Here is a 56,563-nt window from a genome sequence, read left to right as displayed (position 1 = left end):
AAGGTGAACAGTGAACAGGAGCTGGTTGAAGCATATACGCAGGCGGCCGCGCTGGACCCTCTGGTTCTCGTCGAAGAATGGATTGAAGGCCCCGAATTTACCGTCAGCCTTCTGCAGGATCAGGCGCTGCCGGCCATTGGCTTGAGTACAGACCACGTTTTCTATGACTACGACGCCAAGTACCTGGCCGACGACACCCGCTACCAGATCCCCTGCGGGCTGGACCCGGACAGCGAGCTGAAGCTCCAGCATCTGGCATTGGATGCGTTCAGGGTGCTCGGCTGCCGAACCTGGGGCCGGGTAGACATAATGCAGGACCGCCAGGGTGAGTTCTGGATTCTGGAAGTGAACACAGTCCCTGGAATGACTGACCACAGTCTGGTGCCCATGTCGGCTAGGGCGGCCGGTATCAGTTTCGAGGAACTGGTGGTGAGGATCCTCATGGACACCTTGGAGGCAGGCGATGCTTGAAAAGCTGCTGATCCGGAGCCGGGCGGTACCGTCCGACCCACCGAAGCGCAGGGGAGCTACCTCTCTTGGGCCTGAGCGGGACCGGTTTGGTTTGCTGAGAGCTGTATTGTCCGCCGTGCCCTGGGGGCAGGCGCTCATGGGAGCGGGTATTGTCCTGCTGGCGGCATTGGTTCCCTGGGGAACCAGCGAGGTGCTGAGCGCCATGGATCGTCAGGTCATGGCCATCGACGTGAAGGGCGAACTGGTGGGTGAAAACCGTACAGCGCTGGAGCGCAGTGCGGGCAAGTGGATAGGGCGGAGTTTCTTTGCCACCGATCTCTCTGACATCAAGGAGAGCCTGGAGCAGCGCCCATGGGTGGAGTCTGCAGCGGTCAAGCGCGTATGGCCGGACCGGCTGCAGATCGACGTTCGTGAGAAAAAGCCACTGGCGTACTGGAACAGCAACCGGCTGGTGAGCCGCAACGGAGAACTGTTTGCGCCGCCTAACCCCGAAGTGGCCGGGCGACTGCCTCGGCTGGCTGGCCCGGATGAGCGTGTGAAGGAAGTGATTGATATGGCAAGGACCATGTCGGATACGCTCACCGGTCATAATCTCGGGTTTGCCGGGTTGAGTCTTGAACAGCGCGGTGCCTGGACGCTGACCCTTGCCAACGGCATCGAAGTGGTTCTGGGCAGGGATCAGGTTGAGGCGCGTTTTGAACGCTTTGTCACGGTTTATCAGGAACGGCTGGCGTCGCGTTCAGACGAAGTCAGACGGGTGGATGCCCGCTACAGCAATGGGGTGGCGGTTCAGTGGAAGCCGTCAGAAACGGCCTCGCGGACAAAATCATAGCAACGCTAAATTCAGACCTACGGTTTGGTGAAACACATGTCATCGGTTGAAACGGAAAACATGATTGTCGGCCTCGATATCGGAACCTCGAAAGTGGTTGCGATCGTCGGCAAGCGCAAAATGGACGGGACCATTGAGGTGGTGGGTATCGGTTCCCATCCCTCCCGCGGGCTCAAACGTGGCGTGGTGGTCAATATCGAAACCACGGTCCAGGCGATACAGCGTGCGGTGGAAGAAGCCGAACTGATGGCGGGTTGCCGGATTCACTCGGTCTACGCGGGTATTGCCGGCAGCCATATCAAGAGCCTCAACTCCCACGGCATTGTAGCGATCCGTGACCGGGAGGTGACCCAGGCTGACATTGACCGGGTGATTGACGCCGCCCAGGCGGTGGCGATTCCGGCGGACCAGAAGATCCTTCACATACTGCCGCAGGAGTTTGTGATCGACAGCCAGGAGGGCATCAAGGAGCCCATGGGAATGTCCGGCGTTCGCCTGGAGGCCAAGGTTCACCTCGTCACCTGTGCGGTGAACGCCGCCCAGAACATCGAAAAATGCGTGAAACGCTGCGGCCTGGAAGTGGATGACATCATCCTGGAGCAGTTGGCCTCCAGTCACGCCATCCTCACCGAGGATGAAAAGGAACTGGGTGTCTGCGTGGTGGATATTGGCGGTGGTACCACCGATATCGCGGTGTTCACCGGTGGTGCCATTCGGCACACGGCGGTCATTCCTATCGCTGGTGATCAGGTCACCAACGACATCGCCATGGCCCTGCGGACACCCACGCAGAATGCCGAGGAAATCAAGATCAAATACGCCTGCGCCTTGACTCAGCTGGCCGGCGCGGATGAAACCATCAAGGTGCCCAGTGTGGGTGACCGGGCGCCACGGGATTTGTCCCGTCAGGCGCTCGCCGAGGTGGTGGAGCCGCGTTACGAAGAGCTGTTCACCCTGGTGCAGTCTGAACTTCGTCGTTCGGGATTCGAAGACCTGATCCCGGCCGGCATCGTGATTACCGGCGGTTCCTCCACCATGGAAGGCGTGGTGGAACTGGCCGAAGAAATCTTCCACATGCCGGTAAGGCTGGCCTGTCCGCAGGCGGTCTCCGGTATGACGGAGGTAGTCAACAACCCCATCTACGCCACGGGCGTTGGGTTGTTGATCCATGGCTTCCGCCAGATGGATCTGGGGCGGGCGCCGGCGCTTAAGGGTGAAGATGCACCCACGCTGTTTGAGCGCATGAAAGCCTGGTTTACCGGTCACTTCTGACGGCGAGCCGGGAGAAGACATACACGAAGGTATCTCGAAAATCATAATCTCGAAAAATCAGTCTGGAAAAGGCTGATAAACAGCACGAAGGAGTAGGGGAAATGTTTGAACTCGTCGATAATGTCCAGCAAAACGCTGTCATTAAAGTAGTAGGCGTTGGCGGTGGTGGCGGCAATGCCGTTCGCCACATGCTCAACAGTGATATCGAAGGCGTGGAGTTTATTTGCGCCAACACCGACGCTCAGGCCCTGACGGACCTGGATGCACGTCAGATTATTCAGCTTGGTGGCAATATCACCAAAGGGCTGGGTGCCGGTGCCAACCCGGAAGTAGGGCGTCAATCAGCTCTGGAAGACCGTGATCGCATCGCCGAGTCGCTGAAAGGCGCCGACATGGTGTTCATTACCGCCGGCATGGGCGGCGGAACCGGAACCGGTGCTGCTCCGGTTGTGGCTGAAGTGGCCCGGGAAATGGGTATCCTGACCGTTGCCGTTGTCACCAAGCCATTCATGTTTGAAGGTGGCAAGCGCATGAGTGTGGCGGAAGCCGGCCTCAAGGAGCTGGAGGAAACCGTTGACTCGCTGATCACCATCCCCAACGAAAAGTTGTTGGCGGTGATGGGTAAGAAAACCAGCCTGCTGGACGCGTTTGGTTCAGCAAACGATGTGCTGTTGGGGGCGGTTCAGGGTATTGCTGACCTGATTACCCGCAACGGTATGATCAACGTGGACTTCGCCGACGTAAAAACCGTTATGTCGGAGATGGGCAACGCCATGATGGGTACGGCGCGTGCCACTGGCGAGAACCGCGCCCGCGAAGCTGCAGAAGCCGCTGTTCGAAGCCCGCTTCTGGAAGACATCAACCTGCAGGGTGCCAAGGGTATCCTGGTCAACATCACCGCAGGTATGGATCTCAACCTGGGAGAATTCTCTGAGGTTGGCGACATTGTTCGTGAATTCGCTTCGGATTCCGCCACGGTGGTCGTGGGTACCGTGATTGATCCGGAAATGACTGACGAACTCAAGGTGACGGTGGTTGCGACCGGCCTGGGCGGTGACCGCGAGAAGCCGACCAAGGTGGTGGACAACACCCGTAGCCTGGATGGCACAACGGATTACAACCAGCTTGACCGTCCGGCCGTTCTGCGTCGTCGCGCCGTGGCTCACGGCAATGTGGCGATTGATCAGAGCAAGGACAGCGAGGAGCAGGGAGTCGACTATCTCGATATTCCCGCATTCCTTCGCCGTCAGGCTGACTGATAATCTGTTGCAAATGTATTCGGTAATGGAACCTTTGCGACCGAATTACGTGTGCTGACTATCAGTCCGGACTTGTGCCGGGAGGCCAATCAAAGGTTAACGATTGGTTAAATGGTATTCAGTCTTACTTTCTGGTATTCTCCGGGCAGAATTTTGCCCAGACTATATCGCTTTTATGTGACGGAAATATGTACCGATGATCAGACAACGGACACTTAAGAACACCATCCGCGCCACCGGCGTTGGCTTGCACTCGGGGGAGAAAGTGTATCTGACCCTGAAGCCCGCTCCGGTGGACTCGGGGATCGTTTTTCGCCGTACCGATCTTGACCCTGTGGTTGAAATCCGTGCCTGCGCGGAAAACGTTGGTGAGACCATGCTTTCCACGACACTGCTGAAAGACGGTGTCCGGGTTGCAACAGTGGAGCATTTGTTGTCAGCCATGGCTGGTCTCGGGATTGATAACTGTTTCGTCGAGCTCAGCGCCGCGGAAGTGCCCATTATGGACGGCTCTGCCGGTCCGTTTGTGTTTCTTCTGCAGTCCGCCGGTATTGCCGAGCAGGACGCCGCCAAGCGTTTCATCCGCATCAAGCGCGAAGTAACGGTTGAAGAAGGTGACAAGAAGGCGACTCTGCTGCCTTTCGAAGGCTTCAAGGTCAGCTTCGGTATCGACTTTGACCACCCTGTCTTCAAGGGGCGCGCCCAGACCGCAACCGTTGACTTTTCCAGCACGTCGTTTGTGAAGGAAGTCAGCCGCGCACGGACGTTTGGTTTCATGCGTGATATTGAAAAGTTGCGTGCGATGAACCTGGCGTTGGGCGGAAGCGTTGACAATGCCATCGTCGTTGACGATTACAAAATCCTCAACGAAGACGGTCTGCGTTACGACGACGAATTCGTCAAGCACAAGCTGCTGGATGCCATCGGTGACCTCTACCAGTTGGGCAACAGCCTGATTGGCGAGTTCCGTGGTATTAAATCCGGCCACGACCTGAACAACAAGCTGCTGCGCAAGCTCAGGGCAGAAGAGGATGCGTGGGAAGTGGTGACCTTCGACGACGAGGCCGCTGCCCCGATTTCCTACATGAAACCTGTGCTGGCGGCGGGCTGAGGCAGGACGCCTTAATCCCGGACGTGGCTTGCGAGTTTTTCGAGAACCTCGCGTAATTGTTTGTCCTTCGTGTGCCCGGCTTCCTCTTTGAGGAGCCGGGCATTTTCGTTACTGAGGGGGGTCATTTTTGCTTTCGGACGCTCGCTGAATCGCGGCGGAGCGACCTTGACCTTGAGTTTCCAGACGAAACGGAACAGCTCCTGTTTGCGAAGTTCTTCCATGATTTCATGCTGGCGGAAACGAATCTGGCTGGCGGTGGTGGCTGCCGTAGCCGACAGGACCAGCTCCCCGTCACGGCAACTGACAAACCGTGTGCCTTTGGCAAGACTTTCCGGAAGCGCAGCGAGAACGAGTTGTTCCGCCTGAGTATGATGCTGGGCTTTTGCCATCAGTTCACGCAGGGTTGAAGCCCTGGAGAAGCTGTCCGGAGTCAATTTGAGGTCGGTTTTCTTTTTCATGGCAATCAGTAATTCTCGACGACAACGGTAACGATTGGTTACACTTCGGCACGGTTAATAGGCAGAGCCTGTATTACACTCGTTTTACATTGTCTGGTGTGTGTATGTCCACGGGCGGCTGCTATTTTATTAAACGTAGTCGTTGCAATGGATAGCACGTGCGTTTTCAGACGCGATTTATGCTGCCCAGGATTGAGTAGTCGGATAGGAAATCCGCAATCTGGCAAAGGATGCCCCGGCAGGCCCAGTCAGAACACTCTGGATGCAACACTACAGGATCAGGTTGCGTCCACATGAAACCAGAAGACGATATGAACATTATCCTCGTTGGCAAACGCCATGGGAAATCCCGCACGGTTTCGGTAAACGCCCCTGTCCTGGCAGGCGCGGTGTTATTCGTGACTGCACTGTTGGTACTGGCGGGCTGGTCCGGCTATAAGGTGGCGGTGAGCCAGATTGAACCGGCGGAGCCTGCAGAATCAGAATTGGTCGCTCAGTGGCAATCCCGGCTGGGCGAACAGAAGGTAGAGCTTGCACGGATCGAGCGGAACGTCCAGCAGCAGGTTGATGCCTTAACGCTGCGGCTGGGTGAAATGCAGGGGCGTCTGCTCAGGCTTGATGCTCTCGGGCAGCGCTTTCTGGAATCGGGCCTGGTGGCCAGCGACGAATTCGACTTTGATCAGCCAGCTGCCGTCGGTGGCCCCGAGGAAAGTCTTGATGGCGACTCTTTCACCGCGCCAGAACTGACCAGCATGATTGATCAGCTTGCCCGCCGCATTGAAGATCGGGAGCAACAATTGCGCATGCTGGATATGGTTACTTCCCGCCAGAAGCTCGAGAAAGAGCTCTTCGTGGAGGGTCGTCCTATTACCTGGGGTTGGCTGTCCTCGAAATACGGCTATCGTTCCGATCCGTTCACCGGTAAGCGTACCTGGCACGCCGGTGTGGACCTGGCTGGCAAGGAAGGTAGCGACATTATCTCCGTGGCGGGTGGCGTGGTCACTTATGCCGACGAGCGCTATGGCTACGGCAACCTCGTTGAGGTGGACCACGGCGATGGCCTGGTAACCCGCTACGCCCATGCCAAGACCATCAAGGTCAAAGTGGGCGACGTTGTCCAGAAGGGGCAGGTGCTGGCTCTGATGGGCAGTACAGGCCGTTCCACCGGGCCTCACGTGCATTTTGAAGTAATCCGCAACGGCAAATCCGAGAATCCGGAAACCTACATCAAACGAGCTAGCCGCTAACCGCTTGTAGAGGCGCCTGTGAGGGCGCCTGATCTCTTCCCGTTGTCCCCGTCCGGCACTCTTTTTTCAATCTTTTCAGCGTTGTGACAGGCTTCTGTGAGGCCTGACTTTTGTACTGCTGCGAAATAAGGTTAGAATGCCGGCTTCCTCCGTTTAATCAAAGAAGCAGTGGTCTATGTTCACAAAGCTTGCAACCAAGATGTTCGGCAGTAAGAACGCCAGAGAAATCAAGCGAATGCGCAAAACCGTATCGCGTATTAATGAGCTTGAAGAGCAGTATGGCAATTTGTCCGACACCGAGTTGCAAGGCAAAACTGCGGAGTTTCGCCGTCGCTATGACGAAGGTGAAAGCCTTGACGCATTGCTTCCCGAAGCGTTTGCCACCACCCGTGAGGCAAGTCGTCGAGTCATGGGGATGCGCCACTACGACGTGCAGATGATCGGCGGTATCACGCTTCACGAAGGCCGTATTTCCGAGATGAAAACCGGCGAAGGTAAAACGCTGGTAGCGACGCTGGCCGTGTATCTGAATGCTCTGACTGGCAAGGGCGTGCATCTGGTCACTGTGAACGACTACCTGGCTCGCCGCGATGCCGAATGGATGGGGAAGCTGTATCGCTTCCTGGGGCTACAGGTAGGTGTTGTCGTAGCCGGCCAGCCGCCTGAAGAGAAGCGGGCTGCCTATCAGGCGGATATTACCTACGGCACGAACAACGAGTTCGGCTTTGACTATCTTCGCGACAACATGGCCTTCAGCACGGAAGACAAGGTGCAGCGCGGCCTCCACTTTGCCATCGTGGACGAAGTGGACTCGATCCTGATTGACGAAGCCCGTACCCCGCTGATCATCTCGGGCGCGGCGGAGGACAGTTCAAAACTTTACCTGGCGATCAACGAGCTTGTGCCAAGCCTTGAGATGGGTGAAGTCAGTGAAGAGGGTGAGCCCAGTGGCGATTTCACCATCGATGAGAAATCCCGTCAGGTGGAATTGACCGAAACCGGCCATGAAAAAGTGGAAGAGCTGTTGTTGGAAAGGGGCTTGCTGAAGGAAGGTGAGAGCCTGTACTCCGCAGCCAACCTTAGCCTGTTGCATCACGTCCACTCGGCCCTCCGAGCTCATCATCTGTTCCAGAAGGACGTGGATTACATTGTCCAGGGCGATCAGGTGGTGATCGTTGACGAGCACACAGGTCGTACCATGCCGGGCCGTCGCTGGAGTGAAGGTCTGCACCAGTCGATTGAAGCCAAGGAAGGTGTTCGCATTCAGGCAGAGAGCCAGACCCTGGCATCCACCACTTTCCAGAATTATTTCCGTCTTTACGACAAGCTCGCCGGCATGACCGGTACCGCGGACACCGAGGCGTTTGAATTTCGCCAGATCTACGGTCTGGACGTGGTTGTTATTCCGCCCAACAAGCCCATCCAGCGAATCGATTACAACGATCTGATTTACCTGACTCAGGAAGAGAAGTTCCACGCCATCATTGATGAGATCAAGGACGTGACGGCTGAGGGACGACCAATCCTGGTGGGCACGGCCTCAATTGAGGCCTCTGAGCTTCTGTCCATGCTGCTCAAGAAGGCGCGGATTGACCACAAGATCCTGAACGCCAAACAGCATGAGAGTGAGGCCCAGATCATTGCCCAGGCCGGTCGCCCGGGTGCAGTCACCATTGCCACCAACATGGCCGGCCGTGGTACGGATATTGTGCTGGGTGGTAACTGGGAATTTGAAGTGGCGGGTATGGAAAGCCCCACCGAAGAGGAAATTGCCCGTACCAAGGCCGAATGGACCGAGCGCCACAACCAGGTGCTTGAGGCTGGTGGTCTGCACATCATTGGTACCGAGCGTCACGAATCCCGCCGTATCGACAATCAGCTTCGAGGCCGTGCCGGTCGTCAGGGCGATCCTGGTTCATCACGGTTCTTCCTGTCGCTGGAAGATAACCTGATGCGGATATTCGCGCCGGATCGGGTGAAGAGCCTGATGCAGGCCATGGGGATGAAAAAAGGCGAGGCCATCGAGCATCGAATGGTCACCAACGCCATTGAAAAATCCCAGCGCAAGGTGGAAGGCCGCAACTTCGATATGCGGAAAACCCTGCTGGAGTACGATGATGTTGCCAACGACCAGCGTACGGTGATCTATGATCAGCGTAACGAGGTCATGTCTTCGGAAGACGTTTCCGAGATGATTAAAACCATTCGCGAGGATGTGGTGGACTCGCTGGTCAGTGAGTTCATCCCGCCGCAGAGCATGCCGGAACAGTGGGATGTTGCCGGCCTGGAAAGCCAGCTGCAATCGGAAATGGCGATCAACCTGCCTGTTCAGCAATGGCTGGACGAGGACAGCAAGCTCTACGAAGAGAATCTGCGTCAGCGTATTCTGGAAGAGATTGTCGCAGCCTACGACGCCAAAGAGGAACTGGCGGGCTCCGAGTCGATGCGCAAGTTCGAGAAGCAGGTGTTCCTGCAAGTGCTCGACACGCTCTGGAAAGAGCATCTTTCAAACATGGATCACCTGCGCCGTGGTATCCACCTGCGTGGTTATGCCCAGAAGAACCCCAAGCAGGAGTACAAGCGCGAGGCCTTTAACCTGTTCGAAAGTATGCTGGAAACCATGAAGCGCGATGTGGTTCGGGTGTTGTCCCATGTCCGTGTTCAGGGCCGTGAAGAAATGGAAGAGGTGGAGCGCCGCCGCAAGGAAGAATTGGAGCGGGAGCTTGCCCAGGCGCGACTGCGCCACGATGAAACCAGCGCCACCGCACAGCACAGGCAGGATGACAGCGCAGATGGAGCTGCTACCCAGCAGCCTCAGGGAACGCCGGAGACCTTTGTGCGACAGGACCGAAAGGTAGGGCGAAACGAGCCTTGTCCATGCGGGTCTGGCAAGAAGTACAAGCAGTGTTGTGGAAAGGTCAACTGATTTCCGCCGCTGAGTGAGCGAACTAAGGCCCGCACCCTGATCGACAGGTTGCGGGTTTTTCGTTTGGTAACCGGTGTTCCGGCCGGGTCGCCGGGTAGAAGCCGATCATGACGAAAGGAGAGTAAAAATGGCAGTTGGTCCAGGAACCTTGCCGACGTTTTTCCCGGTGGCCGGTGTCAGGCTGGGTATCGGCAGTGCCGGTATCAAGAAACCCGGCAAGAAGGATCTGGTGGTTATAGAGTTGGCGCCGGGTAGCAGAGTGGCCGGTATTTTCACCCGTAATCAGTTTTGCGCGGCCCCTGTTCACGTCACGCGAAGCCATCTGGCAAGCGATGCACCGCGCTACCTGCTGATCAACACAGGCAATGCCAATGCCGGCACCGGCGAACAAGGTATGAAGGATGCCCAGGCCTGTTGTCAGGCTTTGGCGGATCACGCCGGTGTCCCCGCTGGTAGCGTGCTGCCGTTTTCGACAGGGGTTATCGGGGAGCCACTGCCGGTTGGTAAAATTGTCAGCGCGTTGCCGCAAGCACTGGCGGATGTCTCGGAGTCCCACTGGGCTGAAGCGGCGTCTGGGATCATGACCACCGACACTCGTCCCAAGGGTGCCTCGCGCCAGATTGATCTGGATGGCCAAGCGGTATCCATATCCGGTATCAGTAAGGGGGCGGGCATGATCCGCCCCAATATGGCTACCATGCTGGGCTTTATTGCCACCGATGCGAATATCGCACCGGATGTGTTGGCGAGCCTTGCGTCAGAATTAGGAGAGGCGTCGTTCAATCGGATTACCATCGACGGTGACACGTCCACCAACGATGCCTGCATGCTCATTGCCAGCGGTCAGTCCGGCGGCCCTGAAATCGCGGCCGATAGCCCGTCCCTGCCAAAGCTCAGGGATGCGCTACGAGAGGTGTTCCTCGAGCTGGCGCACGCGATTGTTCGCGACGGCGAAGGTGCCACCAAGTTTGTCACTATTGAAGTGAGCCGCGCGACATCGGTACAGGAGGCGCTGGACGTTGCCTATACGGTCGCTCACTCACCACTGGTCAAAACCGCACTGTTTGCATCCGATCCCAACTGGGGGCGGATACTGGCTGCCGTGGGGCGTGCTGGTGTCGCCGGGCTGGACCTGAACGCCCTCGAGATCTGGCTGGGAGATGTGTGCCTGGTTCGCAATGGCGGCCGTGCTGCGGATTACAGCGAGTCCCGCGGGCAGGCCGTGATGGACGGTGAGGAAATTACCATCCAGATTGATCTCGGGCGGGGGAATGTCAGTGAACGGGTGTGGACCTGCGACTTTTCCCATGACTACGTCACCATCAATGCTGAGTATCGCACCTGATTATGACGCCGGTTCAGGAAATACACGTTGCGGTGGGTGTTGTCTTTCGTGATGGGAAGGTATTGATCGCCCGTCGGCCGGACCATGTTCACCAGGGTGGTTTGCTTGAGTTTCCGGGTGGCAAGGTTGAGGCCGGTGAAACGGTCCAACAGGCCCTGGTCAGGGAGATTCGGGAAGAGACCGGGTTGCGGATAAATCCGAACCTGCTTGAGCCGGTGATTGGAGTTCGCCACGATTATGGGGACAAGCGGGTGTTTCTTGATGTCTGGGAAACCTCTTCCGCTGAAGGCGACCCCGAGGGCCGTGAAGGGCAGGCGATACAATGGCTCGATGTCCAGGACCTGGCGGATGTTGATTTCCCCGCTGCAAACCGTCCGATTATCCGCGCCCTGAAGCTGCCTCGTCGCTATGCCATTACCGGTTCTGCTGGCGATCCCTCGGCATTCCCTGAACAACTTCGTCAGCGCTTGCTCGAAACGCGCCCACAGATGTGCCTGTTCAGGGCACCGGGACTAAGCGATGAGGTCTACGAGCGGTTGGCGGGCTGGTCACTGGAGGCGTGTCGCGCCAGCGATTCGCTGTTGATGCTTCACGGTGCCCCGCCGCTGCTTGAGTGCCTGCCCCAGGCCACCGGTTTGCACCTGCCGTGGCGGGAGGCCCGGCAGTTTTCCTCCCGGCCGATACCCGAGGGCTACCTGCTGGCAATCTCCTGTCACGATGAAGAGGAAATTGCCCATGCAGAACAGCTCCAGGCAGACTTCATTACCCTGGGACCGGTAAAGCCTACCTCTTCCCATCCTGGCGCGCCGGGAATTGGGTGGGAGCGTTTCCAGGAGCTGGTCGCAGGCGCCGCGATTCCTGTTTATGCCCTTGGCGGGCTTGTCCCTGATGATATCCTCGCAGCACGGCAGGCTGGCGCTCAGGGCATTGCGGGTATTGGTTTCTGGTGGTCAGGGGACGGATACTGATCCCGCCGCCAGTTCTGTACGCTCTGGTATGATAGATCCGTGAAGGCCGCTTTTATCAACGATTTTGGGAGACACCGTGAGCAAACTGACGCATCTTGACGATACTGGCGCCGCGCGTATGGTAGACGTTACGTCCAAGGCTGTTACCGAGCGTGAGGCCAGGGCCGAGGCGCTGATTCGGATGGCGCCGGACACCCTGGCAATGATTGTGGAAGGGCAGCATCCCAAGGGAGATGTGCTGGCGGTGGCGCGGGTTGCCGGTATCATGGCGGCCAAGAAAACCCACGAGCTGATTCCGCTTTGCCACGCGCTGAACCTGACCTCGGTAAAGGTAGAGCTGACGCCGGGCAAGGACGGCGCTTCGATTCACATCGCCACTCGCTGCAAGCTCTCCGGCCAGACCGGTGTTGAGATGGAGGCCCTGACGGCCGCCAGCGTGGCGGCACTGACCCTCTACGATATGTGCAAGGCCGTTGATCGCGGGATGGTCGTGGACAATGTCCGCCTGTTGGAGAAGAAGGGTGGGCGTAGTGGCCACTGGTCTGCTTCTGACTCCGGTTCGTAGGATCCATCATACAGAGACTACGCCAGGGCGCTGGCCTCGTGATAGAATGCGCCGCTCGATTGACTGAACCACGAGGAAACACTGTGGCTGTTCGTTACATCCAGACTTGCCGGCTGCCAACCCCTTTCGGCGTTTTCGACATGCACGGCTTTGAAGAGCCGGACACCGGAAAGGAGCACGTGGCGCTTACGCTGGGTGACCTCAACAGTCCGGAGCCGATGCTGGCGCGGACCCACTCCGAGTGCCTGACCGGTGATGCCCTGTACAGCATGCGCTGTGACTGTGGTTATCAGTTGGAAGAAGCCTTGCGCAGTATTGCCCGCGAAGGTCGGGGCATTCTTATGTACCTGCGCCAGGAAGGCCGGGGTATTGGGCTGCTGAACAAGATTCGTGCCTACAACCTGCAGGATCAGGGTGCGGATACGGTGGAAGCCAACGAACAACTCGGCTTTGCGGCTGACTTGCGGGACTACAGCATGTGCCGGGATATGTTGGCGCACCTGGACATTCGTAGCCTGAGGCTGATGACCAATAACCCCCGTAAGGTAGATGCTTTGACCGATCTGGGTATAGAAATAGCGGAGCGCGTCCCTCTGCACGTGGGGCGCAACCCCCACAATGAGCATTACCTCAATACCAAGCAGAGCAAGCTCGGACACTGGTTCGAGACCCACCAGGACGACGATCCCGCCGTCTGATGTGATCTCTTCGCGTGTTTATTGAACCGCCTTTAGCGACTGGTTGTACTTCATTCGCTCCAGGCGGGTTTCAATAGTGTGCCTGATACCTTCGGCATCCAGTCCACAGGAAGACAGCAACTCGCCGTGCTTACCGTGATCTATGAAGGTGTCTGGCAGGCCGATCTGAAGCACCGGCTGGCTGACATCCCGACTGTTCAGGAATTCCGTCACCGCGCTGCCCGCTCCGCCGGCAATGGCGTTCTCTTCAATCGTAACCAGCAGGTCATGCTTTTCCGCCAATGCCAGGATGAGCTCTTCATCCAACGGTTTTACAAAGCGCATGTCGGCGACAGTGGCGCCCAGAGACTTGGCAGCCTCCAGTGCGGGCGTGAGCAGTGTGCCGAAGTTGAGTATGGCAACCCCTGAGCCTTCTTTCACGAGCCGACCCTTGCCGATCGGTAGTGGAGCCAGCTCGCGGACCATCTCTGCACCCGGGCCTGTGCCCCGTGGGTAGCGCACTGCCGCCGGCCCCTCAAACAGCATACCTGTGTGCAGCAGTTGCCGGGTTTCGTTTTCGTCAGAGGGAGTCATCACGATCATGTTCGGGACACAGCGCAAGTAGCTGATGTCAAACGCGCCTGCGTGAGTGGGGCCGTCTTCGCCGACCAGCCCGGCGCGGTCAATCGCGAACAGGACGTCCAGGTTCTGTATGGCCACGTCATGGATCAGCTGATCGTAGGCACGCTGCAGGAACGTCGAATAGATCGCCACCACCGGTTTGGCGCCGTCACAGGCAAGGCCCGCCGCCAGGGTGACGGAATGCTGTTCGGCAATGGCGACGTCGAAATACCGGTCCGGGAAGCGTTGGGAGAACGCCAGAAGATCGGAGCCTTCACACATGGCGGGGGTGATCCCCACAATGCGGTCGTCGGCTTCTGCGGCGTCGCAGAGCCATTGGCCAAACACGTTGGCGTATTTCAGCTTCGATGGCTTCGGAGCAACCGGTTCTGGCTTGCTGGGCGGCACCGGTTCGATCTTGTTGATGGCATGGTAGCCGATTGGATCGGCTTCGGCCGGGGCGAAACCCTTGCCCTTGGTGGTGACCACGTGGAGGAATTGCGGTCCGTCCAGTTCGCGGATGTTCTCCAGAGTCTCCAGCAGCAGAGGCAGGTCATGGCCGTCGATGGGGCCGATGTAGTTGAACCCCAGCTCCTCAAACAGCGTGCCCGGGGAAATCATGCCCTTGAAGTGTTCCTCGGTCTTGCGGGCCAGCGCCATCAACTGTGGCGTGCCCTGAAGCACCCGTTTTCCGCTGTCGCGGACCTGATTGTAGGTCCGGCTCGCCAACAGCTTGGCAAAATAGTTCGACAACCCACCCACATTGCGGGAAATAGACATGTCATTGTCGTTGAGGATCACCAGCATGTTGGCGTCCAGATGCCCGGCGTGGTTCAGGGCCTCGAACGCCATGCCGGCCGTCATGGCACCATCCCCGATGACGGCAATGCTCTTGCGACCAGTGCCCTGCATGCGAGAGGCGATGGCCATACCCAGGGCAGCGCTGATGGAAGTGCTGGAGTGACCAACGCCGAAGGTATCGTATTCGCTCTCCGCCCGTTTCGGGAAGCCGGCCAGGCCATCCTTTCGACGGATGCTGTTCATGCGTTCCCGGCGCCCGGTCAGGATTTTGTGGGGATAGGCCTGGTGGCCGACGTCCCAGACCAGGCGGTCTTCCGGGGTATTGAAGACGTAATGCAGGGCAACGGTCAGTTCCAGGACACCCAGGCCGGCGCCGAAGTGGCCGCCTGTTTGTCCCACCGACCATAGCAGGAAGGCACGTAGCTCCCTGGCGAGCTGGGTCAGTTGCTCTGCTGCCAGTTCGCGCAGTTGCCCGGGAGTGTCAATCCTGTCCAGCAGCGGCGTGTTGGGCCGTTGGGACGGGATTTCCTTAAAAGTATATGTATCCTGCATCTGCTCGGGTCTTTTCCGGGTGATTCAAAATGTGGGTTCCATTATAGGGGATGAAGGCACCCGGTTTCATACTGATTGGGCCAGCCGGGCCCCTCCAGTCCTTCATAAGTCAGTGTGCATGCCTGAGCCGTTGATGATCAATGGGTGCGTGCCACTACGTAACCGGCCATGTCCCGGAGCAGGTCGCCTTCCTCTCCAAACATCTCGATGCTGGCCAGTGCGGACTCAAGCAGCTGTGACAGGTAGTTTCGGGCGCCGTCAGCGCCCATCAGCGAGGGATAGGTTGGCTTGGATCGGGCCAGATCCGAGCCCTGGGGTTTGCCGATCACAGTCGTATCGCCCTCGATGTCCAGCAAGTCATCCTGCACCTGGAAGGCGAGACCGAGGGTTTGCGAATAAACCGTGAGGGCCGCCAACTGGTCCTCGTTCACCTCGGTTGCGGTGAGGGCACCCATCCGGACGCTGGCCGCAATGAGTGCGCCGGTTTTGTGACGGTGCATATTTTCCAGCTGCTCAACGGTCAGCTGCTTGCCCACGGACTCAAGGTCTATCGCCTGTCCACCTGCCATGCCCTGGTGGCCGCTGGCGGTCGCCAGTTCCCGTATCATTGCAAGGCGCACCTGATCATCCAGTCCCGGTGCTTCGGCCAGCCAGCCGAACGCAAGGGTCTGCAGCGCATCGCCTGCCAATATGGCGGTGGCTTCGTCAAAGGCGATGTGTGCGGTGGGGCGGCCCCGGCGCAGGTCATCGTTGTCCATGGCGGGCAGGTCATCGTGAATCAACGAATAGGCATGAATCAGTTCCAGCGAACAGGCGGGAACGATCGCACTTTCCTGAGGCTGGCCAAGCGCCGTGGCTGCCGCCAGGCAAAGCGCCGGCCGGATGCGCTTGCCACCGCCCAGAACACCGTATCGCATGGCCTGTTGCAGGCGTTCAGAGCCGTGGCCGGATGCACAAAGCTGGCGCTCAAGTTCGGCGTCAATCTGATTGCGGCATTGTTCCAGGAACGCCGCCAGGCGGGTATTCGGAGTTGGCATCAGGCAGGTTCGTCCGGGCTAAAAGGGCGTGTTTCCAGTGTGCCATCGCTGTTTTCCACCAGTTGTTCTACCCGCTGTTCCGCCGTCTTGAGCGCTTGCTGGCACTCGCGAGTCAGCTTTACGCCGCGCTCGAATGCAGTAAGAGACTGCTCCAGGGAGAGTTCGCCCTGCTCCAGGTCATGGACCAGTTTTTCCAGCTCATCCAGGGATTTTTCGAAGTCGGCGATGGACGCCGCGCTTTTCTCACCGGCCATAAAGGGCCTCCGGTTGCTTCGCGGAATTTGGCGGATTATACCAAAGCTTCAGGCCGACCGCTGCCAGCAGAAATGCCTTGAGCCTTCCTTTTTTCCCTCCGGTCCCCAGCACTGTTCCGTTACCCGGACTTCACCGACGGCGCTGACCGTGACCACTGTCGTGGCGCGGGTACCGTAGTCACTGCCAATAATGAACGGCGAAGACAGAAAGCGCTCGGTGTCCTTGCCAATACCGGTATCCGGTAGTTCATGGTCGGGCGCCGGCGTGGTGTCCTGCAGGCGTTCGATAAGATCGTGATGGAGGTCATCAGTGCGGTCCGCCGACGCACCTTCAAGCAAATCGGTCACCGAGTTTCTCAATCTCAGCAGTTTTGGCCATGGGGTCTGCAGAAGGTGGTTGCTCAAGCCGTAGGTGCCGCGATGAACATGGCGCCCGGGGTGAGCGTCACGGTTGCTGTAGTACCATCCCGAGTGGCCACTCAGCCTGACCAGATTGAATCCCGAGTAATCGCTTTTTCGTGTCTGCAGCCGGGCTGCGAGCGTATCGCTGTTGTCTGCCAGCGCCATCAGTGGCAGTTCGCCACGGGAGTGGGCGCCGGTTACCTGCGAGCCTTCCCGCACATTGGTCACCGCGGCAACAGCTCCATCCTCATCGACTGCGAGCCAGGTGCCGCCTGACTGCAAATCACGTCCCGCCAGAACATCGCGCCCGGCGGTTTCGCTGTGCCACCAGTCCATGGCCGCCGTGGGCCGGCGAAAGAACTCATCGCGATTTGCTGCCACGACCAATGGAAAGGCAGGATGCTGTTTTACGCTAAAAATAATCAGGCACATGGTGGCGGGCTCATCAGTCGCGAGTGAACAAAAGGGATTGGGTGTGTATCATACCAGCCTGATTTGCTGTCTGTGTGTGGCTGAGTATGACCCTTTTTGCTGTTGTTGGCCTGTACCTTGTGCTGGGCGCCCTGGCGGGCACCATGGCCGGCCTGTTTGGCATTGGTGGCGGGCTGGTTATTGTTCCGGTGCTTATTTTCAGTTTTGACCTGCAGGGTGTGAGTAGCGACATTGCGGCGCACCTTGCCGTGGGCACCTCTTTGGCCACTATTGTCTTCACTTCCATCAGTTCAATACGGTCCCACCATCTCCACGGCGCCGTCCGCTGGGAGATATTCCGCCCCATGACGGCGGGCATTGTGCTCGGTGCGGTGTTGGGTGCCTGGACCGCATCCATGCTCAGTGGTGAGGTCCTGGAGCTGGTCATTGGTGTGTTTGTCATTTTGGTGGCTTTGAAAATGCTTTTCGGTGCCAACCCCAAACCTGGCCGCGATGTGCCCGGTTCCGTCGGGCTGGGCAGTGCCGGGGCCGGTATTGGCTGGGCATCCGCTATTTTTGGTATTGGCGGGGGGACGCTGACTGTTCCGTTCCTGAGCTGGTGCAACGTGCGGATGCAGCAAGCGGTAGGCACCTCCGCTGCCTGTGGATTGCCCATCGCTGTGGCCGGTGCGCTGGCAAACATTGGCACCGGATGGCAGAACCCAGATCTGCCGGAGCTCAGTGTCGGGTTTATCTATCTGCCTGCGTTTGTGGGTATCGTTCTGACCAGTGTGTTGTTCGCCCGGGTTGGAGCCAACCTGGCTCATCGCCTGGACGCAGTCCTGTTGAAAAAAATCTTCGCCATCTTCCTGATTGTCGTAGGTATCCGTTTTCTGTTCTGACCTGAGGGGTTATTGATGCTCCAGCATCCGCAAATCGATCCGGTGGCCATTGCCATCGGGCCTTTGAAAATACACTGGTATGGCTTGACCTACCTGGTCGGATTTCTTGTGGGCTGGTGGCTGGGCCGCCTTCGCGCCCGCAAGCCCTGGTCGCCCATTACCGAAGTGCAGATGGGGGATATGCTGTTCTACATTGCCCTTGGCGTGATATTGGGCGGCCGCTTTGGCTATGTGATCTTCTACAATTTCAGTGCCTTCGCGGCTGACCCGTTGATGTTGCTGCGCGTGTGGGAAGGGGGAATGTCCTTCCACGGTGGCCTGCTTGGCGTGATCTTCGCCATGTGGTGGTTCGGTCGCAAGGTGGATCGCACCTTCTGGCAGATTGCGGATTTCGTCGCACCACTGGTGCCGGTTGGCCTGGGTGCTGGTCGCATCGGCAACTTCATCAACGGCGAACTCTGGGGCAAACCCACGGATGTTGCCTGGGGTATGGTCTTCCGTACCGCGCCGGACAGTCTGGCCCGGCACCCGTCCCAGCTTTACCAGTTCGCCCTGGAGGGCGTCCTGCTGTTCGTCGTACTGTGGTGGTTTTCGTCCAAACCGAGACCTCGCATGGCGGTCTCAGGCCTGTTCCTGGCGTGTTACGGCATCTTCCGCTTCCTGGTGGAGTTTGTTCGCCAGCCCGACCCCCAGCTGGGTTACCTGGCCTTCGACTGGCTGACCATGGGGCAGGTGTTGTCGTTCCCGATGATCCTGGCGGGCGCCGTTCTGATCGTTATTGCTTACCGGAGAAACGCTGAATGAAAGCCTATCTCGACCTGATGAAAGACGTGGTGGACAACGGCATGGACCGCGGTGACCGCACCGGCGTCGGCACCCGCTCGGTCTTTGGCCGCCAGATTCGCTTTGACCTGCAGGACGGCTTCCCGCTGGTGACCACCAAGAAAGTCCACCTGCGCAGCATTATCCAGGAGCTGTTGTGGTTCCTGCAGGGGTCCACCGACAACAACTGGCTGAAAGAGCGCAACGTTTCTATCTGGAATGAATGGGCCCTGGAGAACGGAGACCTGGGACCTATTTACGGCAAACAGTGGCGAAGCTGGCACTGCCCGGATGGCAGCACCGTCGACCAGATCAGCGAAGTGATTGACCAGATTCGCAACAAGCCCAATTCACGCCGGTTGATTGTCTCGGCGTGGAACCCGGCTGAGCTCCCGGATGAATCCATTGGCCCCCAGGACAACGTCCGCCAGGGTCGCATGGCCTTGGCTCCGTGCCACTGCCTGTTCCAGTTCTACGTCGCCGACGGCAAGCTCTCCTGTCAGCTCTATCAGCGCAGTGCCGACCTGTTCCTGGGCGTTCCGTTCAATATCGCGTCCTATGCGTTACTGACTCACATGATTGCCCAGCAGTGCGATCTGGGTGTGGGGGAGTTCGTCCATACTTTTGGTGATTGTCACCTGTACCAGAACCACCTGACCGACGACATCGTGTTTGAGCAGTTGAAGCGGGAGCCACGGGCGTTGCCCCAACTGGTGATCAAGCGGAAGCCTTCATCGATCTTCGAGTACGAGCTGGAGGATTTCGAGTTTGACGGGTATGAGCCGCATCCTGGGATTAAGGCACCCATTGCTATTTGATCTCTAGCTGGGCCTGGCCCTTTTATTTTGGTGCCTGCAGAACAGCGTGTGGGGACTTTCGAAAAACGCCTCGAGACGTCCGTGTGCGGCTTGGGCTCCGCCTTCCATGGCTCCGCACATTTTCGAAAGTCCCCACACGCTGCCCTGCGACCGAATAGCAGAGTTCGATTATCTGAAAGGGTTGGTCAGGTTGAGTGTTCGCGATGATTCGAGATTTGCTACTGCTCTGCATTGAAGTAATTGTGGATCGACCATCTGTATGGCCGAATCGCAATAGGGCGGGATAATCTGTCCAAAAATGTGCGGAGCCATGGATGGCGGAGCCCAAGCCGCGCATGGATGCCTTGAGGCGTTTTTTGGACAGATTATCTCGCCCTATTGCAGCCCCCAAGTCCCGAGGGCCCGGGATCCGGAGCTCCCAATCAAGAGGATAAACAAACAATGAGAAAAGCTCTAATAGTAGCCATGTCCCGCAACCGGGTCATCGGCCGTAACAACAAGCTGCCGTGGTACTTGCCGGGCGATCTCAGGTACTTCAAACAGGCCACCATGGGAAAACCCATCATCATGGGCCGGAAAACCTGGGATTCCATTGGTAGACCCTTGCCCGGGCGAATGAACGTGGTTATTTCACGGAATCCGGAATGGGAGGCACCCGCCGGAACGGTTGCGGCAGAATCGTTGGAAGACGCATTGGTCAAAGCCGAAGCACAGGCCGAGATTGAAGGCGGAGATGAAGTCATGATCATCGGCGGTGGGCAGATCTACGCGGAAGCGCTGCCGATGGTGGATCGGATCTACGTCACCCAGGTGCACGCCGAGGTGGAGGGAGACGCCTTCTTTCCGGAAGTAAACTGGGATGAGTGGGAAGAGCTCGGACGGGAGGATTTCTCCGCGTCCGATAATAACCCTTATGACTACAGCTTCGTCGTCTACCAGCGCCCAAGTCAGCCTTGAGCGCCTAAGTCAGCAGATCAGCCCTGACGGGGTGGGCGTTTACCAGAAGGCTTGCCACCCTTGCCGGGAGGCTTGCCCTTCGGGCCTGGGCCACCGCGGCCCTTGGGGCCCTTCTTGAATCCTGGCTTGAACCCGCCTGGCTTACCGCCCGGACGGCCACCTTTACGGTCACGACGTGGCGGAGCGGTGGCAGAAACCACCGGCAGTGCTTCCGGCTGTTCCAGGGGCAGTGAGCCCGGCTGGGATGCCTCCAGATAGCAAGCCAGCGCACCAGCAACCATCGCAATGTCCATGTCGTTGCGTTCGGCAATTTCATCGAGCAACGCCATCGCCTTGCCCAGCTTGCCATCTTCAGCAAAGCCCAGAAGTTGTGATTCAAACTGCTCTTCGCGCATCTTCTTCAGAGCGTTGGGCGAGGGCAGTTCATAGGATTCCATCGGCGAATTGGTGGCGCGCTCAAGCGTGCGCAGCCAACTACGCTCACGAGGCGTGACCAGCAGAATCGCCTTGCCTTCACGACCGGCACGGCCGGTGCGGCCAACCCGGTGAATGTAGGCTTCGGTGTCGTAAGGCACGTCGTAGTTGATTACGTGAGTAATGCGGGGGACATCAAGGCCGCGGGCCGCAACATCGGTTGCCACGATGATGTCTTTCTTGCCGCGCTTGAGGTCTTCCACTGTCTGCTCGCGCTGGCGCTGGTTCAGGTCACCGTTCAGCGGTGCTACGGCATGGCCGCGTGCGGATAGTTTTTCAGCCAGCAACGTGGTTTCCGCTTTCGTCCGCACAAAAATAATGGCGGCGTCGAGCGGTTCCACTTCCAGAATACGGGTCAGGGCATCCAGTTTGCGTTCGGCATACACTGGCAGCACAAACTGCGAAATGCGTTCAACCGTGCGGGTCTCGCTCTCGATTTTCACTTCCGTGGCGTCGCGCAGATAGGTCTGGGCGACCTTCTTGATCTGCGGCGGCATGGTCGCGGAGAACAGCGCGCGTTGGCAGTTGTCCGGGGTCTTTGCCAGGATCGCTTCCACGTCGTCGATGAAGCCCATGCGAAGCATTTCGTCAGCTTCGTCCAGTACCAGCGCCTTGAGGCTGTCCAGCTTCAGTGTGCCCTTGCGGAGGTGATCCAGCATTCGGCCAGGGGTGCCCACGATCACCTGGGCGCCGCGACGCAGGCCCTTGATCTGAGGGAAAAAGTCCTGGCCGCCATAGATAGGCAGTACATGAAAGTTGCGGAACTTGCTGGCATAGGTGGTAAACGCTTCGGCCACTTGGATGGCCAGTTCCCGCGTGGGTGCCAGAACCAGGATCTGTGGTTCCATAACAGACGCGTCTATCCGGCTCAGCAACGGCAACGCAAAGGCGGCGGTTTTACCGGTACCCGTTTGGGCAACACCCAGTAAGTGTTTGCCAGCCAACAGCGCAGGGATCGTCTGGGCCTGTATGGGAGAGGGCTTTTCATAGCCAACGGCGGCAACTGCTTCAAGGACAGCGGGATCCAGGCCGAGGTCGGCAAAAGACAATTCAGACATTAATTTACTCAGAATTCGGAGGGTAGGGCATTGCAATGCAATGCGTGTTATGGCGGGGATTATAACTGGTTTGTTGTGTCTTTAACACGGCTAATGCTGTTAGTGCAGTAGGTAGTTGCCGGCGATGACGGTTGCGTTGCGGGGGGAACTTCGGCAATCTCCCGGTTGTTTCGGATAGGATGCTAATGAGGCAGGCTGATGAATTTTGACGAATTGATGGAAAAGACCGCCAGCGGTGGGAGCGTTACTATCCCGACGACCTGGGCTCAGGGGCGCGCTTCTTTTGGCGGCCTGATTGCCGCCCTGGTGTTTGACCGGATGGCCCAGGTGGTAGCCCCGGGACGCCCCATGCGTTCAATGCAGGTGTCCTTTGTGGGCCCGGTAACGCCGGATGAACCGGCGACAGTCGAGGCTGAAATTCTGCGGGAAGGCAAGGCCGTCAGCCAGGTTATGGGGCGCATTGTCCAGGGCGGAGAGCCGAAGTTGGTGGCGCTGGCGAGCTTTGGTGGCGATCGGGAGTCGGCAGTGGCGGTTGAGCCACTCGTTGCTCCAGAGGCGAGGGCCGTTGGGGATTGCCAGGCATTGCCCTACATCAAGGGCGTGACCCCGGAGTTTACCCAGCACATTGAAATGCGCTGGGCGTTCGGAGGCATGCCTTTCAGCGGTATCGGCGGTCGCGAGATGGGCGGGTGGATGCAGTTCAGGGAGGCGCCAGAAGCCATTACCGATGCTCATATTGTGGCGCTCGTTGACGCCTGGCCGCCTGCCGTGCTGCCACACCTGAAATCGCCGGCGCCAGCCAGTTCCCTGAGTTGGGCGTTGGATATCATGCATCCGCGGCCAAAAATCGGGCCGGATGACTGGTTGCTGTATCGCGCGACCATTGATCAGGCCGGTGCCGGGTACGGCCATACTCAGGCCGGTATCTGGACAAGCCGTGGTGAGCTGGTGGCGACTAGCCGCCAGACGGTGACGGTGTTCGGGTAGCAATCAGGACATGGCGGCTTCAGGCCGCCATTTCAGACTTGCAGGCGTCGATGATTATGCGGGCGAAGTCGTCCGGGGAGTCTTCCTGCAGGAAGTGGCCACCGCGTAAGGTGATGTGCGGTTGGCCATGGGCGCCGGGGATGCGGCGTTGCATGTATCGGTCTCCGCCCCGGGTAATGGGGTCGCCGCTACTGAAGCAGGTAATAAACGGCTTTTTCCAGGTTTCCAGAATGCGCCAGGCCGCCTTGTTGGCATCGCTTGAGGGGTCTTCGGCGGAAACGGGGACCAGTTTCGGGAATGCACGGGCACCTGCCTTGAATTCTGCAGATGGGAAAGGTGCTTCATAGGCTGCGATTTCGGCCTTGCTCAAGGCCCTTTCCGTTCCAAGCTGAACAATTCGCCCGACTGGAAACCACGGGCTGTGGGTGGCAAAGGTTTTCCACAGCGTGAATACGGCAGGCACTGGGGTGTCCCCCGTCGGCAGCATGCCGTTGCCGACAATGATCCGGCGGAAGAGTTGAGGGTGTTCGGCCGCCAGTCGCAGGCCCAGGAGTGACCCCCAGTTCTGGCAGACCAGAGTGATGTTATTCAGGCCCTGGGCCTTAAGCCACTCGGACAGCCACGCCATGTGGCGTTCGTAACTGTAGTCGCTTACATTGGCTGGCTTATCGGATTTACCGAACCCGATCAGGTCGGGAGCCAGTACCCGATGCCCCGCTTCTGCCACCAGTGGGATCATGTGACGATAAAGGTACGACCACGATGGCTCGCCGTGCAGCATCAGCACGGGCGATGCGTCCCTCGGGCCTTCGTCTACATAGTGCATTCTCAGGCCTGGCTCTACGTCCAGATAATGAGGGGAAAAAGGGTAATCCGGAAGACCTGCGAAGCGGGCTTCATCGGTTCTCAGAATACGCATGCCATCGACTGTCCTGACTGAGTGGTTGCGTGGCTGGTGTTACCGCAGCCTTCAGGAATCAGGATAAATCAGATGGGAATTTTGTGTGTTTGGTTTACGTAACAGTGCGTTGACTGTTTGAATCAGGATGCTTTGCTGAAGAGTTCGTCTGGGTCGTCAAGCCGCGCCAACGCTGCGTCGCAGCAATTCAGAGCACCACAGTCGTCTGCCGAGCATAAGGCAAGTGTCTGACAGTGGTCGTTATGGGGCCGCATTTCTTCGTTGCGGAAAATTCGGCTACGGGACAGGGTGGAGCGACAATGCCCGCACAGTAAAGTGGGTACGGCACTGCTCTCTGAAGCGATGGCGTTGTAATGTTCTGTTTGTTGCATAAATAAACCTCCATTAGCTCCAACGTAAGGGCGAACTGTGACAATTCAAAGTCAGTTCAACGAGAAATAGGACAAGAACTACGAAAGAATGCCCGAAAGGGCTCATTTGTCAGGACGACTTCATTATCAGGACGGTTTCAATGATCCGGGTCGGCAACCGGGCGACGGTTCGAGCGTTTGTCCTCCCAGTCCAGGGATTTCGGGTCGTACCAGCCGATTCTGTCGAGGACCTTTTCCCGTGTGGCAGGCGACAGCGTTGGCCACAGCTCCTGAAAGTCTTCCAGTCCCTGCTCCCGTTGGCGTGCCTGTTTACTCTGCAAACGCCGCAGGATCTGCGGCAACTGCAGGGCTTCGCCCAACTGGCCCGGTATCAGTACTTCCTGGCCCATCACTTTGCGGCGGTGCGTTCTGGCTGCCAGCACACGATTGAGAGCAGCGACCGCATCCAGCGCCGTTTCAACATCAAACTCTTCGTTATCCAACGTCGCGACCTGTTTAACGAATGACCAATAACCGTCCACTATAACCTGAAAGTCGCTAGACTGGCCACGATGGCGTGGTAGTCTAGGCCCATTCAGATCCGCAGCCCACCTACTGTGAGACGACGACACCCAGGTTCAGGGAATTTCACTATGTACGGAAAACTCGAGACACGGACCTTTCTGGCCATGCTGGTTGGGGTTTCCCTGGCGTTCATTCTGCTGATGAAGCCTTTTTTTGGCCCTATTTTCTGGGCCGTGGCCATTGCGCTGATCTTTCATCCGGTTCGAGAGTACCTGGCCCGGCGGTTGGGCGACCGTCCCAATACCATTGCCCTGCTAACGCTACTGATCTGCATGGTGATCGTGGTCATACCGGTGCTGGCGTTGGTGACGTCGCTGGTGGCAGAGGGGTTGTCCCTCTATCAGCGAATCCAGGAAGGGCAACTACGCCCCGGCGACTACATCGACAGGGTTATCCAGTCGTTTCCGGCCATTGAGTCGTTTTTCGCCCAGTTTGGTTTGGACTTCGCAGAGGTGAGGGATCGCGTGGTCAGCGGCTTCGTGGGGGGCAGTCAGTTTCTGGCGAAACAGGCGCTCGGTTTTGGGCAGAATACGTTTCAGTTCTTTCTGGGGCTGGCGCTGATGATCTACCTGGCGTTTTTCCTTCTCCGTGATGGCAGCAAACTGGTGGATCTGTTGATTCGTGCGCTGCCGCTGGGAGACGAGCGTGAGCGTCTGTTGTTTGCCAAGTTCGCAGAGGTCACGCGGGCCACGGTCAAGGGCAACTTGTTGATCGCGGTTATCCAGGGCGCGCTTGGGGGCGGTATTTTCTGGCTTCTGGGTATTCAGGGTGCGCTGCTCTGGGGGGTGGTGATGGCGATTGTGTCCCTGCTTCCCGCCGTTGGCGCGGCGTTGGTCTGGGTTCCTGCGGCTCTCTACCTGGCCGCGACAGGGGAGATGGTGTCGGCAATTGTGCTAACGGCGTTCGGGGTGGTCGTGATCGGGCTCGCGGACAATCTGCTCCGGCCTGTTTTCGTTGGCCGGGATACCAAACTGCCAGACTACATCGTTTTGCTCTCCACCTTGGGTGGGATAGTGATGTTCGGCATTAATGGATTTGTGATGGGCCCATTGGTCGCGGCTCTGTTCATGGCGTTCTGGGGTATTTTCATACGCGAGTTTGGGGAATCGAATGAAGCCCCGTCAGTAAATGTGTCTGCCCCCGCTACAGAATCACAACAATCGGATCGGTCCGGCAGTGCTTAAAATATGTTAGTCTTTCGTCGTAATGTCCATCCTGTAGGGACTGGCAACACAATAAAAAGCGACAGGTAACTGGAGTAGATCATGGCTAGGCAGATATTCACTCACACCCGTATATTGGCTGCTATCCTCGCGGGGGCAATGGCCCTGGCGGCGGCGCCCGTTGCGTCAGCAAACGATACCGTGGCGCTTAAGAATGCCCTTTATGCGGCGGGTTATGACATCAATAATGTCAGTCCGCAAATGGATGACACCACTCGCTCGGCGTTGACCGCGTTTCAAAAGGATCAGGGGTTGAACGCCTCTGGTGTGCTTGATGACGCCACCAAGAAAGCGCTGGGTATGGTTCACGTTCAGGTCGCGGCGGCTGGGTCGTCCGGCAACGCCGGAGCGTCACAGGATGCAGGCACTTCCAGTGCGGCCGCGGAGCCGGAAGCTGACGAGCCGGCAGAGCAGGCGCAAGAAGATGATATAGAGGAAGATGACGACGGTGGCTGGTCCTTCTTCTAGGCCCTGATAACCGTTTTTCCTGCCTGAATTCGGGCCCGGGGTAGTCGCTACCCCGGGCCCGCGTGCGTTTAGCCTAATTTTTCCAGGTTTCTGACCGCGCCCTTGTCGGCGCTGGTTGCCAGCAACGCATAAGCCTTCAGCGCTGCCGAGACTTTGCGCGGCCGCGACAATTCGGGCTTCCAGCCTTTCTCATCCCGCTCCTCACGTCGCCGATCGAGTTCGTTCTGGTCTATCTCCACGTTGATGGACCGGTTGGGAATGTCGATACGGATCAGGTCACCGTTCTCGATCAACCCAATGGCGCCACCTGCAGCCGCTTCAGGGGAGGCATGGCCAATGGAAAGGCCTGAGGTGCCGCCGGAGAATCGGCCGTCAGTCAGCAGGGCGCACTCTTTACCCAGCCCCTTGGACTTCAGGTAACTGGTGGGATAGAGCATTTCCTGCATACCGGGGCCGCCCTGAGGGCCTTCGTAGCGGATAATGACCACCTCTCCAGGCTGGACCTCGTCGTTGAGGATGCCTTCGACCGCGGTATCCTGGCTTTCGAATACTCGTGCCTTGCCTTCGAAGACGTAGATGCTTTCGTCCACGCCGGCCGTCTTGACCACGCAGCCGTCCAGGGCAATATTGCCGAAGAGAACCGCCAGGCCGCCTTCAGATGAGTAGGCATTTTCAACGGAACGAATACAGCCTGCCTCGCGGTCGCCATCAAGGGAGGGCCAGCGGGTGCTTTGGCTGAAGGCTGTCTGAGTGGGAATGCCGGCAGGACCGGCCTTGTAGAATTCGACCACTTCAGGGGTGGGCTCCTGCATGATGTCCCAGGTTTTCAGGGCCTCGCGCATGGTTTTGTTGTGTACGGTTGGCAGGTCGGTGTTGATCAGTCCGCCCCGTTCCAGTTCGCCAAGGATGCCCATGATGCCGCCAGCGCGATGAACGTCCTCCATATGATACTTGGGGGAATTCGGCGCCACCTTGCAAAGTTGGGGTACCCGGCGGGACAACTGGTCAATTTCGTTGAGGGTGAACGGCACGCCGCCCTCCTGGGCCGCAGCCAGCAAATGCAGGATGGTGTTGGTGGAGCCGCCCATGGCGATGTCCATCACCATGGCGTTCTCGAACGCTTCCATGGAGGCAATGCTCAGAGGCAACACACTGGCGTCGTCATCCTCGTAATAGCGGCGGGCATTCTCCACAATCTGTCTTCCGGCTTTCAGGAACAGGGCTTCGCGGTCCGAGTGGGTAGCGAGCATTGAGCCGTTCCCGGGCAAAGCCAGGCCAATGGCTTCGGTGAGGCAGTTCATGGAGTTGGCTGTAAACATGCCGGAACAGGAGCCGCAGGTGGGGCAGGCGCTGCGTTCGTACTCTGCGACGGTTTCGTCATCCGCATTCGGGTCGGCAGCGATGACCATGGCATCCACCAGGTCGAGTTTGTGCTCCGAGAGTTTGGTCTTGCCGGCTTCCATGGGGCCACCGGAGACGAAAATGGCGGGAATGTTCAGGCGCATGGCGGCCATCAGCATGCCCGGGGTGATCTTGTCGCAGTTGGAGATGCAGACCAGGGCATCAGCGCAGTGGGCGTTGACCATGTATTCCACGGAGTCAGCGATGATCTCGCGGGAAGGTAGGGAGTACAGCATCCCGTCATGCCCCATCGCAATGCCGTCGTCCACGGCAATGGTGTTGAATTCCTTGGCAACGCCGCCGGCTTGCTCGATTTCCCGGCAGACCAACTGCCCCAGATCCTTGAGGTGTACATGGCCGGGAACGAACTGAGTAAAGGAATTGGCAACGGCGATGATGGGTTTGCCAAAGTCTTCATTCTTCATGCCGGTGGCGCGCCAAAGAGCACGTGCGCCAGCCATATTGCGGCCTGCGGTAGATGTCCGCGAACGATACTGGGGCATGGTTGTCTGGTCTCTCTTCTTTAACTGGGTCGGAAAATGGAACGCAAGAGGATACCAGATTACCCCTTGATCGCATGGTTGTTTTGGGATTCCGCGCTTACAATGTGTAACAGAACGAACGAATAACTGATCGAGGAGTAGTCCTATGGCTGGCCAGGAAAGCCTGCCTCTGCGTCGTCTCAAGCAGTTTCAACCCTTGAACCGGTTGACGGATGACCAGTTGGTTTTGCTCGCAAGTCGGGCGGAAAGAAGAACCCACGGCCCGGGCCAGCGAGTGGTAGAGCGCGGCGTGCGGGATGGCCTGGACATATTCCTGATCCACGGCAGTGTAGAGCTGGAGTCGATTGACGGCCGCAAGTCCACCATCGAGGCCGATACCGACAAGGCCATTAACCCCATTGCCCGGCTGCAACCCCGGATGTACAACGTGACCGCCATCAAGGCGAGCGAGTTCCTCGTTATTCAGCAGGACATCCTCAACCAGCTATTGCGGGCCGCACCCGTGCCCCAGGTGGAAATGGATTCCGGTGACGGGGCTGGCGACGAGGGCAGCGAAGAACACCATCTGCTGATGGAGTTTTATGCCGAGCTGCGCTCCAATCAACTGACCCTGCCAAGCGTGCCGGATGTGGCCTGGAAAGTGCGCAGGACCGTAGACCGGGAAGATTCCACGGCGGATCAGGTTGCCAGTGCAATCTCGGCGGACCCTTCGATGGCTGCGAAACTGGTTCGAGCCTGCAACAGTCCCCTGTACCGTGGATTCAGTGATGTTCGCAACGTTCGCGAGGCGGTTATCCGGTTGGGCATGCGTACCACGCGCCAATTGGTTACGGTGTTTTCGATGCGCGAGGTGTTCAAAACCAAACAGGCATCGCTGCAAAAGGAAATGGACAAACTCTGGCGCCATTCCCGTGAGATGGCCGCCCTGTGTTGGGTGCTTGCGGATAGTGCTACCTCCATCAACCCGGAAGAGGCGTTGCTCGCAGGGCTGTTGCACGATATCGGAGTCGTGCCGGTGCTGGTGCAGGCGGAGCATCACGTCAATCTGTTTGCCGATCAGGCCAATCTTGAGCATGCCATTGGCGAGCTCAGGGCCGATGTGGGAACCGCAATCCTGGAAAGCTGGTCGTTCCCTAATGGCTTTCTGGAGGCGACAAGGCATGCGGAGGACTGGGGGTATGAGTGCCGGGAATCCTCACCTCAGCTGGTGGATATCGTGATTGTCGCCCAGTTGCATGCGATGATTGGGTCCAGTCAGAACGGGTCTCTGCCACCGTTTGACGAGGTGCCTGCCTATCGCCGTCTTGGTGAGCTTGAGCTGAACGCGTCCCGAAGCCTGCAGCTATTGACGGAAGCCCGTGCAAGGGTGGACGAAGTCCATCGCCTGCTTTCAATTCATTGAGGATATGACAGGGTCGTCATTCCTCCGGAGCTAGTTTACTGGTGACAATACCAACAATGAATGTACCTCTTTTCCCGCTGAACTCTGTAGTGCTGCCCGGTGGACGGATTCCCCTGCAGCTGTTCGAGCCCAGATACATCGATATGCTCACCCGTTGCCTCAAGGAGGATCGGGGATTTGTAGTCGTGCTGCTTCGGGAAGGTCTGGAAACGGGCAAGTCGGTGGCTTTCTACGATATCGGCACCTATGTTCGCATTATTGATTTCCAGCAGATGGATAACGGTTTGCTGGGTATTACCGTTGAAGGCAAGGATAAGGTAACGGTGGTACGTTCCTGGCAGCAGCCGGACGGACTGAATGTCGGGGATGTGGAATGCCTGCTGGCGGAGGAGCAAACGCCTGTTCCTGAGCGTTTCGCGGAACTCCCCTCGGTGTTGAAAGCGTTGTTTCGCCATCCTGTCGTCCGGGAACTGGATATGGACGTAGACTACGACGACGCCAGGGATGTGGGGTGGCGGTTGACCGAATTACTGCCGCTGGACAAGCAGGAAAAGCAGCGGCTGGTGGAGCTCCAGGCGCCCCTGGAGCGCCTGGAGCGTCTGCTGGGGTTGCTGGAAGCACTGGAAGAAAGCTGAATAATGGTTGCTACGGAGCGGTGACACTGTAGAGCACAACCGCGTTTGACCATTGTGTCGTTACATACCAGGCCACGAAGGCGAGCCATCCCCACCCCGCAATCAATAGCGTTCCATCCCTTGCCAGTGGGACGTTGTCGTAGCGGCTATAGCTGGCCCTTACGAACCCGCAGATCGAGAGCCCGAGAAACACCCCCGCCACCACATCGGTAAACCAGTGAACGCCCAGATAAAGTCTGCTTAGCGCCCCAAGGATAATGGGAATACTGAAAAGCAGGTAGTAGCGCCAGCGTCTGATATTCCGGCTTTCCCTGGCGATAAAGCTTGCTGCCAGGGTAGAAAGAACGGTGACGCCGGTGGCGTGGCCGCTGGGGAAAGCGCCCGAATCCGGAGGTCCGAAGACAACGTCCGGCCGAGGTATGGCGGTCAGGTATTTGAAGCCCCAGACCAACACAGTCGTGAGCAGTGCTGCTCCCGCCACATGGATGGCGGCGGCGTAGTAACCACGAAAGTAAAGGGCCAGAGCGCTCAACGCCGCTGCTGCCAGCAGTACCGGTGGGTCCCCGAGAAGTGTCAGCAGGATCATTACCGGGTCCAGAAGCGGGGTCCGCAACTGTGAAAACCACTGAAGGGTCAGCTCATCAAACGGCGCCAGCAGTTGGGTGGCGATGGCCAGTTGGCCCCAAATCATAAACAGAGCCCCGGCTCCCAGTGCCAACGACAATGAGGGTAGCGGGAACTCGCCGGCCTGCGCGGGTCGCTGGCTGGTATACAGGCGCCAGAAGCGGTGGGTCGAATCGTAGCGGGCCGTGAGGCGCGACAACCACAGGTAGAGCTGGCTGCCATGCCCAAGACCTAACTGGAAGCGGAAAAGCAACAGGTAAATCACCAGCAGTATTGCGGCGCTGATTGCGATCACAGGGTAAAAGTGAGCGGGTGGTTCGAATTCGCTGGCCAGGGCGCTACCAACCAGATACCCCGGCAATACATAGACTGGTGCCCAGGCCACTGCCGATGACAGGTTGAAGGCCAGGAACCGTCGCCACGGCATCAGAAATGCGCCGGCGATGAGCGGAATGATTGGTCGAATCGGGCCCACAAAGCGTCCGATAACGACGCTTTTACCGCCGTGACGATGGAAGAAAGCCTCGCCTTTGCCGATAAATCCCGGGAAACGATTCAGTGGCCAAAGCCTGTCCAGGCGTCCCTGAAACAGTCTGCCGAGGGCGAAGCTGATGCCGTCGCCAGCAACGGCTCCGGCGCCGGCCCACAGCAGGACTTCGGCCACCGGTATGGCCACCTGGCCAGCCAGCACCGCCACGGCGAACAGGATGGCAACCCCGGGGATCAGGATGCCCGCAAAGGCTAGGGACTCGAGGAATGCTGTGAGGAACAGCGCCGCTGACAGCCAGCCCGGGTTGGTTGCCAGCCAGTCGGTCAGTGACTGTAGCCACTCCGGCATCATGATGGGCGAACATCTCCCTGGCTGTACCAGACCGAATCGGCACCACGTTTACGGGCTTCCTCCAATGCATGCCTAACCCGTTTTCGCAGGTCCGCCGTGCGGATGTCGGTACTGGCGCGAGTGGTGCAGCCAAGGCTGACAGTCACTTTTCCGGCCAGAGGCCAGTTCTGTTCCGCGATGGTCCGCCGAATTCGTTCGGCGATGACGCGTACGCCTTCTTCCGGTGTGAAGGGCAGGATCAGGAAAAACTCGCCGTCTTCAAGCGTGTAAAGGGTGTCGCCAGCACGGATAACGTCAAACAGGTGCTGGGTGAGGTCCCTGAGCAGTCGCTGCATGCCGGCCTGGCCGTGCAGATCTTCGGCTTCCTCGGCGTAATCAATGGCCAGGGAAATCACCGACAGGGAGTGTGACATGACAATGGCCCGGGAAATTTCCTTTTGCAGGGTTTCGTCCAGGAAGCGTGCATTGTGGGCGCCGGTCACCGGGTCGGTAATGGCCAGATCCTCTGCCGATTGTGCCATGTGGTCGTAGTGCCAGATATACAGCGCGGCCACCGCGACCAGAGCAAACACCCCGGCACTGATGGTTATGGCGTACATCAGGGGCGATGACAGGAGTAGAAAGAGTGCCAGTGCGACCAGCAATAACAGGGAAAGGATCAGCCCCTGTCGTAGCGGAAGGATCAGCAGATTCAGTACAACCAGGGGCATAACCCAATGACTGATGCCGGGAGGGTCAAGGGCAAACATGGCCGCCACCAACCCACTGTTCAGCGCTGTAAGAATAAGGAGATGCCCCGGTGCCGACAACTGGCGGCGGCGACATATGAAGGTATAGCCAGCGCCTGCGACCGTCAGCAACGCCATTCCGGCAGCCAGGAAGAACAGGTCATAGAATCCGTAGCGAAGGTTCTGGAATGCCAGGCTTGCAATGAAAAGACTGGCAAACGCATAACCGGCCAGATGGGTAAAACTTCTCAAGCGGGTTTCAGTCATAACGCCGGCCCCTCCGTTCTGGGTGGGGGCGATGTGTGTGTCCAGGTACTGTAGGACTGGGCGCGGTCGCCCCCTTGTTGCTGGGCGCGCCGCAACGCATTGGCAGCGGATTGCTGCAAACTGTCTGCGTCATCGCCGATATTCAGGCCGGCGATTCCCGCACTGACCGTCAGATGCAGTTGGTGTGAGGCAAGCAGGGTGCGTAATCCCTTTCGGATCGTCTCGGCCTGTGATGCCGCTTCTGCCGTGGGGATGCCTGGCAGGATGACCAGGAATTGCAGATCTGCTACCCGATAGTAGGTGTCGAAATCCCGTAGCTGGGAGTGCAGATAACGGCCGATCCGTGGCAGTATGGAGCGTATGTCGGCATCCGGGTCGCTGTCGCTCAGGTGGGTGTCCAGGCCGATCATGATCACCGACATATCGGTGCCTTCCCGTTCACTGCGCTGGATCTCCTTGTGGAGATCAGCCGTCAGGTATTCGCGGCTTGCGGCCTGGGTCAGTTCGTCGGTCCGGCGCAGGGGCGCAAGTTGTCGCGACTTGTACTCACGCAGGAAAACCAGCAGGCCTGAGAGCATAACGGTCAGCAGCAGTGCGCTAAGCATCTGGTGGCGTTCGGGCAGGCCGGCAGACCAATGGGTGGCAGACATCGCAAGAACGGCGCAGAGTGCGGTAATCGCCGCTGCCCAGGTGACGGGCAGCAGTGCAAAGCCGACCAGTGGTGCGACGTAGAGCCAGTGGGTCAGGCTCCAGGGCCCTGTCCATAGGCTGGTGGCCAAAAGCGACAACAGCGCCACAAACAGGAGTCGGTGAATCGCCGGCCAGGGTTGTCGAGAGCGTCCGGGGTGGAAGGTGTTGCCGCTGAAGACCAGTGCTGCGGCGACAATAGCGGTGATTGCTGTCAGTGTCTCCCGTTGGATCACTGAAAATGCGGCAATGGCGATCAGGATCAGGAATCCAGTTCTCGACAGGCGGCTTAACAGGAATTTTTCGGCCATCTGGGCCATGGTATCCGTCCTCTCCCGGGCGTCCGTGGTTTAAAGCATACAGCAGGTTTTGTTCAATGACCCGCGGAATAAAGTGTCTCAGGCCGGTATAATAATCGCTTGGGATGCGTACTTGAAACGGGAAAGGTAAAGTTAGGCCCTGATTCGCACAATCGGTATTAACATTGAAAGGTAATCGGATGGATATTGCAGCTTATATGGCGGAGGTAGGACAGCAGGCACGGCAGGCCGCGAGGGCTGTGGCCCGCTCCACAACGGCTGTTCGCAACCAGGCGTTGCTGGCAACAGCCGAGGCTCTGGACGCTGCGCGCGATGAGCTTGCCACAGCCAATGCCAGGGATCTGGAGGGTGGCCGTGCCAACGGTCTTGAAGCAGCGATGCTGGATCGGCTGGAGCTGACCCCGGCGCGCATCGATGCAATGATTGAAGGGCTGCGCCAGGTGGCCTCGTTGCCGGATCCGATTGGTGAAATTACCGATATGACGTATCGACCCTCCGGAATACAGGTTGGTCGCATGCGTGTGCCGTTGGGTGTTATCGGTATTATCTACGAATCCCGGCCCAACGTGACTGTAGAGGCTGCCAGTCTGTGCCTGAAGTCCGGCAACGCCACCATTTTGCGCGGGGGCTCCGAGGCCATTCATTCCAATCAGGCCATCGCAGCCTGCCTGGCCAAGGGGTTGAAGGAATCAGGACTGCCAGAAAGTGCCGTACAGGTCGTGAAAACCACCGACAGGGCGGCTGTCGGCGAACTGATTACCATGCCCCGGTTTGTGGATGTGATAGTCCCCAGAGGTGGTAAGGGACTGATTGAGCGGATCAGTCGTGATGCGCGCGTACCTGTAATCAAGCATCTTGATGGTATCTGTCACGTGTACATCGACAGTCATGCTGATCCCGAAAAAGCCCTAAACATCGCAGTGAACTCCAAGACCCAGCGGTACGGCACCTGCAATACCATGGAAACACTGCTGGTGGACCAGGAAATTGCGGCCGATATTCTGCCCTTGCTGGCGGACGCCTTCCGGGACAAAGGCGTGGAGCTCAGGGGCTGCCCGCAGACAATGGATATTCTCCCCGATGTTGTTCGTGCCACCGAGGACGACTGGGGTACGGAATACCTGGCCCCGGTGCTTGCGGTAAAAGTGATCGACGGGCTTGATGGCGCCATTGAGCATATCAATCGTTATAGCTCTCAGCACACAGACAGCATCGTCACGGAAAACTATACCCGGGCCCGTCGATTCCTGACGGAAGTGGATTCCAGCTCCGTCATGGTCAATGCGTCGACCCGTTTTGCGGATGGTTTTGAGTATGGTCTCGGTGCGGAAATCGGCATCTCCACAGACAAGATTCACGCCCGTGGGCCGGTTGGCCTTGAAGGTCTGACATCACAGAAATACGTGGTGTTTGGCGACGGCCACATCCGGACCTGATTGCGCATGCATGTGATCTATGGCGGCACCTTCGACCCGATACATCATGGCCACCTGCGGCTCGCGGTCGAACTAAGGGAGCGGTTGGGGGTGTCGGAAGTGGCTTTGATGCCTTGCCACGTGCCTCCTCACCGTGACGTGCCGGGTGCCACGAGTGCGCAGCGTCTGGCTTTGCTGGAGCTGGCCATTGCCGGCGAGCCCGGGCTGACTCTGGATGATCGCGAGTTGGGGCGGGAAGGCGCGTCTTACACCGCGGAGACGTTGACGCAACTGAGGGCGGAGATCGGCCCCGACAAACCGCTCGCCATGGTTTTGGGTACGGATTCCTTCGCCGGTTTCGACCGCTGGCAGGAGTGGGAGCGGATTCCCGAACTGGCTCACATTGTCGTCGTGCAACGTCCGGGGCCAGGTCTGGCACCGGACGGTGTGCCGGCGAAATTATTGAGCCAGCGGTCAGTCGAGCGGGTAGAGGCCTTGTTTCGCGCGCCTTGTGGCCATATTTTGCAACTCGACCCACCGTTGCTTGATATCTCTGCGACCGGTATTCGCGATCGGATTCTTTCCGGCCATTCTCCCCGTTACCTGCTGCCCGACCCGGTGTGGCGGGAAATTCAACGCCAGAGACTATACGGCGCATGACCGGACGGGAACTTTTAGTGCTACAATCCCGTCTGAATATGACTTTTCGGGTGGCTGCCTTCGCCGCTGCCCGTCCAACAGGGTGATTATGCAGGCAGAGCAACTGAAAGAACTGGTCGTGGGTGCGCTTGAGGACGTCAAAGCGCAGGACGTAAGCATCATTGATGTCAGGGGGAGAACCAGCGTAACGGACTACATGGTCCTTGCGTGTGGCACCTCCAATCGGCATGTGAAATCCCTGGCGGATTCGGTGTTGTCCGAAGCGAAGGAGCAGGGGGTTCGTGCCAGCAATGTGGAAGGCGCCAATGCGAGTGACTGGATTCTGGTTGATCTCGGCGACGTGGTGGTTCACGTCATGATGCCGGCAACCCGAGAGTTCTATGACCTCGAACGCCTCTGGCGTGATGCTCCCGATCTGGGTGTTGCGGGTAGCGAATAATCATGCGGTTACGCCTGGTCTGTGTAGGGCAGAAAATGCCCGAGTGGGTCAGCCAGGGGTATAATGAGTATGCCCGCCGGATGCCGCCGGAGTTGTCCCTTGATCTGGTGGAAATTCCCCTGGCCCATCGTGGCAAGAATCCGGATATTCCCAGGCTGATGCAGCGTGAGGGGGACGCAATCCTGTCGGCGTTGGGCCCTCGTGACCGGGTGATTGCCCTGGAAGTTGGCGGCCGCAACTGGTCCACTGAAAAATTGGCCGGTCAGCTTGAGAACTGGCAGTTGGATGGCCGCGACGTCAGCTTTCTTGTCGGCGGGCCGGATGGTCTCGCCGACATCTGCCGGGACAGGGCTGATCAGCTGTGGTCGCTGTCTGCCTTGACCCTGCCGCATCCATTGGTGCGGATCCTTCTAGCCGAGCAGCTCTACCGCGCCTGGTCCGTCACTCGCAACCATCCTTATCACCGGGCCTAGGAAGCCAAGCCAATATGCCCTGGGGAGAGTTCAAAGACATCGCAGCCGAACGGCGCCTGTTCCAGCGTCGTGCATTCGTCATGCTGTTACTGGTCTTTGTATTGCTGGGCGTGTTGATTGCCCGGATGTATCAACTGCAGGTTGTAGAACACGACATCTACACCACGCTTTCCGACAAAAACCGTGTTCAGGTACAGTCCGTGGCGCCTCCCCGCGGGCTGGTTTATGACCGCAACGATGTCTTGCTGGCGGAGAACCGCCCGGTTTTCAGTGTGACGCTGGTACCCGAGCGAGTTGGTGATATGGAGCAAACCCTCGCAAAGCTCCAGGGCATGCTGAGCATTTCCGAGGAGGATATGGAGCGCTTCCAGCGTCGGCTGCTTGAGCCTCGTCGTCCGTTCCAGGAATTGCCCCTGCGTTACGATCTGAACGAACAGGAAATCGCACGTCTGGCGGTTCACCGCCATGAATTGCCTGGTGTCGAGGTATCTGCGGAACTGGTTCGGTATTACCCACACAGTACACTGACTGCCCACGCCCTTGGCTACGTGGGGCGTATCAACCGTCAGGAATTGCAGAGAATTGATCCGGTGAACTACGCGGGCACCAACTACATTGGCAAGTCCGGGGTGGAACGTTTCTACGAAGAACTCCTGCACGGCCAGGTCGGCTACCAGCACGTGGAAACCAATGCGCGAGGCCGAACCCTGCGCGTACTGGAGCGAGAAAATCCGGTGCCCGGGGAAGATGTCCAGTTGCACATGGATTTGCGGTTGCAGCGGCTGGCCCATGACCTGCTCGATGGCCGGCGTGGCGCCATTATTGCGATTGAGCCGTCCACCGGGGGCATCCTTGCTCTTGCCAGTGTGCCCGGCTTTGACGCCAATCTGTTCGTCACCGGCATAGGTGTCGAAGCCTATCGGTCACTTAGCAGTAGCGTGGACAAGCCCCTCTTTAATCGTGCCCTGCGGGGCCAATACCCGCCAGGCTCAACTCTCAAACCTATGCTCGCTATCGCCGCGCTCGACAGCAATGCCGTTACCCGGGACAAGACCATCTGGGATCCTGGCTACTATCAGCTGAATTCCGGCGGCCGCCGCTGGCGCGACTGGAAGCGGGGCGGCCACGGATGGGTAGACCTGAAGTCAGCGGTGGCACAGTCCTGTGATATCTATTTTTACGAAGCGGCTGTGACCATGGGCGTTGATACCATGCACAAATACCTTTCCGACTTCGGGTTCGGAGAAGATGCCACTCTGGACGTTGCCGGAGCCCTCAGCGGCCTGCTGCCCTCCAGTGACTGGAAACGCGCTATTCATAGCGAGCCTTGGTATCCCGGGGACTCGGTAAACCTGGGTATTGGGCAGGGGTTCATGTTGGCGACGCCGTTACAATTGGCGACCGCTACCTCGGTGATTGCCAACCGTGGTCATTGGGCAGAGCCACGGCTGCTGAAAGACATCAAGGGGGATCAATCGATTGATGAGGTGCTACCGACGGGGACGCACCAGTCTATCGAACTTGAAAATCCGGATGACTGGGAGTTTGTTGTGGAGTCCATGGCCGAAGTAATGCACGGAAGTAAAGGCACGGCCCGGGGAGCAGCAAGGGGGGCGCCCTATCGGATGGCCGGCAAAACCGGTACCGCGCAGGTGTTCAGTCTGGCCGAGGACGAAGAGTACGACGAAGAGGAAATACGTGAGCGACTGCGGGATCACGCCCTGTTTGTCGGCTTTGCACCCGTGGAAGACCCAAAGATCGCCGTCGCCGTTATCGTTGAGAACGGTGGTAGCGGTAGCGGAACCGCCGCGCCGGTTGCACGGGCCATGTTTGATGCCTGGTTGCTGGATCTCTCCGGGGCAGGCAGTGAACTCGTGGCTGGCTCGCCCGGGGAAGGGAGTAACTGATGCCCGCCGGTAGCCTGTTAAATCAGTCAGCACGTCACCCCCTGTCTAGCCCGAGGGGGATCTGGTCGGCGTTGCATATTGACCCGATTCTACTGTTCCTGTTGCTGACCCTTATTGCGGGGGGGCTGTTCGTTTTGTACAGCGGGGCCGACCGCAACCTGGAGGTCGTGAAGGCCCAGGGCATCCGGATGGGCGTGGCTCTGGTGGTGATGTTTGTGTTCGCCCAACTCGACCCGGCGGTGTTCCGGCGTTGGTCGCCCTGGCTGTTTGTTGCCGGCCTGATAGGACTAGCGGCGGTGTTGCTGGTTGGCGTTGGTGCCAAGGGTGCGCAGCGTTGGCTGGCCATTCCCGGGTTGCCCCGTTTCCAGCCTTCGGAGCTGATGAAGCTGGTGGTGCCGATGATGGCCGCCTGGTACCTTTCGCGCCATTACCTGCCTCCAAGACTCCGCCATGTGGCGGTGGCGTTGCTCATTGTGTTGGCTCCCATGGCAATGATCATCTTGCAGCCGGACCTGGGGACCTCGTTACTGGTTGGCGCCGCCGGGATATTCGTGGTGTTCTTTGCCGGTATGGGCTGGCGCCTGATCGGCGCCTTTCTTGCCATGGTGTCAGTGGCGGCACCACTGATGTGGTTCTTCGTGATGCGCGAGTATCAGAAGCAGCGCGTACTGACCTTGCTGGATCCTCAGAGCGATCCGCTTGGCGCCGGCTGGAACATTATCCAGTCCAAGACCGCTATTGGCTCGGGGGGCATGGATGGCAAGGGGTGGCTCCAGGGCACACAGTCCCATCTTGAGTTTCTTCCTGAGAGCCATACCGACTTCATCGTTGCGGTGCTGGCGGAAGAATTTGGCTTTGTGGGCATGCTGGTTCTTCTGGTGCTCTATCTCCTGATTGTTCTGCGGTGCCTGTACATTGCGTCGACGGCACAGGATTCCTTCAGCCGGCTGTTGGCGGGGGCGCTGACGATGACGTTTTTTATCTATGTCTTCGTCAATGTGGGGATGGTCAGTGGTCTTCTGCCAGTGGTGGGCGTGCCCCTGCCGCTGGTCAGCTATGGTGGAACGTCAGGGGTAACGCTGATGGCGGCGTTTGGGGTGTTGATGTCGGTTCATACTCATAGACGGATGATCAGTGCGTGATGACTGGGCACCGACCATGGACCATGGACAGGGAGTAATGGTTGCCGGGTCCGCTGCCATGGTAATCTTGGCCGCGGTGACAGGCCGCAGTTGTGGTGACGTTGCATTGAAAAGGTTCTCGAGTCGAAGCCAGTCAAGGGGATTCATGAAAGCTGTCAGCTATTGGTTAGGTGTCGGATGGGTGATGGCGTGCTTTGCTTCCCCTTTACAGGCCGGCCCCTACAATGAGACACCTGAAAGCCGTGACTTTGTTCGTGAAATGTCGGAACGCTACGGATTTGGGGCCGAACGTGTGTCTGCAATACTGGCCAATGCGCAGCGCCGTGATTCGATATTGGAAGCCATCAGCCGACCGGCTGAGAAAACCCTTGAGTGGTACGAATACCGTCGGATCTTTATGCGTGAGGAACGCATAGAGCAGGGCGTCAGTTTCCTCAGGAAACATCAGGAAGCCTTTGAACGCGCCGAACGTGAGTACGGTGTGCCGGCGTCAATCGTTGCGGCGATTATCGGCGTCGAAACCTGGTATGGCACCTACAAAGGAAAGTATCGGGTGCTCGATGCCCTCGCCACTCTGGCATTCGACTATCCGCCCCGGAGTCGTTTTTTTCGCAGCGAGCTTGTCCAGTATTTGCTGATGACCCGTGAGCAGGGCTTCGACCCTATGGTGTTGACGGGTTCCTATGCGGGGGCGATGGGGTACGGTCAGTTTATCTCCAGCAGCTACCGGCATTACGCGCTTGATTTTGACGGTGATGACGTTGCCGACATCCTGACCAATCCCGTGGATGCCATCGGCAGTGTCGCCAATTATTTCCACGCCCATCGTTGGCAAACCGGTGAGCCTGTGGCAGAACGGGTGAGTGGCAGTCTGCCAAAGAGCTCACCATTGCTGACCGGGGAGCTGAGACCGACGTTGACGGTCACCGACTATCAGCAGGCGGGTATCATCCCGAAAATGGATGTGCCCGGCGACGCCAAAGCCAGAGCGGTCCGTCTCGTTGGTGACGAGGGCTCTGAACTATGGCTGACCTACCATAACTTTTACGTGATAACCCGCTACAATCACAGTCATCTATACGCCATGGCGGTGCACCAGTTGGCAGGTGCGCTCGAAGAGCGGATGCGGCCGCTGGCAAACGAAAACAATGGAGATAGTAACAACTCGTGATGAAACGCCATGTTCTACTACTGGTTTTAGGGGTACTGGTGCTGGCCGGGTGCGCATCATCGCCCGAGCCTGACCACTCCTCCCGCTACACCCTGAGCCAGGATCGTGCGCCCTCAGGCAATTTCGATGCATCGGGGCTTGCCGATGCCACGCCTCGATTTGAGGAGCCGCGCCGCGCTGGAAACAAATCACCCTACCAGGTCTGGGGTAAGGAGTATCACGTTCTGGGCAGTAACGATGGCTATGTTCAGCGCGGCACCGCGAGCTGGTATGGTGAGAAGTTCCATGGACACAAAACCTCGAATGGAGAGGTTTTTGACATGTACGAGATGTCCGCGGCGCACAAGAGCCTGAGAATTCCAGGATACGCCCGGGTGACCAACCTCGATAACGGTCGCTCGGTGGTGGTTAGGGTCAACGACCGTGGCCCCTTCCACGGGGATCGCCTGATTGACCTCTCCTATGCCGCGGCCAAAAAGCTGGGTTATCAGGGCAGGGGTACGGCCAGGGTAGAGGTGGCCGCCATCACGGTGAATCGTGACGGCTCGATGACGCTTGCCGGCAAGCCGTTCCCGGAATCTGGAGCTCCGGTGGATGCCGAACGCCTGAAGGATCCCGGGCCGGGCAGCGAGGCCCTGTTTGTGCAACTGGGGTCGTTCAGCCAGCGTAACCCGGCCGAGGCCCTTCTGGACAGGGCGCGGCGTGCAGTCGCAAACCCAATGCGGGTGAGGGAAGTGGAAACGGCTTCCGGCCGCTTTCACCGCGTTCAGGTCGGGCCGTTCAGGGACGAGGATGAAGCCCTGAGAGCCCAGAGCCTGCTTGAAAATCACGGATTTGGTCAGTCAATACTTCTGACCGACACTCATTGAACCAGTCACTTACTTGAAACTGAATGGACCCATGGCACTAAATAAAGCGTTCCGAGCCTTCTCTGCTGTTCTGCTCCTGATTCTGCTTCCGGCTATGCCGGTTGCGGCCCAGGCTGTTCTGATTCCGTCATCACCGCAGATCGCGGCGAGTTCCTATATCCTGATGGACCCGCTTTCCGGACGGATTATCATGGAAGAGAACAGCCATGAGCGTCTGCCCCCGGCCAGCCTGACCAAAATGATGACGGCCTATATCGTGGAACGGGAGCTGGACGAGGGTCGGATTTCCCTGTCCGACATGGTGCCCATCAGCGTGAACGCCTGGCGAACCGAGGGTTCACGGACCTTCGTTAAAGAAGGGACGGAAGTGTCGGTCGAGAACCTGCTAAAGGGCGTCATCATTCAGTCTGGGAACGATGCCTCAGTGGCGCTGGCCGAGTATATTGCCGGCAGTGAAGGGGCGTTCGTCGACATCATGAACCAGCAGGCGCAGATACTGGGGATGAACGAGTCCAGTTTTGCCAATGCTACCGGCTTGCCTGCCCCGGATCATTTCTCCACTGCCTACGATCTGGCCCTTTTGGCAAAGGCGATTATCAACGACTATCCGGAAAACTACCCGCTGTATGCCCAGAAACACTTCACTTACAACAATATCCGTCAGCCAAACCGGAACAGCCTTTTGTGGCGTGACGACAGTGTTGATGGGCTGAAGACCGGCCATACCGAGGAAGCCGGTTACTGCCTGGTGGCGTCAGCCAAGCGCAACGACACCCGCCTGATTGCTGTGGTGATGGGAACAGACAGCACCTCGTCCCGCGCCCAGGAAGTCCAGAAAATGCTGAACTACGGCTTCCGCTATTACCAGAGCGAGCGCCTGTTCCGCACTGGCCAGGAACTGCTGGAAGCGCGCGTATGGGGCGGGGCAAGCGATAGCCTGTCCGTAGGACTGACAGAAGATGTTTACGTCACCATTCCCCGAGGCTCAAGGGATTCCCTGGAATCCACCGTTGAACTCGACTCAGTGATCAAGGCGCCCATTTCCATGGGCGACGAATTGGGCCGGGTGACCGTCAAGCTCGGCGATGATGTGGTCGTGGATCAGCCGGTGCTGGCACTCAGCGATATCCCGGAAGGTGGTTTCTTCAAGCGGATCTGGGACGCCATCAAACTATTCTTTGTTCAGCTCTTTGAGTAAGGGCGCGAGTGGCCTGTAGGAGATAAACCGGGATGAGCGAACCAAAGGCACCCAAAATCGAGTTTCCCTGTGACTACGTGATCAAGGTTATCGGGGACGCCGCGCCAGACTTTGTGGAGTTTGTGGTGGGCGTCGTGGAGCAGCATGCACCTGGCATTTCGAACGATGACGTTACGGTGAAAGACAGTCGCGGCGGTCGGTTTGCCTCGGTAAACCTCAAGATCGTTGCCACGGGCGAGCCGCAGTTGAAAGCTCTGTTCGAGGAACTCAAGGCCAGCGGCCGGGTTCATATGGTGCTGTAACCTGATGGCCGAGCTGATCGTTCGTGACCTGGGTGAACAGCCCTACCTGGAAACCTGGGAGGCGATGAAATCGTTCACGGCCTCGCGAGACGCCTCCACGCCCGATGAACTCTGGCTGCTGGAACACCCAAGGGTCTACACCCAGGGGCAGGCCGGCAAAGCCGAGCACATACTGGCCCCCGGTGATATCCCGGTGATACTGGTGGATCGCGGTGGCCAGGTGACGTATCACGGCCCTGGCCAGCTTGTGGTTTACCTGATGATAGACCTGACTCGCCACCGCCTGGGAATTCGCTCCCTGGTTGATGTCATTGAGCAGGCCATTGTCCGGACCCTTGCGGGGATGGGTGTGGCGGCAGCGCCGCGTCCGGATGCGCCGGGTGTCTATGTGGAACAAGCGAAGATTGCGTCGCTGGGGCTGCGTGTAAGGCGAGGATGTTCGTTCCACGGCCTGGCCCTGAACGTGGCCATGGACATGGAGCCGTTTCGCCGGATCAACCCCTGTGGCTATGCTGGCATGGCGATGTGTCAGGTCAGCGACTTCGTCCCCGGGGCAACCGTTGCCGGTCTTGCTCCTGCTCTGTCGGATGAGTTGGTTAATGGCCTGGCGGGTGGCGCTGTTCGACGGGTAACGGGCTGGTAATGCGAAGCCCAAGTACCGATTGAGGCGGTTGCCTTGCTAGCCGTGTATACCCTCGAAATCACACACCTTGTTACGCCCCAGGGTCTTGGCTCGATAAAGTGCTTCGTCGGCGCGCTGTAGCAGTCGGTCCACAGACTCTGCGCCGTGGATAGCGGCGACTCCGACACTGATAGTGGTGTTGATGCTCCCGCCCTGGGTCTCTATCGGCGTTGATGCAATGGTCTGGCGTATGCGATTGGCCGTCTGGACGGCCTCAACGGTATCGGTCTCAGGCAGCAATACCAGGTATTCTTCTCCTCCCCAGCGCGCCAGCGTATCGACCTTCCGGCTGTGTTCCCGCAAGGTCCTGGCTACCATCACAATGGTTTCATCCCCCACCTGATGACCATGGTTGTCGTTGACAGACTTGAACAGATCAATGTCCATCAACAACACCGAGAAACCGCGCGAATTGCGTAAGTAACGCTGATACTCAGCTTCCAGTTGCTCGTGGGCTTCACGTCGATTGGCGAGCCCCGTTAACGCATCGTGTTTAGCCGCATATTCAAACTCCGCAGCCAGTTTCAGCAGCCCCAGTTTGCTGCGCCGCCGGCTCTGGTCCAGGACGTAGCAGGTGGACATCTCAAACCCCAGTACCGCAAGCATGGTGAGTCGGAAGCTGGTGCTGTACGGCGAATCGAATACCAGGTCCCCGAGTGGGCTGAATAGCAAGGCAACCCCCGCAAGGCCGCCGGAACAGGCAAGCACGCCCACTTTCGCTTCGCTGATGTAGAAGATGATGGGTGGATAGGCAAACAGCCAGATAATGGCAGAGCCGTCCTCCACCGCATTGACTGCCAGATAGGTGAAGAGGATCGTGATCGCGGTAATAAAGCCGCGGCGTTGCAGAGTACTGTTGCGACTGAGCAGATAAACAATACCATTGACACTGAGCAGCACGGCAAAGACGATCAGGGCTGTGGCGGAGCCGGGAATTCCGCGATCCAGGGATCGCCATGCGAAAAACAGCAGGATGGGGACCGCTGCCAGAGTAAGCCAGCCGATCAACATCGGAACCGGAATTTCACCCTTCACCCGGAACTGTGACAGTTTGGTGTCGGAGGGTCTGCTGGTGGTCTGAGTCATTGTTGCTGTCTTGTTGTTTTTGGGCATCAGTGGCCAGGTCATCGACCACATTTTTATACTAAACCGCTTTGGACGTGGGGTCTGTGTAAAAACGTAAAACCTTTCGCCAACCACAGAAGTAAACACAGAAGAGGCGGTTTGCATTGGCCCCAAGGGCAATGAATCGACGGCACGCCGGTTAGGTTTGCGGGCCCGGGTATCCGTATAATGGTTATAAAGGCTGATAGCGCCAACACTTACAGAACCGAGCAGGTTTTTGATGGCATCCAGACCCAAAAGCACATCTGTTGCACGTATCAAGACCGGCAGCTTTGAGCGTCGGCTTACCCTCACCAGGGCGGGGCTTTTCGCAGGCACCCGGATGGCCTCCCATATGGCCACCAACTGGTTCAGCAGCAAGGACAAGCGGGAGGCCCGGCACCGGGCCATGCTATCCAGCCAGGCGGAATTCCTGGTGGACGAGTTGGGCAAGCTCAAGGGCAGTGTCGTCAAGATCGGGCAGGTGATGGCTCTCTATGGCGAGCACTTCCTGCCTGAGGAAGTAACCGAAGCACTGCATACCCTGGAAGACCAGACCACCTGGCTGGAATGGCCGTCGATCGAGCGTGTGCTTAAGGCTGAACTGGGTGCTGACCGTTTGGCGGAACTGGACGTGGATCCGGACCCGATTGGTGCGGCTTCGCTGGGGCAGGTTCATCGAGCGCGCCGGCGTAGCGACGGGTTGGAACTGGTGCTCAAGGTCCAGTACCCCGGCGTTGACGAAGCAGTCGACAGTGACCTTAACGCTGTTGCACATCTGCTCAAGATAGCCCGCCTGGTCTCCTTCGGCCCCGAGTTCAACGACTGGCTGGAAGAAGTGCGGGACATGATGCACCGGGAGGTGGATTACCGCCTTGAAGCCCGTACCACCGAAAAGTTCCGCCAGATGCTGCTGGACGATCCTCGTTTTGTGGTGCCCCGTGTTCTGGACGAGTACTGCACGGCCCATGTCATCGCCTCCACCTACGAGCCGGGCCACTCAGTGAGTTCAGTGGCGGTACGGGAGCTTGCTCTTGATCGTCGCAGCGAGTTGGGCCGCGCCGCACTGGAATTGTTCTTCCGTGAGCTGTTCATCTGGGGTGAAATCCAGACCGATCCCAATTTCGGCAATTATCGGATCCGCATCGCTGGCGAGGAAGGCGCGAACAGCGAAACTGACCAGATAGTGCTACTGGATTTCGGGGCGGTACAGGCCTACTCCGCGAGCTTCCTGGACCCGGTCATCCAGATGATCCGCTCCTCCTACGAGGGCGACCTGCCGGGGGTGGTTGATGGCGGTATCCGGTTACGTTTCATGAGCCAGGATTGGCCCGAGGACGTTCTGGACACGTTCGGCAAGGTTTGCATGTCGGTATTGGAACCTCTCTCCAGGGATCGCAGCAACTGGCCCGATGAGGCAGTGAACGACCGCGGCCAGTACCGCTGGAAGCAGAGTGACTTGCCGTCGCGGGTGGCGCGCCAGGCCGCGCGATCAGCCATCAGCCGCTATTTCAAGGTGCCGCCGAAGGAATTCGTATTCCTGAACCGAAAGCTGATTGGTGTCTATACGTTCATCGCGGTGCTGAATGCGGAATTCAACGGTGAGGACCTGCTCCGGGAATACCTCTACGGTGATCCCGGCACCCCCGATGCTTCCAGCACCAACCAGATGACCAAGCCGTAGCGCAATCCCTTGCCAATGGCCACCAGGATCACGAAGTTGAGCCAGGGCACGCGCATGATCCCGCCAACCAGGGTCAGTGCGTCGCCGCCCAGTGGCAGCCAGCCCAGAAGCAGTGACCATTGCCCGTAACGGTTGAAGCGGGTGCGGGCCTTTTCGAGCTGGGATTCGGAGATCGGAAACCAGCGTTTGTGCTTAAAGCGATCCACCTGCCGGCCGATAACCCCATTAATAACCGAACCTGCGGTGTTGCCCGCCGTTGCCCAGAACCATATCCACCAGAGCGAATAGCCTTGAGTCACCATGCCGCCAAGGAGAATTTCCGAATAGGCCGGCAGTATTGTTGCTGCGGCCAGTGCGGTCATGAACAAAGTGAGATAGGCCAATGGACGCTCCTGGTGAGATGAATGCCGATCAGGCTCTAATGGCAGCCGTGCCTTCAGGGCACTAAGCTGATAATGAATCCCTATCTGAGACAGGTTGCTGTACCAATGAAAAAACTGTCACTGCGTTTCAAACTCTATGCCCTGGTTATTACGCTGCTGCTGGTTATGGGAATCAGTATTGTGGTGACCGCCCAGCTTTCCCTGGGACAGATGGAGCAGCGAATCACCTCCGAAACCCGTGACACGGTGCGCAGCCTTGCCGTCGACCGGTTGAGCGCAACCGCCGGGAAATACGGTGAGGTTGTCAGCGGCATGTTTGCCACAGCGTATCGGACACCGGAAGTCGTCCGCAACGTCATCAGCCGGAATATACAGACGGACAGCTCCGGCCGCATCAGCCGCGTTGCCCTTCAGGAAACGGTGGGTGCGGTACTGGAAGAGCAGGATGGGCTGAGCTCGATCTATGCCCAGTTCGAACCGGACGCCTACGACGGCCAGGACCGCTACTTCACCGGTGGCGTTGAAGAGCACAGCAGCGATGAAGGCACCCTGGAAATCTATTATTACCGCTCTCCCGACGGCGATGTGGTCTTCAGTCGCACTGAGGATCCGGCTACCAAGTATCTGGATAACCGGAATGAGTTCGGTATTCGCGAGGCGGAATGGTACTTGTGTTCCAAGGATACCCTGTCCCCTTGCATCATGGAGCCTTACGAATACGAAATTGAAGAGGGCTATACCGAACTGATGACCAGCCTGGTCGTGCCCATTATGAACGGGAACGAGTTTGCGGGCGTGGCCGGCGTTGACCTCAACCTGTCAACGCTCCAGAAAGCGATCCAGAATGTCAGTGATAACCTCTATGACGGCGCATCAAGGGTGACCCTGCTGAGCAGTAAGGGGCTGATTGCTGCATCCAGCCACTACAGTGAACATCTAGGCCGGCCGTTGTCAGAAGCATTGCCTGAGCAGGCTGAAACATACGCTTCCCTGCACAATGACGGCGGTACCTACGACGATGGCGACACGCTGGCCGTGTCTTACCCCATCGAGATTGACCTACCGGATGCCCAGTGGTCACTGTTGATCGAATTACCACGTCAGACCGCGCTGGCTGATGTCGCCGAAATCACCGGCCTGCTGTCCAGCGAGGTGGATACCACTGCCGGGCGTCAGACCATGGTGGGTGTACTGGTGTCGGTAGTGGCGATCCTGATTCTGGTGGTGCTGGTTCGCTCGGTAACCAAACCCTTGAACGAAATCCGTGACCGGATGAAGAACCTGGCCAGTGCTGAAGGGGATCTGACCAGTGAGTTGAACATTGATACCCACTCGGAGCTGATCGAGCTGGCCGGCGGGTTCAACCAGTTCCTGGGCCGGTTACGGGAAATGATCAACGACCTGAAAGACGTCAACGCCAAGGTCAGCCAACAGGCGGCGGATGTGGATGTGATCGCCAAGGAAACCGACGAGCAGACCGAGAGCCAGCATCAGGACATCGAAAGCGTGGTTACCGCCATGAACGAAATGTCCGCCGCCGCCAGTGAAGTGGCAGGCTTCGCGGGTGAGGCAGCTGAAAACGCGCAGATGGCCCAGGATGGCATCCGTTTTACCCAGGATACGCTGACGTCTGCCCTGGACGGCGTGGGTGCATTGGCGGGCGATATGGATGAGGCCAGCACTGCGATAGGCCAGGTTGCCACTCGCAGTGAGGACATTAACCGTATTATCGAAGTGATCCGGGGAATCGCGGAACAGACCAACCTGCTGGCGCTGAACGCCGCCATTGAAGCGGCGCGAGCGGGGGAGCAGGGGCGTGGCTTTGCGGTTGTGGCAGACGAGGTCAGAACACTTGCGTCCCGTACCCGTGAGTCCACCGATGAGATCAGTCAGATGATTGATGGCCTTCAAAGCGACGTGGGCGGAGCCGTCACTGTGATCAAGGGTGGCGTTGATCGCGCCACCCGAGCGGTGGAGGGAACCCGTGAAGCGGACCATTCTCTGGCCTCAGTGGTTGAGCGCATAGCAACCATTGTGGAGCATGTCACCCATGTGGCCACGGCAGCGGAAGAGCAAAGTTCTGTCAGTGAAGAGATCAATCGCAACCTCACCCGTATTGGAGACGCTGCCAACGATCTCCGGGCATTGGCGCAACGGGTCAGTGGCAGCGGCCAGACATTGGACGAACAGGTAAAAGTGCTGGAGACGGAACTGAGCCGTCTGAAAACCTGAGTACCTGACTGGGTAAGGCTGCACGGTGAAGCCCGATAGCGCTGGACGTATCAGTCCAGGCTATCGGTACCATTCAGTTCATTAATTTTATTTTTTCATTGGGCGTGCCACCATACGGTACAGCTTGTCGACAACTGCGAAGCGCAGGGTCGCCCATTGTTTTGAACAGGAGTGAGTTTATGGATCATGTCACCATCTACGGTCGTGCGTCCTGCGGTTTTTGTATGCGCGCCCGGCAACTTTGCGAGATCAGGGATATTCCCTACCGCTACGTGGACATGATCGAGGAAGGCATCAGCAAGGCGGATCTGGAAAAAACCATTGGTAAGCCCGTGCATACGGTGCCCCAGATCTTTGTGGGCGACGAACACGTTGGCGGGTTCGACCATTTCTCGCACTACGTGCAGCGGTTTGAAGCTGCCGGTGGATAAACGGTTCTGCAAAAAAAAGGCGCCAGCCGGTGATTCGGTGGCGCCTTTTTTGTAGGTCAGCGGCTTAGAACTGGAAGTCGGCCTTCAGTTTTTTCTCGACCAGCTGATTCTTAAGCTTCGCGACCCTCGGAAGACCATCATCGAACGGCGGGAAGCTCTCGCCGTGAATCAGTGGCTCCAGGTAGTCGCGGCAATCTTGCGTGATGCCGTAGCCGTCATCCGTGATGTAATGGATCGGCATTTTCTTCTCCTGGTTGGCGACCTCGCTCAACGGCGCCTCACCAATGTGCCAGCGATAGGGGCGTGACTGTTCGCGCACAATCGTTGGCATCAGCGCCTGTTTACCAGCCAGCGCCATTTCCACGGCCACCTTGCCTACGGAGTAGGCCTGCTCTACGTCCGTGGCGGACGCAATGTGACGGGCACTGCGCTGCAGGTAATCGGCTACAGCCCAATGGTATTTGTGCCCAAGGGCCTGGCGTACCATGTTAGCCAGCGCTGGCGCGACACCGCCGAGCTGGGTATGACCGAAGGCATCCTTGGCGCCGGCGTCGGCCAGGAAGCGGCCGTCTTCATACTGGGCGCCTTCCGAGGCGACGACCACGCAGTAGCCGTACTCCTTGACACAGAAATCCACACGTTCAAGGAAGCGCTCACGCTCGAAGGGCACTTCCGGGAACAGGATTACGTGAGGCGGCTCGCCTTCACCTTTCCCGGCAAGGCCACCAGACGCCGCGATCCAGCCAGCGTGGCGCCCCATCACTTCCAGGATGAACACCTTGGTGGAGGTGTCGCACATGGAGCGAATGTCCAGGCTGGCTTCCAGGGTAGAGGTGGCGATGTACTTGGCCACCGAGCCGAAACCGGGGCAGCAGTCGGTGAAGGGCAGGTCGTTATCCACCGTTTTGGGTACGCCGATGCAGGTAATCGGATAGCCCATTTTTTCAGCAAGTTGGGACACCTTGTACGCGGTATCCTGGGAATCGCCGCCACCGTTGTAGAAGAAATAGCCGATGTCGTGAGCGCGGAACACCTCGATCAGGCGTTCGTACTCGCGTTTATTCTCGGAAAAGTTCTTCAGTTTATGGCGGCATGACCCGAACGCACCGCCCGGAGTGTGGATCAGCGCCTGGATATCCTCATCGCTTTCGAGGCTGGTATCAATCAGTTCCTCTTTGAGCGCGCCGATGATCCCGTTACGCCCGGCGTACAACTTACCGATCTGATCGGGGTGCTTGCGGGCGGTCTGGATAACCCCGCAGGCACTGGCGTTAATGACGGCGGTCACACCGCCTGATTGGGCATAGAATGCGTTTCTGGTGGCCATTTCCGGCTGGTGCCTCCTGCAGTTTCATCGAGTGCGGCAGATGATACGCCAATCGCTTTTTTTTTTCATGACATCAAACGTCATAAGGAACGCTTGACGACCCGCATTCTATACGGGACGCTTTGCAGGTTTCATTTAAGAGGTCGATAACCGAATGCACATCCATATCCTGGGAATCTGTGGCACCTTCATGGGCAGTCTGGCGGTACTGGCGAGGGAGCTGGGGCACACCGTGACGGGCTCCGATCAGGGGGTTTACCCGCCCATGAGTACCCAGTTGGAGGCCCAGGGAATCGGGTTAATGGAAGGTTACGATTCTGACAACCTCAAGCCTCAGCCGGACCTGGTTCTGGTGGGCAACGCCATGTCCCGGGGCAACCCGGAGGTGGAAGCGGTTCTTAATCAGAATATTGATTACATGTCCGGCCCGGAATGGCTCGCGCGGGAGGTTCTGCGTCATCGCTGGGTGCTGGCGGTCGCCGGAACCCATGGCAAAACCACCACAACCGCCATGTTGTTGTGGATCCTGGAGCAGGCCGGGTTGGAACCGGGCTATCTGATAGGTGGGGTCCCCAATGATTTCCCGGTTTCGGCACGGTTGGGGAGTAGCGACTTTTTCGTTATTGAGGCCGATGAATACGACAGCGCCTTCTTCGATAAGCGCTCCAAGTTTGTCCACTATCGTCCCCATACCCTGATCCTCAACAATCTCGAGTTTGATCACGCGGATATTTTTGACAACGTTGAAGCCATCGAGCGTCAGTTCCATCATCTGGTCAGAACGGTGCCGTCCCGTGGGTTGATTGTGCGCCCGGCCCTGGATGCCCATCTTGATCGGGCGTTGGAACTTGGCTGCTGGAGCAGCGTGCAGGCTACCTCTGTGGGCAGCGAAGTGCCCTATATGGCCGACTGGCGGGCGGAGCTGTTGGCTGAGGATGGCAGTCGATTCATGGTGGTGCACCACGAACAGCCGGTGGCTTCAGTCAGTTGGTCTCAAACCGGCCTGCACAACGTGCGCAACGCCCTCGCGGCCATCGCAGCAGCCCGCCATGTGGGTGTTACCCCGGACCATGCCGTGGCGGCGCTGTGCCGCTTTTCGGGCGTCAAACGCAGGATGGAGCTGCTTGCGGATGTTGGTGGTGTCTGTGTCTACGACGACTTTGCCCATCATCCGACGGCCATCGCTACCACGCTGGAGGGCCTACGCCACAAGGTGGGCGATGAGACCATCCTTGCGCTGATCGAGCCACGCTCCAACACCATGCAGCAAGGTTTTCACCAGGAGAGCCTGCTGCCCAGTGCTGCAGCGGCGAATCAGGTATTCTGGGCCAATCTCAATGGCATGGACTGGTTGCCAGCATTAGTTGAGGGCCGTAGTCCCGAGTCGGCAACACCGGATCGCCATCGTGTCGGGGCCAGCGTTGAGGAACTGATCGGCCAGGTTCTGGATCAGGTATCCGGTCCCTGCCATATTGTCATTATGAGTAACGGCGGTTTTGGCGGTATTCACCAGAAGCTGATTGCCGAACTGGAACGCGAATCCGGCTGACGGGGCATCCTGCCTCCGCTATCCAATCAGGAAACTTCAGTTATGACGGCAGCGTCCGAAAAACAGCGGGTGATCAATCTGGCCTTTACCGGTGCCTCTGGCGCCCAGTACGGCTTGCGTTTGTTGCAGTGCCTGGTGGCGGCGAACTGCCGGGTGCATGTGATGGTCAGCAAGGCGGCACAGGTAGTGATCGCCACGGAAACCGATCTGAAATTACCGGGCAACACCGCCGCCATGCAGGAAGCGCTTGCCAGCTATGCCAGCGCCCGTCCGGGGCAGGTGCTGGTGTTCGGCCGTGAAGACTGGTTCGCCCCGCCGGCTTCTGGTTCGGGTGAAAAAGCCCCGTTGGTGATTTGTCCCTGCAGTACCGGCACCCTGTCTGCCCTGGCCACCGGCGCCAGTAACAACCTGATCGAGCGCGCCGGAGATGTCGCCCTTAAAGAGCGGCGGCAATTGATCCTGGTGCCCCGGGAAGCGCCCTTTTCGGAAGTGCACCTGGAAAACATGCTGCGCCTGACCCGCATGGGGGCGGTCATCATGCCGGCCAGTCCGGGGTTCTATCATAGGCCGAATTCCGTGAGTGACCTGGTGGATTTCATCGTTGCCCGACTTCTGGATCACCTGGGCCTGCCCCAGGATCTGATGCCGCGCTGGGGCGAGGAGAGGGCGAAGGCGAAACAGCCCGACTGAACCGATGGGCGATGGTTTTGGTCAGCCCGATTGATGCTTTTCATCATTGAGCGAAAACGCCGCGCCCCCGAGACTTGGTGAACGACAACCACAACACAGTCATTCACCGAGGTACACCATGATTCCACGCACAGTCTTTGACGCCGACCTTGACGGCTTCCGGGATTCCGTCCGCAAGTTTCTGCAACAGGAAGCGGCGCCCTACCATGAACAGTGGGAGAAAGATGGCCAGGTCAGCCGGGAGCTCTGGAAGAAGGCCGGCGAACTTGGTTTCCTCTGCCCGACCATGCCGGAAGAATACGGCGGCGTAGGCGCGGACTTCCGCTACAGCGCTGTCATCATGGAGGAGGTGTCCAGGGCGGGCCTGTCCGGCATCGGCTGGACATTGCATTCCGACATCGTTGCCCCCTATATCCTCAATTACGGCTCCGAAGAACAGAAACAGTATTACCTGCCGAAACTGGCAACCGGCGAAATGATCGGTGCCATCGCCATGACCGAGCCGGGCGCAGGTTCCGACTTGCAGGGGGTGAAAACCACGGCGGTGAAAAACGCTTCTGGCGACCATTACGTACTCAATGGCTCCAAGACCTTTATTACCAACGGCCAGCTGGCGGACCTGGTGATCGTGGTGGCCAAAACCGATCCGAAAGAAGGCGCCAAGGGCACCAGCCTGTTGTTGGTGGAAACCGCCTGGGAAGGGTTCGAGAAAGGGCAGAACCTGAATAAGGTGGGGATGAAAGCGCAGGACACCTCCGAGCTGTTCTTCCAGGACGTTCAGGTGCCTGCGGATAAGCTTTTGGGATCAATGGAAGGCCAGGGCTTCTTCCAACTGATGGCGGAGTTGCCGGCGGAGCGCCTGCAGGTGGGCCTGACCGCCGTCGCCGCTGCGGAAGCCGCGTGGGAGTGGACGCTGGATTACGTGAAGGAGCGCAAGGCGTTCGGCAAACCGGTGATAGCGTTCCAGAATACCCGCTTCAAAATGGCGGAGATGAAGGCGGAAATCACCGCTGCCCGCGTCTTCTGTGACCGTTGTCTGGAACTGCACCTGGAAAAGAAGCTGGATATTCCAACGGCAGCCATGCTGAAACAGCATACCACCGACCTGCAGTGCAAAGTCATGGACGAGTGCGTGCAGCTTCACGGCGGCTACGGCTACATGTGGGAGTATCCCATCGCCCGCGCCTGGGCGGACTCGCGGGTACAGCGTATCTACGCCGGCACCAATGAGATCATGAAAGAGATTGTTGCGCGCTCGTTCTAGTAGGCGCTTGTGCCCGTTAGCGCGCCGCAGGGACAGCTCCCGCGGCGCGTTTTCGTTACCTAAGTTTACAAATTGCCAAACCTATCAAGGTTCCCCCCGGCAACATCCCCTACAGTAGCGGCACAACCTCTAACAAGGACAATGGTTGCCGCGATGAAACGTCTGCTCTCCTTTACAGTTGCCCTGTTCACGCTGGCCCTTGCCGGTTGCGGCGAGGAATCCGACAAGTCACCGGTCGATGGCCGTGACTTTGACGCCGAGGATTACAGCGAGCCCGAGCCCTATACAGGCCGGGTGATTGACGGCTACCTGCGCAATGCCAGGGTGTGGCTGGACATGGACGGTGACAGCCAATACACGCCGGGCCCGATGACCTTTGAAAACAGCGCCGGCACGGAAATAACCCTGCGGGACGGAGAGCCTACCGCGTTAACGGGAGAAGGTGGCGTCTTCTCGCTGGATACTGCGGAACTGGTGCAGGACCCGTCCATATCCCCGGATATCGATCCCAGGGACTTTCCGCTGTTTGCCGTGGTGCTGCCTGGCCAGACCATGGAGCAGACCCGCATCGGGGAAGTGGTGCTGGAAGACGCCTACCTGCTTAGTGCGCCACCTGGCGTGCGCAATGTCACGCCATTGAGCCACCTGGTGCGGCAGCGCCGCCTGATTGGGTTGCAGGATCTTTCGGTCATCAGTACCGATCTGTCTGATGCTCTCGGCAACGTGAACCTGGTCAGTAACTATATCCGGTCCGGTGATCACCGTGCTCACGCATACGCCCGCGCCTTCGCACGCTTCATGGCCAGCCAGTTCCCGCCGGAGTACGCCAATCTCCTGCGCAATGGTGACGGACGTGAACGCTACCTGAGTGAAGAGGCGGTGTATCTTCTGGGTATATCCTTTGCCCGCAATGCCCTCGAGGTGGTTCAGGTGGTTGATGCCGCTGCCTCCCAAGGCAATTACGAGAACATCAACATTGATGAACTGGAATTGCCGGAAGTGCCGGTTGAGCTGGACGATCCGGTTATCCTTGAGCGCCAGACAGTTCTCGCCCGGGGGGAGGGGAGCGAGTTGCCGGCCACAATGTCTAACCTCAGCGTGTCCGCTGAACTGGAGTTCGACTACTCGGAAGATGGCCGGTTAACGGCTGTGACGGCAAACGGGTGCATGATGCCGTCAATGAGAGAGATGGCCCGCTTGATCAATGCCCGTGGCAGAATCGCCGATACCGATGTGCAGTGGATGCCTTCGATATCATTGTCCCAGGAGAGTGCCAGCTACCATGAGGTTGAAGGGGCCGATGAGCGGCTGACATTCAACTGGCAGGACCGTACCGCGACGTTCGAAACCACCACCACCTGCCATCCTGGACTTGCGTCGTCCTCGGCATTGGGTGGCCCGCCGGCGATCCGTTACGGGTGGACCATGGCGGATGCCCGGGTGGATTCCCTGACGGCAACT

54 protein-coding genes (2 of these 54 only partly in view) are annotated in these 56,563 nt (G+C 58.4%); 38 read left to right on the top strand and 16 right to left on the bottom strand.

Annotated elements, in window-relative coordinates:
* The 5 genes from B2590_RS02870 to lpxC all read left to right on the top strand — a co-directional run.
* Positions 1-471, top strand: the 3' portion of a protein-coding gene (locus tag B2590_RS02870) for a D-alanine--D-alanine ligase (RefSeq protein ID WP_075194899.1). 507 nt of this gene lie to the left of the window's left edge; the window shows 471 of its 978 coding nt (coding positions 508-978); its start codon lies off the left edge, out of view; it ends in the stop codon at positions 469-471.
* Entirely contained in the window at positions 464-1,303 is an 840-nt protein-coding gene (locus B2590_RS02865) for a cell division protein FtsQ/DivIB (RefSeq protein ID WP_036203755.1), read from the top strand. The genes B2590_RS02870 and B2590_RS02865 overlap by 8 nt, the downstream gene beginning before the upstream one ends.
* 36 nt (positions 1,304-1,339) lie before the next feature.
* Complete coding sequence (gene ftsA, locus B2590_RS02860) at positions 1,340-2,575, top strand: cell division protein FtsA (protein ID WP_007154574.1); 1,236 nt, start codon at positions 1,340-1,342, stop codon at positions 2,573-2,575.
* Between the two features lie 101 nt (positions 2,576-2,676).
* A complete protein-coding gene (gene ftsZ / locus B2590_RS02855) occupies positions 2,677-3,834 on the top strand; it encodes a cell division protein FtsZ (RefSeq protein WP_007154572.1) in 1,158 nt (385 codons plus the stop codon).
* A gap of 196 nt (positions 3,835-4,030) precedes the next feature.
* On the top strand, positions 4,031-4,945 hold the full coding sequence (gene lpxC, locus B2590_RS02850) for a UDP-3-O-acyl-N-acetylglucosamine deacetylase (RefSeq protein WP_007154571.1): 915 nt from the start codon (positions 4,031-4,033) through the stop codon (positions 4,943-4,945).
* An 11-nt stretch (positions 4,946-4,956) separates the two neighbouring features.
* Here lpxC and B2590_RS02845 read toward each other — a convergent pair whose 3' ends face one another.
* Positions 4,957-5,403, bottom strand: a complete 447-nt coding sequence (locus B2590_RS02845; RefSeq protein WP_286810050.1) for a DUF721 domain-containing protein — start codon at positions 5,401-5,403, stop codon at positions 4,957-4,959.
* 293 nt (positions 5,404-5,696) lie between these two features.
* On the opposite strand from B2590_RS02845, the gene B2590_RS02840 reads away from it, so the two are divergent.
* The 6 genes from B2590_RS02840 to ribA all read left to right on the top strand — a co-directional run bounded on the left by B2590_RS02840 (position 5,697) and on the right by ribA (position 13,152).
* Entirely contained in the window at positions 5,697-6,650 is a 954-nt protein-coding gene (locus B2590_RS02840; protein ID WP_075194901.1) for a M23 family metallopeptidase, read from the top strand.
* A 175-nt stretch (positions 6,651-6,825) separates the two neighbouring features.
* Positions 6,826-9,576 (top strand): preprotein translocase subunit SecA, encoded by a 2,751-nt coding sequence (gene secA / locus B2590_RS02835; RefSeq protein ID WP_286810051.1) that lies wholly within the window; start codon positions 6,826-6,828, stop codon positions 9,574-9,576.
* A gap of 127 nt (positions 9,577-9,703) precedes the next feature.
* Positions 9,704-10,921, top strand: a complete 1,218-nt coding sequence (gene argJ / locus B2590_RS02830) for a bifunctional glutamate N-acetyltransferase/amino-acid acetyltransferase ArgJ (RefSeq protein WP_286810052.1) — start codon at positions 9,704-9,706, stop codon at positions 10,919-10,921.
* A gap of 2 nt (positions 10,922-10,923) precedes the next feature.
* Positions 10,924-11,889 carry a Nudix family hydrolase gene (locus B2590_RS02825; RefSeq protein WP_075194904.1) on the top strand — a complete coding sequence of 322 codons (966 nt, stop codon included), beginning with the start codon at positions 10,924-10,926 and terminating at the stop codon, positions 11,887-11,889.
* Between the two features lie 76 nt (positions 11,890-11,965).
* Positions 11,966-12,454 (top strand): cyclic pyranopterin monophosphate synthase MoaC, encoded by a 489-nt coding sequence (gene moaC, locus B2590_RS02820; RefSeq protein ID WP_007154565.1) that lies wholly within the window; start codon positions 11,966-11,968, stop codon positions 12,452-12,454.
* Positions 12,455-12,537: 83 nt separating this feature from the next.
* Positions 12,538-13,152, top strand: a complete 615-nt coding sequence (gene ribA, locus B2590_RS02815) for a GTP cyclohydrolase II (RefSeq protein ID WP_075194905.1) — start codon at positions 12,538-12,540, stop codon at positions 13,150-13,152.
* Between the two features lie 18 nt (positions 13,153-13,170).
* On the opposite strand, the gene dxs is transcribed toward ribA, so the two are convergent.
* From dxs to B2590_RS02795, 4 genes are all read right to left on the bottom strand, one after another.
* Entirely contained in the window at positions 13,171-15,105 is a 1,935-nt protein-coding gene (gene dxs, locus B2590_RS02810; protein ID WP_036203773.1) for a 1-deoxy-D-xylulose-5-phosphate synthase, read from the bottom strand.
* Between the two features lie 137 nt (positions 15,106-15,242).
* A complete protein-coding gene (locus B2590_RS02805; RefSeq protein ID WP_036203776.1) occupies positions 15,243-16,142 on the bottom strand; it encodes a polyprenyl synthetase family protein in 900 nt (299 codons plus the stop codon).
* A complete protein-coding gene (locus B2590_RS02800; protein ID WP_036203780.1) occupies positions 16,142-16,396 on the bottom strand; it encodes an exodeoxyribonuclease VII small subunit in 255 nt (84 codons plus the stop codon). Before B2590_RS02800 ends, B2590_RS02805 begins: the two co-directional genes overlap by 1 nt.
* Positions 16,397-16,444: 48 nt before the next feature.
* Positions 16,445-17,230: an NRDE family protein gene (locus tag B2590_RS02795; RefSeq protein WP_286810055.1), complete on the bottom strand. Its 786-nt coding sequence runs from the start codon at positions 17,228-17,230 to the stop codon at positions 16,445-16,447.
* A gap of 86 nt (positions 17,231-17,316) precedes the next feature.
* Here B2590_RS02795 and B2590_RS02790 point away from each other — a divergent pair, with 86 nt between their 5' ends.
* The 4 genes from B2590_RS02790 (at position 17,317) to B2590_RS02775 (ending at position 20,708) form a co-directional block, all read left to right on the top strand.
* Positions 17,317-18,111, top strand: coding sequence for a sulfite exporter TauE/SafE family protein (locus B2590_RS02790; protein ID WP_286810056.1), 795 nt, complete (start codon positions 17,317-17,319; stop codon positions 18,109-18,111).
* Positions 18,112-18,126: 15 nt separating this feature from the next.
* Positions 18,127-18,915 (top strand): prolipoprotein diacylglyceryl transferase, encoded by a 789-nt coding sequence (gene lgt / locus B2590_RS02785; RefSeq protein WP_286810057.1) that lies wholly within the window; start codon positions 18,127-18,129, stop codon positions 18,913-18,915.
* Entirely contained in the window at positions 18,912-19,751 is an 840-nt protein-coding gene (locus tag B2590_RS02780) for a thymidylate synthase (RefSeq protein WP_286810058.1), read from the top strand. Before lgt ends, B2590_RS02780 begins: the two co-directional genes overlap by 4 nt.
* A 441-nt stretch (positions 19,752-20,192) precedes the next feature.
* Entirely contained in the window at positions 20,193-20,708 is a 516-nt protein-coding gene (locus B2590_RS02775) for a dihydrofolate reductase (protein ID WP_036203793.1), read from the top strand.
* A 17-nt stretch (positions 20,709-20,725) separates the two neighbouring features.
* Here the strand turns inward: B2590_RS02775 and B2590_RS02770 are convergent, their stop codons facing one another.
* Entirely contained in the window at positions 20,726-22,240 is a 1,515-nt protein-coding gene (locus tag B2590_RS02770; protein ID WP_036205678.1) for a DEAD/DEAH box helicase, read from the bottom strand.
* A 198-nt stretch (positions 22,241-22,438) separates the two neighbouring features.
* On the opposite strand from B2590_RS02770, the gene B2590_RS02765 reads away from it, so the two are divergent.
* Complete coding sequence (locus B2590_RS02765; RefSeq protein WP_036203796.1) at positions 22,439-23,227, top strand: acyl-CoA thioesterase; 789 nt, start codon at positions 22,439-22,441, stop codon at positions 23,225-23,227.
* A 19-nt stretch (positions 23,228-23,246) separates the two neighbouring features.
* Here B2590_RS02765 and B2590_RS02760 read toward each other — a convergent pair whose 3' ends face one another.
* From B2590_RS02760 to B2590_RS02750, 3 genes are all read right to left on the bottom strand, one after another.
* Positions 23,247-24,146, bottom strand: a complete 900-nt coding sequence (locus B2590_RS02760; protein ID WP_036203799.1) for a haloalkane dehalogenase — start codon at positions 24,144-24,146, stop codon at positions 23,247-23,249.
* A 122-nt stretch (positions 24,147-24,268) separates the two neighbouring features.
* Positions 24,269-24,517, bottom strand: a complete 249-nt coding sequence (locus B2590_RS02755) for a hypothetical protein (RefSeq protein WP_075194933.1) — start codon at positions 24,515-24,517, stop codon at positions 24,269-24,271.
* A 137-nt stretch (positions 24,518-24,654) separates the two neighbouring features.
* Positions 24,655-24,999, bottom strand: a complete 345-nt coding sequence (locus B2590_RS02750; protein ID WP_036203801.1) for a hypothetical protein — start codon at positions 24,997-24,999, stop codon at positions 24,655-24,657.
* Positions 25,000-25,149: 150 nt separating this feature from the next.
* Between B2590_RS02750 and B2590_RS02745 the strand changes: the two genes are divergently transcribed.
* Together B2590_RS02745 and B2590_RS02740 are read left to right on the top strand one after the other, a co-directional pair.
* Positions 25,150-26,265 (top strand): AI-2E family transporter, encoded by a 1,116-nt coding sequence (locus tag B2590_RS02745; protein WP_036203804.1) that lies wholly within the window; start codon positions 25,150-25,152, stop codon positions 26,263-26,265.
* 81 nt (positions 26,266-26,346) lie between these two features.
* Entirely contained in the window at positions 26,347-26,772 is a 426-nt protein-coding gene (locus B2590_RS02740) for a peptidoglycan-binding domain-containing protein (protein WP_164732079.1), read from the top strand.
* Between the two features lie 68 nt (positions 26,773-26,840).
* Here B2590_RS02740 and ilvD read toward each other — a convergent pair whose 3' ends face one another.
* Entirely contained in the window at positions 26,841-28,676 is a 1,836-nt protein-coding gene (ilvD, locus tag B2590_RS02735) for a dihydroxy-acid dehydratase (RefSeq protein ID WP_286810059.1), read from the bottom strand.
* Between the two features lie 145 nt (positions 28,677-28,821).
* On the opposite strand from ilvD, the gene B2590_RS02730 reads away from it, so the two are divergent.
* Together B2590_RS02730 and B2590_RS02725 are read left to right on the top strand one after the other, a co-directional pair.
* Positions 28,822-30,078, top strand: a complete 1,257-nt coding sequence (locus tag B2590_RS02730) for an HDOD domain-containing protein (RefSeq protein ID WP_036203812.1) — start codon at positions 28,822-28,824, stop codon at positions 30,076-30,078.
* 56 nt (positions 30,079-30,134) lie between these two features.
* Positions 30,135-30,713, top strand: a complete 579-nt coding sequence (locus B2590_RS02725; protein ID WP_075194935.1) for an LON peptidase substrate-binding domain-containing protein — start codon at positions 30,135-30,137, stop codon at positions 30,711-30,713.
* Positions 30,714-30,723: 10 nt separating this feature from the next.
* On the opposite strand, the gene B2590_RS02720 is transcribed toward B2590_RS02725, so the two are convergent.
* The 3 genes from B2590_RS02720 to B2590_RS02710 are packed head-to-tail and all read right to left on the bottom strand — an operon-like array spanning position 30,724 to position 34,180.
* Positions 30,724-32,178 (bottom strand): bifunctional DedA family/phosphatase PAP2 family protein, encoded by a 1,455-nt coding sequence (locus B2590_RS02720; protein WP_036203815.1) that lies wholly within the window; start codon positions 32,176-32,178, stop codon positions 30,724-30,726.
* Complete coding sequence (locus tag B2590_RS02715) at positions 32,175-33,173, bottom strand: GGDEF domain-containing protein (protein ID WP_075194936.1); 999 nt, start codon at positions 33,171-33,173, stop codon at positions 32,175-32,177. The genes B2590_RS02720 and B2590_RS02715 overlap by 4 nt, the downstream gene beginning before the upstream one ends.
* A complete protein-coding gene (locus tag B2590_RS02710; RefSeq protein ID WP_036203822.1) occupies positions 33,170-34,180 on the bottom strand; it encodes a GGDEF domain-containing protein in 1,011 nt (336 codons plus the stop codon). Before B2590_RS02710 ends, B2590_RS02715 begins: the two co-directional genes overlap by 4 nt.
* Before the next feature lie 179 nt (positions 34,181-34,359).
* Here B2590_RS02710 and B2590_RS02705 point away from each other — a divergent pair, with 179 nt between their 5' ends.
* The 11 genes from B2590_RS02705 (at position 34,360) to lipB (ending at position 44,399) form a co-directional block, all read left to right on the top strand.
* Positions 34,360-35,616 carry a glutamate-5-semialdehyde dehydrogenase gene (locus tag B2590_RS02705; RefSeq protein WP_036203825.1) on the top strand — a complete coding sequence of 419 codons (1,257 nt, stop codon included), beginning with the start codon at positions 34,360-34,362 and terminating at the stop codon, positions 35,614-35,616.
* Between the two features lie 6 nt (positions 35,617-35,622).
* On the top strand, positions 35,623-36,255 hold the full coding sequence (gene nadD, locus B2590_RS02700; protein ID WP_036203830.1) for a nicotinate-nucleotide adenylyltransferase: 633 nt from the start codon (positions 35,623-35,625) through the stop codon (positions 36,253-36,255).
* 88 nt (positions 36,256-36,343) lie between these two features.
* Complete coding sequence (rsfS, locus tag B2590_RS02695; RefSeq protein WP_036203834.1) at positions 36,344-36,694, top strand: ribosome silencing factor; 351 nt, start codon at positions 36,344-36,346, stop codon at positions 36,692-36,694.
* Between the two features lie 2 nt (positions 36,695-36,696).
* A complete protein-coding gene (gene rlmH, locus B2590_RS02690; RefSeq protein WP_075194938.1) occupies positions 36,697-37,167 on the top strand; it encodes a 23S rRNA (pseudouridine(1915)-N(3))-methyltransferase RlmH in 471 nt (156 codons plus the stop codon).
* A 14-nt stretch (positions 37,168-37,181) separates the two neighbouring features.
* Positions 37,182-39,074: a penicillin-binding protein 2 gene (gene mrdA, locus B2590_RS02685; protein WP_286810060.1), complete on the top strand. Its 1,893-nt coding sequence runs from the start codon at positions 37,182-37,184 to the stop codon at positions 39,072-39,074.
* Complete coding sequence (rodA, locus tag B2590_RS02680) at positions 39,074-40,216, top strand: rod shape-determining protein RodA (protein WP_036203842.1); 1,143 nt, start codon at positions 39,074-39,076, stop codon at positions 40,214-40,216. The genes mrdA and rodA overlap by 1 nt, the downstream gene beginning before the upstream one ends.
* A 145-nt stretch (positions 40,217-40,361) precedes the next feature.
* A complete protein-coding gene (gene mltB, locus B2590_RS02675) occupies positions 40,362-41,387 on the top strand; it encodes a lytic murein transglycosylase B (protein ID WP_286810061.1) in 1,026 nt (341 codons plus the stop codon).
* Positions 41,387-42,256 carry a septal ring lytic transglycosylase RlpA family protein gene (locus tag B2590_RS02670; protein WP_286847835.1) on the top strand — a complete coding sequence of 290 codons (870 nt, stop codon included), beginning with the start codon at positions 41,387-41,389 and terminating at the stop codon, positions 42,254-42,256. Before mltB ends, B2590_RS02670 begins: the two co-directional genes overlap by 1 nt.
* 31 nt (positions 42,257-42,287) lie before the next feature.
* Positions 42,288-43,454 carry a D-alanyl-D-alanine carboxypeptidase family protein gene (locus B2590_RS02665; protein WP_075194943.1) on the top strand — a complete coding sequence of 389 codons (1,167 nt, stop codon included), beginning with the start codon at positions 42,288-42,290 and terminating at the stop codon, positions 43,452-43,454.
* A gap of 32 nt (positions 43,455-43,486) precedes the next feature.
* A complete protein-coding gene (locus B2590_RS02660; protein WP_036203854.1) occupies positions 43,487-43,756 on the top strand; it encodes an HP0495 family protein in 270 nt (89 codons plus the stop codon).
* A 4-nt stretch (positions 43,757-43,760) separates the two neighbouring features.
* The gene (lipB, locus tag B2590_RS02655) at positions 43,761-44,399 is read left to right on the top strand and encodes a lipoyl(octanoyl) transferase LipB (protein ID WP_036203857.1); all 639 of its coding nucleotides are present in this window, start codon (positions 43,761-43,763) and stop codon (positions 44,397-44,399) included.
* Positions 44,400-44,435: 36 nt separating this feature from the next.
* Here the strand turns inward: lipB and B2590_RS02650 are convergent, their stop codons facing one another.
* Positions 44,436-45,524 carry a GGDEF domain-containing protein gene (locus B2590_RS02650; RefSeq protein WP_286810566.1) on the bottom strand — a complete coding sequence of 363 codons (1,089 nt, stop codon included), beginning with the start codon at positions 45,522-45,524 and terminating at the stop codon, positions 44,436-44,438.
* 259 nt (positions 45,525-45,783) lie between these two features.
* Here B2590_RS02650 and B2590_RS02645 point away from each other — a divergent pair, with 259 nt between their 5' ends.
* Positions 45,784-47,226 carry an ABC1 kinase family protein gene (locus B2590_RS02645; protein ID WP_075194944.1) on the top strand — a complete coding sequence of 481 codons (1,443 nt, stop codon included), beginning with the start codon at positions 45,784-45,786 and terminating at the stop codon, positions 47,224-47,226.
* On the opposite strand, the gene B2590_RS02640 is transcribed toward B2590_RS02645, so the two are convergent.
* On the bottom strand, positions 47,169-47,609 hold the full coding sequence (locus B2590_RS02640; RefSeq protein ID WP_036203863.1) for a YqaA family protein: 441 nt from the start codon (positions 47,607-47,609) through the stop codon (positions 47,169-47,171). The genes B2590_RS02645 and B2590_RS02640 overlap by 58 nt on opposite strands.
* Positions 47,610-47,714: 105 nt before the next feature.
* On the opposite strand from B2590_RS02640, the gene B2590_RS02635 reads away from it, so the two are divergent.
* On the top strand, positions 47,715-49,841 hold the full coding sequence (locus B2590_RS02635; RefSeq protein ID WP_126810548.1) for a methyl-accepting chemotaxis protein: 2,127 nt from the start codon (positions 47,715-47,717) through the stop codon (positions 49,839-49,841).
* 179 nt (positions 49,842-50,020) lie between these two features.
* Complete coding sequence (locus B2590_RS02630) at positions 50,021-50,272, top strand: GrxA family glutaredoxin (RefSeq protein ID WP_041333439.1); 252 nt, start codon at positions 50,021-50,023, stop codon at positions 50,270-50,272.
* 64 nt (positions 50,273-50,336) lie between these two features.
* On the opposite strand, the gene B2590_RS02625 is transcribed toward B2590_RS02630, so the two are convergent.
* A complete protein-coding gene (locus tag B2590_RS02625; RefSeq protein WP_036203882.1) occupies positions 50,337-51,599 on the bottom strand; it encodes a 6-phosphofructokinase in 1,263 nt (420 codons plus the stop codon).
* A gap of 154 nt (positions 51,600-51,753) precedes the next feature.
* Between B2590_RS02625 and mpl the strand changes: the two genes are divergently transcribed.
* The 4 genes from mpl to B2590_RS02605 all read left to right on the top strand — a co-directional run.
* Positions 51,754-53,148 carry a UDP-N-acetylmuramate:L-alanyl-gamma-D-glutamyl-meso-diaminopimelate ligase gene (gene mpl / locus B2590_RS02620; RefSeq protein WP_286810568.1) on the top strand — a complete coding sequence of 465 codons (1,395 nt, stop codon included), beginning with the start codon at positions 51,754-51,756 and terminating at the stop codon, positions 53,146-53,148.
* Positions 53,149-53,190: 42 nt separating this feature from the next.
* Complete coding sequence (locus B2590_RS02615; protein WP_036203886.1) at positions 53,191-53,838, top strand: flavin prenyltransferase UbiX; 648 nt, start codon at positions 53,191-53,193, stop codon at positions 53,836-53,838.
* A 118-nt stretch (positions 53,839-53,956) separates the two neighbouring features.
* Positions 53,957-55,102, top strand: a complete 1,146-nt coding sequence (locus B2590_RS02610) for an acyl-CoA dehydrogenase family protein (protein ID WP_036203889.1) — start codon at positions 53,957-53,959, stop codon at positions 55,100-55,102.
* Between the two features lie 153 nt (positions 55,103-55,255).
* On the top strand, positions 55,256-56,563 hold the 5' portion of the coding sequence (locus B2590_RS02605) for a hypothetical protein (protein ID WP_286810569.1). The gene runs 546 nt beyond the window's last position; only the first 1,308 of its 1,854 coding nucleotides appear in the window; it begins with the start codon at positions 55,256-55,258; the stop codon falls past the right edge of the window.

It is taken from the genome of Marinobacter sp. UBA3604 (assembly GCF_002375325.1).
GTDB lineage: Bacteria > Pseudomonadota > Gammaproteobacteria > Pseudomonadales > Oleiphilaceae > Marinobacter > Marinobacter salarius.
The sequence above is the reverse complement of the archived record's forward strand: the minus strand, read 5'-3'. Positions and strand labels throughout refer to the sequence as shown.

Excerpts from the sequence above, each read along its gene's own strand:
- B2590_RS02865 (WP_036203755.1), top strand. The coding sequence starts at position 464 with ATGCTTGAAAAGCTGCTGATCCGGAGCCGGGCGGTACCGTCCGACCCA.
- ftsA (WP_007154574.1), top strand. The coding sequence starts at position 1,340 with ATGTCATCGGTTGAAACGGAAAACATGATTGTCGGCCTCGATATCGGA.
- ftsZ (WP_007154572.1), top strand. The coding sequence starts at position 2,677 with ATGTTTGAACTCGTCGATAATGTCCAGCAAAACGCTGTCATTAAAGTA.
- lpxC (WP_007154571.1), top strand. The coding sequence starts at position 4,031 with ATGATCAGACAACGGACACTTAAGAACACCATCCGCGCCACCGGCGTT.
- B2590_RS02845 (WP_286810050.1), bottom strand. The coding sequence starts at position 5,403 with ATGAAAAAGAAAACCGACCTCAAATTGACTCCGGACAGCTTCTCCAGG.
- B2590_RS02840 (WP_075194901.1), top strand. The coding sequence starts at position 5,697 with ATGAAACCAGAAGACGATATGAACATTATCCTCGTTGGCAAACGCCAT.
- secA (WP_286810051.1), top strand. The coding sequence starts at position 6,826 with ATGTTCACAAAGCTTGCAACCAAGATGTTCGGCAGTAAGAACGCCAGA.
- argJ (WP_286810052.1), top strand. The coding sequence starts at position 9,704 with ATGGCAGTTGGTCCAGGAACCTTGCCGACGTTTTTCCCGGTGGCCGGT.
- B2590_RS02825 (WP_075194904.1), top strand. The coding sequence starts at position 10,924 with ATGACGCCGGTTCAGGAAATACACGTTGCGGTGGGTGTTGTCTTTCGT.
- dxs (WP_036203773.1), bottom strand. The coding sequence starts at position 15,105 with ATGCAGGATACATATACTTTTAAGGAAATCCCGTCCCAACGGCCCAAC.
- B2590_RS02805 (WP_036203776.1), bottom strand. The coding sequence starts at position 16,142 with ATGCCAACTCCGAATACCCGCCTGGCGGCGTTCCTGGAACAATGCCGC.
- B2590_RS02800 (WP_036203780.1), bottom strand. The coding sequence starts at position 16,396 with ATGGCCGGTGAGAAAAGCGCGGCGTCCATCGCCGACTTCGAAAAATCC.
- B2590_RS02795 (WP_286810055.1), bottom strand. The coding sequence starts at position 17,230 with ATGTGCCTGATTATTTTTAGCGTAAAACAGCATCCTGCCTTTCCATTG.
- B2590_RS02790 (WP_286810056.1), top strand. The coding sequence starts at position 17,317 with ATGACCCTTTTTGCTGTTGTTGGCCTGTACCTTGTGCTGGGCGCCCTG.
- lgt (WP_286810057.1), top strand. The coding sequence starts at position 18,127 with ATGCTCCAGCATCCGCAAATCGATCCGGTGGCCATTGCCATCGGGCCT.
- B2590_RS02780 (WP_286810058.1), top strand. The coding sequence starts at position 18,912 with ATGAAAGCCTATCTCGACCTGATGAAAGACGTGGTGGACAACGGCATG.
- B2590_RS02775 (WP_036203793.1), top strand. The coding sequence starts at position 20,193 with ATGAGAAAAGCTCTAATAGTAGCCATGTCCCGCAACCGGGTCATCGGC.
- B2590_RS02770 (WP_036205678.1), bottom strand. The coding sequence starts at position 22,240 with ATGTCTGAATTGTCTTTTGCCGACCTCGGCCTGGATCCCGCTGTCCTT.
- B2590_RS02765 (WP_036203796.1), top strand. The coding sequence starts at position 22,439 with ATGAATTTTGACGAATTGATGGAAAAGACCGCCAGCGGTGGGAGCGTT.
- B2590_RS02760 (WP_036203799.1), bottom strand. The coding sequence starts at position 24,146 with ATGCGTATTCTGAGAACCGATGAAGCCCGCTTCGCAGGTCTTCCGGAT.
- B2590_RS02755 (WP_075194933.1), bottom strand. The coding sequence starts at position 24,517 with ATGCAACAAACAGAACATTACAACGCCATCGCTTCAGAGAGCAGTGCC.
- B2590_RS02745 (WP_036203804.1), top strand. The coding sequence starts at position 25,150 with ATGTACGGAAAACTCGAGACACGGACCTTTCTGGCCATGCTGGTTGGG.
- B2590_RS02740 (WP_164732079.1), top strand. The coding sequence starts at position 26,347 with ATGGCTAGGCAGATATTCACTCACACCCGTATATTGGCTGCTATCCTC.
- ilvD (WP_286810059.1), bottom strand. The coding sequence starts at position 28,676 with ATGCCCCAGTATCGTTCGCGGACATCTACCGCAGGCCGCAATATGGCT.
- B2590_RS02730 (WP_036203812.1), top strand. The coding sequence starts at position 28,822 with ATGGCTGGCCAGGAAAGCCTGCCTCTGCGTCGTCTCAAGCAGTTTCAA.
- B2590_RS02725 (WP_075194935.1), top strand. The coding sequence starts at position 30,135 with ATGAATGTACCTCTTTTCCCGCTGAACTCTGTAGTGCTGCCCGGTGGA.
- B2590_RS02720 (WP_036203815.1), bottom strand. The coding sequence starts at position 32,178 with ATGATGCCGGAGTGGCTACAGTCACTGACCGACTGGCTGGCAACCAAC.
- B2590_RS02715 (WP_075194936.1), bottom strand. The coding sequence starts at position 33,173 with ATGACTGAAACCCGCTTGAGAAGTTTTACCCATCTGGCCGGTTATGCG.
- B2590_RS02710 (WP_036203822.1), bottom strand. The coding sequence starts at position 34,180 with ATGGCCCAGATGGCCGAAAAATTCCTGTTAAGCCGCCTGTCGAGAACT.
- B2590_RS02705 (WP_036203825.1), top strand. The coding sequence starts at position 34,360 with ATGGATATTGCAGCTTATATGGCGGAGGTAGGACAGCAGGCACGGCAG.
- nadD (WP_036203830.1), top strand. The coding sequence starts at position 35,623 with ATGCATGTGATCTATGGCGGCACCTTCGACCCGATACATCATGGCCAC.
- rsfS (WP_036203834.1), top strand. The coding sequence starts at position 36,344 with ATGCAGGCAGAGCAACTGAAAGAACTGGTCGTGGGTGCGCTTGAGGAC.
- rlmH (WP_075194938.1), top strand. The coding sequence starts at position 36,697 with ATGCGGTTACGCCTGGTCTGTGTAGGGCAGAAAATGCCCGAGTGGGTC.
- mrdA (WP_286810060.1), top strand. The coding sequence starts at position 37,182 with ATGCCCTGGGGAGAGTTCAAAGACATCGCAGCCGAACGGCGCCTGTTC.
- rodA (WP_036203842.1), top strand. The coding sequence starts at position 39,074 with ATGCCCGCCGGTAGCCTGTTAAATCAGTCAGCACGTCACCCCCTGTCT.
- mltB (WP_286810061.1), top strand. The coding sequence starts at position 40,362 with ATGAAAGCTGTCAGCTATTGGTTAGGTGTCGGATGGGTGATGGCGTGC.
- B2590_RS02670 (WP_286847835.1), top strand. The coding sequence starts at position 41,387 with ATGAAACGCCATGTTCTACTACTGGTTTTAGGGGTACTGGTGCTGGCC.
- B2590_RS02665 (WP_075194943.1), top strand. The coding sequence starts at position 42,288 with ATGGCACTAAATAAAGCGTTCCGAGCCTTCTCTGCTGTTCTGCTCCTG.
- B2590_RS02660 (WP_036203854.1), top strand. The coding sequence starts at position 43,487 with ATGAGCGAACCAAAGGCACCCAAAATCGAGTTTCCCTGTGACTACGTG.
- lipB (WP_036203857.1), top strand. The coding sequence starts at position 43,761 with ATGGCCGAGCTGATCGTTCGTGACCTGGGTGAACAGCCCTACCTGGAA.
- B2590_RS02650 (WP_286810566.1), bottom strand. The coding sequence starts at position 45,524 with ATGACTCAGACCACCAGCAGACCCTCCGACACCAAACTGTCACAGTTC.
- B2590_RS02645 (WP_075194944.1), top strand. The coding sequence starts at position 45,784 with ATGGCATCCAGACCCAAAAGCACATCTGTTGCACGTATCAAGACCGGC.
- B2590_RS02635 (WP_126810548.1), top strand. The coding sequence starts at position 47,715 with ATGAAAAAACTGTCACTGCGTTTCAAACTCTATGCCCTGGTTATTACG.
- B2590_RS02630 (WP_041333439.1), top strand. The coding sequence starts at position 50,021 with ATGGATCATGTCACCATCTACGGTCGTGCGTCCTGCGGTTTTTGTATG.
- B2590_RS02625 (WP_036203882.1), bottom strand. The coding sequence starts at position 51,599 with ATGGCCACCAGAAACGCATTCTATGCCCAATCAGGCGGTGTGACCGCC.
- mpl (WP_286810568.1), top strand. The coding sequence starts at position 51,754 with ATGCACATCCATATCCTGGGAATCTGTGGCACCTTCATGGGCAGTCTG.
- B2590_RS02615 (WP_036203886.1), top strand. The coding sequence starts at position 53,191 with ATGACGGCAGCGTCCGAAAAACAGCGGGTGATCAATCTGGCCTTTACC.
- B2590_RS02610 (WP_036203889.1), top strand. The coding sequence starts at position 53,957 with ATGATTCCACGCACAGTCTTTGACGCCGACCTTGACGGCTTCCGGGAT.